The organism is Echinicola shivajiensis, from assembly GCF_018642165.1.
In the GTDB taxonomy this organism is placed as follows: Bacteria; Bacteroidota; Bacteroidia; order Cytophagales; family Cyclobacteriaceae; genus Echinicola; species Echinicola shivajiensis.
This window is the reverse complement of record NZ_JAHHZM010000003.1, coordinates 403,699-461,369: the sequence shown is the minus strand read 5'-3', so window position 1 is coordinate 461,369 and position 57,671 is coordinate 403,699. Positions and strand designations below refer to the sequence as shown.

Below are 57,671 nucleotides of genomic sequence, written 5' to 3'. Positions count from 1 at the left end.
AATACATGTTAAGACCATAGTTGATAGTTGGAGGGCCATCCAAGCTATAACCAATAGGACGCTCATCATATCCGTCGATCTTACCATCACCATTTACATCCTTATAGATCAAATCGCCTGGCAATAAAGTCCCATTTCCCTGTCCATCTATATTGACTGGATAGCTATTGATTTCTTCCTGAGACTGGAATTGTCCTAGGATCTCATAGCCCCAGAAGATGCCGTTCCAACGGTCTTCTCCTGATCTTCTATAATGATCCCAAGAACTACTAAATACTGGGTTATAGGAAGAAAGGAATTTACTTCTGGCATAACCAAATGTACCTCCGATTCTATAAGTCAAGTCGCCGGCCTTGCCATTATAATTTAAACCAAGGTCAAAAGCCACGTCAGCATCACTGCTCAGATTTTCATCAGTCAGACCATAACCCAACTCCAATGGCAAGAACACATCATCTCTAATATCTCTAAGACCATCTCTTTTTCTACGGAAATAATCTGCTGTACCAGTGATTTTGCCTGCGCCAAAAGAAAAGTCAATCCCCACATCAAACATCTTACTGGTATACCAAGAAAGGTTATCTATTGGTTTTCCTCTATTGGCAGAACCTTGTATATTTTCTCCATCAATTATGACGGTGGAAACCCCATAAGTATATCCAGGAATATAATCAAATGGCCCAATGCCAATATCATCATCTCCTAACTCACCATAAGAAGCCCTTAACTTCAATTCATCCAAATTGGCGCTTGAAGCTATATTATCCATAAATGGTTCTTGACTGATTCTCCAACCACCCGACACAGAAGGGAAGAAACCCCAACGATTTTCTGGAGAGAATTTCCATGACGCATCATACCTGGCTGCTACTTCAAAAAGGTATTTCCCCTTGTACTCGTAATTGACACGACCTACATAACCAATTCTTGCCTCCTCATTATCATAGTCGTCATACCGGTCCATGTCAGCAAATTGAACTAGTGGTAAATAGTTATTGGTAGGAACCGAATGTATCCAGTTTCTATAATCCCTTCTTTGGATTCTTTCATATAAGGCCAATACTGACAATTTATGCTTGTCGGCAAATACACGGTCATAGTTTAACTGGAATTGCCCAACTGTTTCTTCTATTTTTCTTTGATCTCTGTCTCTATAAGGATTGTCATTACCACCAGTTCTGATATACTCATCAGTTTCTGGGATATAATCATACACATCATAGGTATATTCGAAGGTATTGATATAGTTATCCGCAAAATAATAAGAATATAGACCCTTCGCTTTCAGCCCCTCTACAGGAATATCATATTCTGCCGAGAAGTTGGTCTGAATATTCTTCCAATAGTTTTTAAAGAAACCAGTACGGTCATAGTTCAGCAATGCCCAGTTGGTTTCAATATTATTGATATTGGCTGGATAATCTGGGTTGTCATTGGCATATGGACGCTCGGTAGGCCTGTTTCTGAACAGTGCAAAACGAGGTTGCCAGTAATCATCTCCACCTGGTACACCTGGGTTTTCTCTATTTTCCAAACGGCCATTGATCTGCATTCCCACTGTCAAACGATCAGTTACATCAGTATTGATATTGGCCTGGATATTGGTTCTGTTAAACTCAAACTCATCACTAAAAACTGACTTCTGATCAAATCTAGTAAGTGACAAGTAATAATTTGTCTTTTCAGAACCACCAGAAACGCTTGCACTAAAATTACTTTGTGGCGCATTTCCTTTTATGATAAAGTCCCTCCAATCAAATGATCTATAACCGTATTCTGTTCCAGCTTTCCATTTGTCCAATTCATCCCGACTGATATTGGTGCTACCAAACTGGTTCATATCAGCCTCTGCACGTCCTTGCATCCACTCATAGCCATTTACTCCTTCAGGGAATCGTGACCAGTTTTGCACACCGTAATAGCCATTAATATTAATAGAAGGTTTTTCACCTCTATTACCTCTCTTAGTAGTCACCACGACTACACCATTGGCCGCTCTAGAGCCATAAACCGCCGCAGAAGCATCCTTTAGGATCGTGATACTTTCGATATCACCAGGCGCCAAGTTATTGAACTGGCCTTGGTCTTTTTGGATACCGTCAATTACGAAAAGTGGATTTCCAAGATTCCTGATCTGGATATTGGCTCCAGCTCCCGGACGACCATCAGGCATTCTAAAGGATAAGCCAGGAAGCTTACCGGCCAAGGCACCAGAAACGGTAGCAGTCGGCACCTGTTCAATGTCCCTACTGGTCACATTGGAAACAGCACCGGTAATGGATTCCTTCTTCTGCTCGCCATAACCAACAACGACCACTTCTTCAAGCTCACCAAGGTCACTTTCCAGTTCAAACTCAAAACTGCTTTGGTTGCCCACCGCAGCTTCGATGGTTTTGAAACCAATAAAAGAAACCCTGATAGATGGGTTGTCTCCTCTTAGCTCTAATTTAAATTCACCGTCCACACCGGTGACAGTTCCATTTGATGTACCCCTTTCTAGGATACTTACGCCAGGGATAGGTTCCCCTGTCTCTTTTTCAATTACGGTACCTTCTACTGTTTTCCCTGTTTGGGCCAAAGCAGAAAATACCAAACCACATAGCAGAACAAATATCAAACTGCTATTTCTTAGTAATTTTTCTTTCATTTAGAAAATAGGTTAAGGGTTAAGGTTATTATTCTAACATTAAACAGAAGGCACAAAGGCATCTGTTACCATTGCTTATTGGTATTATTCATCCTATAAGCTAGCGTCCAATGTTCCCCTCTTTTGAAGATTCATTGGGGGAATATTTGTTTAAGATTAATGATTTGAGGGCTTTCAGTCTTGGGTTGACTAAGCTCAAAGAAAATGAGCTGGCCCGAGTAATGGGTGTGCTTTATATTTCATTTAATTTGGGTTATCTAAGCTTGTCCGGAGGATAAACTCAGCTATTGTTAATTAAACTATTTGAACAAAGAATGGGTACTTAATAGATTTAGCCAGTTCTTTGATAATGCTAATTTATGAAGCAACCATCCGAATGCTTGCCACAAATCCTTCATTAAATGCAACATTTCCTGCTATCCCTTTTTTTCCATTACTAAGCGCCTTTATGTGCCTGTTTTTTTTTACTTCCACAAAAAGCCACAAATTAAAATTGTGATAAAATTTCAACTGTTTTTTTCAGATAAGCCTCTATTCCGAAAAATCCACTACCCTTTAAAAACCCGCCTATAATCGCTTGAAAGTCACATTTACAAAACAACATCACCTTTTCACACCCGATTTCATCATCGATCAGCCCATGTTATTGTTGTCTTCTAGAAAAATTTTTAGCCTTAAAAATCCGTCACCTCTATTCAGTAATGAAACTTTTCCGTCAGTCAGTATAAAAAATCCTTCAATCCATCTTAGTGAATAGCAATTATTCATTGCATTAAATATCAAGACGATGCTTTTTTGTATTTTAGCCATAATAATAGACCCTTCGATTAACCCATGAACTTTAAATTCAAAGCATTCCTACTTCTTCTACTTAGTCTATCAGTTTATTCCGCTTATGCCCAAACCCATGAAAGATATTTTGAGCATATCAATATGGAAGACGGTCTATCCGGAAGTACGGTCTTTTCTGTATTACAGGACCAGCAAGGCTTTATGTGGTTTGGCACTAAGAATGGTCTCAACCGCTATGATGGACACAATTTCAAAGTCTTTAATTCAGAATCAAAACAAAGCCATGGACTTGGAAATAATTTCATTTATGGCTTGTTCGAGGATAGTAGAGGTACACTTTGGGTTGGTACAGGAAATGGCGTATACACTTACGATCCAGATATTGAAAGATTCACTTATTTTAATAAGGTTTCCAACCATGGGGAATATATATCAGGAAACGTAGGCGAAATCAAAGAATCAATAGAGGGGGAAATACTTTTTTCCGTTAACAATAAGGGCTTTTTCAAATATTCCATCAAAAAAGACACACTGGTCCAATACCGAAACATCAGCAAACACAACCCTGAGGACAATAATTTTACCAATGTGAATGTTGATGAAAAAGGTGATATATGGATAAGTACCTCAAGACTGGGCGTATATAAATACCTTCCCAAAAGAGACCAATTCATCAAAACCCTCAATAATGAGGAAGTAATACAAGCTTCCGTACTGCATATTGAAGATTATGGGACCAGCTTAATTTTGGGAACAAAAAATGCAGGAGTTTGGGTGATGGACAAAAGCAGTGGAATTGCCGAACCTTTGCTCACCAAGGCCACTAATGGAAAAAACTTATTAATCAGGGATCTCTACAAAATTTCCAATAATGAACTTTGGATAGCTTCTGAATCGGGTCTATTTATTTTCGATTTAGAAAAAAAGAAGTTTAAAAATTTTCGTCATAACCTAAATGATCCCTATTCTATTTCTGACAACGCTGTCTATTGCATAGAAAGAGATAAAGAAGGAGGCATGTGGCTAGGCACCTATTTTGGAGGTATCAACTTCCTTCCCGGTCATCCCACAAAATTTGAAAAGCACTACCCTATTCCCAATTCAAATACCATAAGCGGTCAACGTGTAAGACAGTTTATCGAGGGAAATGATAGCTCCATCTGGATTGGTACGGAAGACGCCGGCCTCAATAAGTATGACCCTAAGACCAATACCTTTACCCACTTCCTTCCCGACAACTCCTCTAATAGCTTATCTTATCATAATATCCATGGACTGGCAAGAAGAGGTGATGAGCTTTGGGTAGGAACGGTGACTTTCGCTGTAGGCCTTAACAAGATCAACTTAAACACCAATCAAATTGAAATCATTAGGTTTAAAGCTGATCAAAACCCATCTGAAGAGAATGAAATCCATAGCCTATTAGTGGACAATAAAGACCAAGTTTGGCTGGGAACCGTTACCGGCCTTTTCAAACTGGATGAGAAAAACAACAGTGTTAAGTTCACCCAAGAAATTGGGCATAAGTTCATTTACGATTTATTGGAAGATAAGAATGGAAATATCTGGATAGGCACCTATGCTGATGGGCTAATCAGGTATAATCCGGAAACAGGAGAAACCAGGACTTTTTTACCCGATCCTGAAACCCCCAATAGTTTACCACACCCTTCCATAATAAATCTATTTGAAGACAGCCAAAACAGGTTGTGGATCGCTACTGAGGGAGGCGGTTTCTGTATGTATAACGAAAAAAGCGACGACTTCTCTGTTTATAACAGTAAAACAGGATTTGCCTGTAATACGGTTTACAAAATCCTTGAAGATATATCAGGTCATTTATGGCTAAGTTGTAATAAAGGGCTGATGGAATTCAATCCACAGACCAACGATTATAGGCTCTTTACAAAGGACAATGGTTTGATGCCCTACCCTTTCAACTATAAAAGTGGTTTTAGAGCCGATGACGGCACTCTCTACTTCGGTTGCTTAAATGGATTTATCACATTTGATCCACGGGACTTCAAGCCCTATGAATACGATCCGCCAGTAGTCTTTACTGGAATCCAAATTTTTAACAATCCTGTAAGCATTGGAGGAGAAGAATCAGTTTTGGAAAAGTCCATTACCAAGACCTCGTCCATTACGCTTGCGCATGACCAATCATCCTTAAGCTTTGATTTTGCCGCATTGAGCTATACCGCTTCAGATGCCAAACCCTATGCTTATAAAATGGAAGGTTTTGATCAAGAATGGACATTCCTCAATCAAAATCAGCGTATCAACTACTCTTATTTACCTCCGGGAAATTATACACTTAAAGTCAAATCTGCCAATATTTTCGGGGAATGGAGTAATCGTGAAGGACAACTCCACATCACCATTTTGCCCCCTTTCTGGAAGACTGGATGGGCATATTTAGCTTATGCGCTACTGGCTGCGATGATCATTTTCCTTATCGTAAGGGCCTCCAGAAACAAAATTATTAAAAGGCAACGGGAAGCATTTAAAAAACTGGAAGATGAAAAGCAAAAAGAGGTTTACCAGTCAAAGATCGAATTTTTCACCAATATCACTCATGAGATCAGGACACCGCTTACTTTGATCAAGGGGCCTTTGGAAAGCATTCTCAAAAAAGAGGAAGCTTACCCATCTGATATTAAGGAAAGCCTTTGGATCATGAATAAAAACGCCAATAGGCTGATAGACCTTAGTAATGAATTACTGGATTTCCGAAAAACAGAGCAAAAAGGCTTCCTGCTCAGTTTTACCAGAAATGAAATAGGCCAGCTTATCGAGGACATATTTGTTCGCTTCAAAACCAGTGCAGAACAGCAGTATATCAATTTCCATTTGGTAAAGCAAGAAGAACCCTTTTTCGCGGACATTGACAAGGAAGCTTTTACAAAAATTCTAAGCAATCTTCTTTCGAATGCCATAAAACATGCCGATAGCATTGTTCAGGTCGATACGATCATTTCCCCGATCAAGGGACAATTCCAAATTCTTGTGAGCAATGACGGGCAAATCATTGAGGCTGATAAGCAAGAGAAAATATTTGAACCGTTCTTTCAGCTTGATGGTCATGAGAACAAACGGGCCACCTCGGGAACGGGCTTGGGACTTCCCCTTGCCAGATCATTGGCAGAAATGCATAGTGGCAAACTATATGTGGATCCCAATTCCAAAAAGCTAAATACATTTGTACTTGAACTCCCTATCAAGCAAGAAAACACCATTCAGCTACACGAACCTACACCAGGGCCTGAACAACAAAAAGAAGCTCTAAAACCCGTAATAAAAGAAGAAACTATTACTCACAAAGCTTCTTTGCTTATCGTTGAGGACAATAAAGAATTGCAAAAGTTCATCTATGACCAGCTTAAAAACCTATATCATGTCCATAGAGCTGAAAATGGTCAGGAAGCGATAAAAATACTCGATGCCAAACCGATTGATTTAGTCGTCAGTGATGTAATGATGCCAATTATGGATGGCTTTGAACTATGTGCAAAAGTAAAGTCGGATATCAATTATAGCCATATACCTTTCATAATGCTCACTGCCAAGAACAATCTCCAATCTAAGATTGAAGGAATGGAACATGGTGCTGATGTTTATATTGAGAAGCCTTTCTCCATTGACCATTTAGTCCTACAAATAAAGAATTTACTACAATATAGAGATCAGATAAGGAGAGCTTTCGCCAACCAGCCTATGGTCAATGTGGATACCATAGCCTATACCCGTGCTGATGAGGAATTCCTTTCCCAGGCCAATGAGGCCATCCTTGAAAACCTTGGTAATGAAACTTTTGGAGTAAATGAATTGGCAGAAGTCTTATGTATGAGCCAATCCAGTCTTTTACGTAAAATCAAAGGAGTTTCTGAAATGACCCCTAATGGGTATATCCGCTTGGTAAGGCTTAAAAAAGCTGCTGAATTGCTAATGGAAGGTCAATATACAGTCACAGAAATAAGCGAAAGAGTGGGCTTTAATTCACCGTCTTACTTCTCCAAATGTTTCCAAAAACAATTTGGAGAGCTACCTAAAGACTTCAGCAAAAATACAGAAACAATGTAGTTTATCCCCGTCACAATAATCCGGTTTGTATGAAAATTTCCAGAGATCTGTCCTATCATCATGAACTGATCAGCCAGCTTTTCCCAAAAATATCTGCCCAAGAGGCTTGGAATGAATACCGACTTTCCGATGAACAGTTGGAGTTTTTTAATGAATATGGATATTTGACAAATGTTAAAATTTTAGAGGAACACCAAATCCAGCAACTTCGTCTGGAACTGGCTATAATAGCAGAGCCAAGCCATCCAAAACATGACCTCTTTTATGAATTTCACAGTAATCAATCCAATGATCCTAACTCGGTACTTTTTCATTCATTAGGTCACTGGCGTATTACACCAGGTTTCCATGACGTCCTTTGGAATCCACGCTTTGTGATTGCTGCCTCTCAATTATTGGGAGACAAGGCTGTGAGATTTTGGCATGACCAGCTTTTCTGCAAACCCGCGCATCATGGAGGTGTAGTTGCCTGGCACCAGGACTATAGTTATTGGACCAGAACCACTCCCATGCAGCATTTGACTTGCTGGGTGGGCTTAGATGATGCTACTGAGGACAATGGTTGCCTACAGTACATTCCCCAAAGCCAAAAGTGGAAACTATTGGACAAGATCAACCTGGCTGGTGATATGGATAGCCTAAAGGAACTATTGTCAGCTGAACAACAAAAACAATATGATCAAAAAGTGGCCGTAGAAATGCCTGCAGGATATGGTACCTTCCATCATCCTCTGATGGTCCATGGTTCTTATGAAAATAAGTCTGATCGAGCCAGAAGAGCTTTTGTACTCAATGTCTTTGCCGATGGCACAAAATCCAATTCGGATGATGAATTGCTAACCGGTGTACCTATTATCCCAACAGGGCAAGCAATAGCTGGTCAATTTTTCCCAATTTTATTTGAGCCTAATAAAAGCTAGTTCGACTATTCACCATACCAGAAAAGGCCGGCTTTACATAGTAAAGTATTTCTACCTCATTGATCAAAAGCTATAATTAAAATAATAAAAATCAGCTTATTATAATTTATCCATACAATTATTTCATCCCGATTAACCTAGATAAATGAAATTCAATATTTTAATATCTCTTACAGCAACCACCTTAGCGCTTTTAAGTACATGCCAACAAAAAAATCAGCAAACTGAGTTGGTGGAAAACAAGAAAAATGAGAATGTCCATGACACCTTTAATAACCCCATCTTAAAAAGCGGACCCGATCCTTGGACCATCTACAGTGAGGGTTACTATTATTATATCCGTTCAGGTAATCGAGAAATCACCTTGATGCGGACCCCTGACATCACTGATCTAGCCAACGCTGAAAAAGAAGTAGTCTGGCAAGCTCCAAACGAAGGGATGTATTCGCAAAATATTTGGGCTCCTGAAATTCACCGAATTGATAACAAATGGTATATATATGTGGCCGCCGACGATGGGGACAACAATAACCACCGGATGTATGCGCTGGAAAACACTTCTAAAGACCCCTTTGAAGGAGAATTTATCATGAAAGGGAAAATCACCACGGATGCCAATGACAATTGGGCAATTGATGGAAGTGTATTTGAACATAAAGGCCAACTCTATTTTATATGGTCAGGATGGGCAGATAAAAAAGTTGATACTGAAACGCAAAGAATTTACATCGCCTCCATGTCCAATCCTTGGACGATTGATTCAGACCGTATCATGATCTCTGAACCAGAATTTGAATGGGAAAGAAATTGGGAATATGAAGATACCTGGGTTCCTGACGCGCCCATTTACGTCAATGAAGGCCCACAAATGCTCAAATATGGAAACAAACTACATATTATCTACTCAGCAAGTGGTTGCTGGACTCCTTATTACGCTTTGGGTTGTTTGACTACTTCTATAGATAAGGATTTGCTAAACCCATCTTCCTGGGAAAAATCACAGGAACCTATCTTCCAGCAATCCCAGGAAAATGGGGTTTATGGAACAGGCCATAACTGCTTCTTCAAAAGCCCTGACGGAACAGAAGATTGGATTCTTTACCATGCCACTGACAGCCCTGATGGTGGCTGTTCCCCTAAAAGGTCTCCAAGAGCGCAAAAGATTTCTTGGACACATGATGATATGCCAATATTGGGAAAACCGGTGAGTACTTCTGAACAACTGGAAAAGCCTTCAGGGACACCATAAATATGAGTATTACTATTTATTCTTCACGACTTATTTTTTAAAGCCAAGAGAAAAAGGGAAAGAACCAAGAGCATTACTTTATTCTTTCTTCTTTTCTCTTTTTTCTGTCTTGCTACTTTTTACTTCAATGGCATTGGCTGAGCGGTAGTTGTTGGACCATGAACCACCAAGGTTCCATCTTTTTTGATTTCCATTTTATCCAAGAAAACTACCCTGTCCTGTCCAGAAGCCTTGGTTCTTCCATGATAGACACAATACATCTCGCCATTGTCCAGAAAGACAATATTATTATGGCCAGTACCTGTTACCTCTCCACCCTTATGGGTATTGAGTTCCAAAACCGGATTATTGCTTGCTTTAACAAATGGACCTAGAGGGCTTTTACCGGTTGCATACCCCACCGCATAATTTTGCCCAGCATAATAATTACTAGAATACATGATATAGTAAGTATCACCTTCTTTAAAAATTACTGAACCTTCAGTCCATCTCCTATTAATCTCCTGTTTGGTAACAGAACGGCTTTCCCACTCGGCCTGTTCATCATCCATTTTCAATGGTGGGCGAAGACATAGTACAGGCTCTCCTATCACACCAGAAAAATCGGGCTTTAGTTCCACCCCATATACCCAACTTTCCTCTACCTCATCATACCAGCCTTTATCCTTAGCCCAATCTGCTACTTCACTCTCTACTGGGTGTTTATAACAGGCCCTTGAATAATAGAGATAATACTTTCCATCTTCTTGATACACATTGGCATCAATAATAGGATACCCAGGATTAAATATGGGACGATCAAACATTTCCTTGAAAGGACCTGTTGGACTTTCAGACACCGCCACTCCGATCATAAAGTTCTCCTCCTCATTGGTTGGATTAACCTTCCACTGGGCACTGAAAAACATATAATATTTTCCATCAATCTTGTACACTTCAGGAGCCCAAAAGAATTTGCTGGCCCAGGATTCTTCTGTATTTCCTGTATAGACTTGCCCTTCAAACTTCCAATCCACAAGATCACTTGATGAATAAGCTGCAAATCCATCTTCAGCACCACCGCCTGTGCCATACATATAATACTTGCCATTCCCATCATTGAGGATATAGGGGTCTCCAAATGCTACGTCTAATGGATTATTATAATGGGATATTTCTGAACTATCCCTTTTAGTCAATTTAGCTTCATCACTTCCTTTTGATTGACAAGCTGCAAACAGTATGACTAATAAACAAAAAGTAACTAAGTATTGGATTGGGTCTATTAAATATCTTTTCATATGAGGTACTTGTATAAGTTTCTTCAATAAAATTAAAACCTATCTATAAGAATCCCCCAAAAAAATCCTTCATTTAATGACACAATTTCCCAAATCACTTCAATTGTTTACTATTAATGAAACTTCACCCATTTATATTTTGGTAATAGCGATAAATTTAAGCACCGCAAAATTATTATTTCATTAAAAATTAAACACAAACATTGTCAAATAAGTATTTTTAAAATTATTTATTTAAATTATTTGCAATAAAAACGAATTCTATCTACCTTTGAAATATCAAAGAAAGACAAATGGTCTTCTTTTCTATACTGTAGGGTGTTGAAATTGGCAGACAAGCCCTCCTGTCTCGGGGGTGGAGAATCTGGGATAAAGCAAATATCGAGCTCGTGTTTTGCCTAACTACTCCGTGGAGGTTCGAGTCCTTCTCCTACAGCAGGTTATTTTGGGTTTATTGTTAATTGACTAAAGCTATGAGATTGTGTTTCATGGCTTTTTTGCTTTCAAGGCCTTAGGGCTCATGTCTTAAAGACCTTCCTGAAAGTTTTCCTGTGTATTTTCCTTTTTCGATAGCCATTTCACCGTTTACCCACACATATTCCATTCCAATGGCTTCTTCATACGGGGCTTCAAAAGAGGCCAAATCCTCGACTTTTAAAGGGTTAAAAAGGATCAAATCAGCATAAAATCCTTCTTTTATATATCCTCTATCTTTTATTTTAAAAGTTGTAGCTGTCAAACCTGCAGAGCTGTGAATCATAAAAGGCAAATCAATCACCTTTTCTTCCATTACATATTTGTGCATCTTCCTCGGAAAAGTCCCGAACTGTCTAGGATGTCCTGCTCCTCCATCAGAACCAGTCATGACCCATTCTTGCTGCATAAACCTGTTGAGATCGCTCTCTTTCATATTAAAGGAAATGACCTGTATCCCCCCATCCTTTTTGAGCACTTCTTTCACCGTTTCTGGTAAACTTAATGTCAATTGTTTGGCCATATCCCCAAGACTAAGTCCAATCATGCTAGTATCCTTAGCAGCAGAAAAAATCAATGATTCAGGACCACCTCGCTTACGGATATTCTCTACAATTCCCATAACAATCGAATCACGAAGACTGGGCATATCAAACCTGGCTACCATATTTTCGTACCCCCCGTCTTCTGCCCACCTTGGAATCAATGCCGCTTTTAGGGTAGTTCGAGAAGCCAAATAGGGATATTGATTGGCAGTAACCTCTACCCCTTCTTTTCTGGCCTTTTCTACAAGCTTGATAACCTCGGGGCTTTTATCCCAAACATCTGTGCCCAGACATTTGATATGGGAGATATGTATATCCACTCCAGACTCCCTTCCTATATTAATTGTCTCTTTCACTGCATTCATCAAGCCAATATTATAAGAGCCTTCATCTCTCATATGGGTATCATAAATGCCATCATATGCTGCGACTACTTTTGATAACTCAATAACTTCATGCATATTGGCAAAACTTCCTGGTGCATAGAATAGTCCGGTTGAAATCCCAAAGGCCCCATCCTTCATGGATTGTTCCACTACTTTTTTCATCTCTTCTAACTTTTCAGGACAGGCCTCTTCTGCCTTCATTCCCATCACTACACGCCGTACCGAACCATGCCCTACCAAAAGCGCAGCATTGGTACCTATTCCTTGCCGTTCCCACTCATCAAGCTTTCTCTTGATCGGCATTGGGCTGCTTCCATCATTTCCCGCAAACACAGTAGTTACTCCCTGTTTTAGGTACCTAATATTCCCTTTTTGTTCTGGGTCAGACAATTCCCTATCCACATGGGTATGTGGATCTATAAACCCCGGTGCCAAATAAAGCCCCTCAGCATTTATGACCTCAGTTGCTAGCACCTTTCTTTCACCGCTTTCTCCTACATAACTTATCCGATCATCGGTAAGGCCCACCTCCAAAACTTTAGCTGGAGAACCAGTACCATCAAATACCTTAGCTCCAGTAATCAGCAAGTCCACTTTTACCTTTGGCTGACATGAAAAGCCCCACAATAGACAAAGGCCAATCCAGTATATCCTAAAGGGAGCTTGCTTTAGTTTAATCTCAGTTGCTTTCATTTCCAATCAATTTTGGAGTATTTGTAAAGGCAGGAATAAGTGAAAAAGTCGATGGAATGGAACTGGATAGCCTCTCTATTGTTTCGGCAGGAATATTATCTGAAGAGAATAGCACTACTTTCACATACTCTTGGATCTCCCCTTCATTTCGTCCATACTTGTAAGCATAAGGAAATCGGCCATTTTCATCGATCTTTACCTTTGCATTATCTTGATTGGGAACACTGATATAAAACTCACTGTCCTTCATGCTTCCCTTGGTATTAAAAAGCTTCTTTTCGGACAAATAAGCATAAAGCTCCTTTGCCACATTGATAGAAGGATCTATGATAGCCACATCCTTTTCCATAAATTCTCTATAGATGTATTTCCCCTTCTTTTGGTACTCATAAAGTTCGTCCAGGACCATTTCAATATCCGAAGTTAGATAAGGATAATGCGTGCAGCCCAATACAATTGCTTTTAAGGGAAGTGCATTAGGGTCCTTTCTGATTTGTTCCATCAAAGAAACCAAGTGATATCGAACATAATTTTCTGAATCATTGATTTGAAGTACTTGACAATCATCGGTATTCTTGGAATCACAAAGCATCTTGGAATGATCAAAATCAAAGTTATAGATATCCATCAAGGTCTTATCTATAGGAAATTCAGCATTCCCCAATGACGGTCCCCTATAATTATCCCGAGGAGATGCGGCATCTCTATCAATAAAATCAGGCTCTTCATCCACCACTTCAGCAATGCCATGACCTCCTTGGTTATAGACTTGGATATTGCCCGTATATGCAAGTTCATCTTTGATCCGCATAATGGTATTCTCATATCCCTTTGAAGCTACCGTACCAACAGTTGCCATTACACCAATAGCCCCATCTTCATTTTTGCTCAACTCCTGTAAAGCCCCCCTAGCGCCAGCGTCAATCACACCTATTACATATAACTCAATTCCTGATTTTTGAATAAAGGAATCTATTAGCTCTTTTCCATATGCAGTCGCTGTGTTGCATGCAATGACAAGGGTTTTGATGGGACTCTTGTCACTGTTAAATTCAGTAGCGCTTTTGCTTTCATAATATTTATTGGAAAGCATAAACTGGGTATCCTTGATGATATGTTCAACCAAAAGATCCGTTTTATCTTCACTTGAATAGTTGCCATATGGCATGTTAGCCTGATCGGCAAGGTAAATAAATTTTTCCCCCTCAAAGTCGGGGTTCCCATCCTTGCCCTGCTGCTGGTTTCCATTTTGGTGTTCATCAAACTGCACAAGCGCATCTAATACGGTCAAACCACCAGTACCTGAATCGAACACCCCAATTGGTAAGTTGCTGTCCATTTCGGGATACTTCTCAAAATCGACATAATAAAAATTGTCCTCTTCTTCTAAAATGGCCTTTTCAATGGCCGTAGAATGAGGATTCTCGGTCTTTTCCTTCTTGGCTGCTCTTTCACTGCACGAAAACAGCACAAAAGTAAAACCAGCCAAAAGGGCATATTTTTTCATTGCTCTCATTTCAATATCCTATTGATGATGATTTTGATTTATCTCTTGAAGATCCCTATCTGCATAAGAATAATGATCTTTATCTACTCCTTTCAACCAAGTATTGAGGTCAAAACCAGGTTCACAGGAAAGCTTGCCATACTTTTCTTTTAAATCGGGCAAAATAGGAGCAGGATCCCTGCCAATGGTTATGGCATCCACGGCTTCCCTTATTTCCTTCATATAAGCGCTTTGGTGCGTGTTATTAAGCAAAATAACCGTACTTTTTATATCCCGAAACCGCTTGATATAACTTAGATTACCTGCCCAACTTCCTGTATGATAACTTACATTCCCCACTTCCTCATCTGAATAGTTGTGAAAACCATATCCATAATCTGTCTCCACTCCTTCAAAGTCTACAGGCCTAAACATAGCTTGTTTATGCTCTTCTTCTAAAAACGCATTGGTATACAATAATTGATCCCAGTGGAGTAAATCCTCTAGACTCAAGGACAATCTACCTGGCCCTAATCGATCGCTTAAAAAATAATAAAACGATTTTCCTGGCAAATATTCAGGTCTAATATAAGCACAGGAATCCTTTGACCACATAAATGATGGCGCGTAATCTTCCAGATCATAAATTTCGGAACGCTGATAAAAGCCTGCTTGCTTTAATCCAAACGGCCGGAAAAGGTTTTCTTCTAAATACTCATCCAAAGTCTGTCCAGAGACGGCTTCAACTATTTCAGCTAGCATTACATAACCTGTATTACTATAGGAATAATCCGTTCCTGGCTTAAACATGGGATTTGGCTTGAATTCTAAAAAATAAGCCAAAATATCCTTATTATTGGCCAGTTGATCAACTGGCCAATTTTCTACAAAATAATCCGTATAATCCGGTAATCCGCCTGTGTGACTGAGCAAATGTTTGATTTTCACTCCTTCATAAGGAAACCCTTTTGGTAAATAGTTGCGAATATCCTCGTTCACGGACAATTTCCCCTCTTGTTCCAAATGCAGCATCGCTGCTGCCGTAAACTGCTTGGACACGGAAGCTACTTCCATGGATGTATGTGGATCAAAAGGTGTATTATCTTCCACATTAGCTAATCCATACCCTTTACGGAAAATAATATCTCCCCGATCAACAACCGCTACAGCACCATTGAACAATCGATGCTCATACAAATAATTGAACAGACTGTCCAGTTTTTTTGCTTTCTCATTATTCTGAGCGACAAAACTGCCTTGACGACCTCCACAACTGCTCGCGAGGAACATCATTCCCAACAAGAGTTGGGGGATAATTTTTATCATTGCTTTTTTCATAGCAGATACCTTGATAAAAACAGCCAAGAGAAATCATTGACTTCCCTCGGCTGTACACATTATATTAGGGTTAATAGTCTGGATTTTGAGGCGCTATATTTGGATTCGCATTTAACTCTGATAATGGAATAGGCAAAATAAAGCGATCATTGGGATAGCTTTCCTCTATCACCGCTACACCTTGATCGATATTCACGTTCATTTTATTTCTGTTCAAATCAAACAAACGGTGTCCTTCAAAAGCCAACTCTTTTCTTCTTTCATCCAATATCCTAAGCAATAATGCATCTCCGCTTGCTACCACTGGATTGGCTTCCGGATCTCTGGACAGCACAATGGTATTCAAATCTTCCAAGGCCATTATTGGCTGACCAGATTGAGCATATGCCTCGGCCCTGATCAGGAACACTTCAGCAATCCTTAATATTTTGACATCATCATCCTGCAAGGCTCCCTGAGGAAATTTCATCACAAATAATGCATCATCTTCCGCGCCGCTCTTTGGCTTTCTTTCAATTGCGGACTTTCGTACATCCGAATCTGAATATATTCCATAAAGGCCCTCCGTAACCAAAGCGTCCGCATAACCTGCCTCATCAAAGAAATGTCCCAAGCCATTGGTTCCCGCATTGTCCGCTATGGTATTGACAATTTCGAAAATAACTTCGGCATTGTAATCCTCTGACCAAATAGTGCTATAATCCTCCGAAGCCAATAAGGCATAGTCACCGCTCTCGATCACCTCTGTGGCCATATCGGCAGCCAACTCATATTGTTCAGTATAAAGGTATGCCCTGGCCAATAATGCTTTTGTTGCATTGCTGGACAGCGTCCCATTAGCGGTTGCTTCGCTCATCAGTTCAATTGCCTTAGTCAAATCACTAATGATCAGATCGAAATCCTCTTTCACCGTATTTCTGGAAGGAGAAATCGGATCATCACCGATAGTTTCAATAACCGGAACACCACCATGGCCTGCTCCTGCTGAAAAATTAAAAGGCTGTGCAAAAAAGCGCGTTAGATCAAAATGCGCCAAAGCCCTTAATGTATAGGCCTCTCCTATCATTTGGTTGGCTTCCTCCTGCTGGGCCCCATTGAGCATCAATGCCTCTCCACCTTGGATGGCCCTGGTTGCATTGATCACTACCTCATAAGCTGTATTCCAGAGGTCTTCTGCATAACTGTCCTGCTCCCTTACGATAAAATTATGATAGTCCAAATATCTACCTGTATTTCGTAAGCTCAAATAAAGATTATCTGCCATCAATTCAGGAATCACATAGACAGAACGTCCATAATAGCCACTTCCCTGAAGTTTACTATAAGTACCGTTCAAAGCCGTCTGTAAGGTGTTCACATCTGTAATGGCATTATTGGTTGCTACACTTTGTTCTGGATCGATTTCAAGAAACTTTTCGCTACAGGAAGTTAGACTTCCCATAACCAATGCTCCTGCAAGAAAATATATTGTTGTTTTCTTCATGATTATGCCTTTTTAAAATGAAAAGTCTATACCCATCAAATATTGTCGAGAAGTAGGAATACGCAAATCCGTCATACCTGCAATGCCAACTTCTGGATCCGATTCCAAGTCTTTGTCATTTACCCAAGTCCAAAGGTTATTACCTCTAAGGTAAATCTTGGCATTACTGATTTTCAACCTGCTCAAAAGTGTATTGGGAAGGTTGTAAGACAAGGTAATATCCCTCAATCTCAAGTAAGTTCCATCATATAAGAAACGGGATGAATGTTGACTGGAACTACCTGACTGAGTATTTCCCCATACGACTTTAGGAACATCCGTATTGTCTCCTGGCTCTTGCCATCTTCTTTCATAAATCTTTCGGCTCATATTACCCCGGTCATTCAATTGGGCACTTCCATCGCTGGCTACATAACGACCCCAATAATCATAGACCTTATTGCCATAATTAAGGTAGAATAAGAAAGACAGGTTGAAACCTTTATAACTCAAATTATTAGTCAATCCGGCAAAAAACTTAGGAGAGGCACTTCCTTGCTCATAAGGATCAGCATTACCATAATCATTGGTCGTTTCTGTTTCTGAAGCATCCGTGTACCATAGCGCATCTCCATTTTCGGGATCTACTCCTGCGTAACCTGGCATGTAGAAGGTGTAAAAATCCGCTCCTTCTCTACGAATATACTGCCCGTCCACTATAGCTTCATCCTCATTCAGCTTAAGTACTTCGTTTTTGTTGGTAGTCAAGTTAAAATCCGTGCTCCAGAAAAAGCCATCTGCCTGGTCTATATTTACTGAGCTCAAACTAAATTCCCAACCACTGTTTTGCATTTCCCCAATATTTGCCAAATAACTGGTAATACCATTTGTACCTGAAATTGGCACATTGAGCAGTAAGTCCGAAGTGACCCGATTATAATATTCTACCGTACCGCTCAAACGCTTAAAGACTCTAAAATCTAGCCCTATATTCAATGGCTTGTTCTTTTCCCAAGTCAAATAAGGGTTGGATTGTTGGGAATAAGCGTAACCCGGCATGCCATTATAATCATTTCCTGTATTGTAAAGACCTCTGGATTCAAAATCTCCAATTCCCTGGTTACCATTAATACCATAACTACCTCTAAGCTTAAGTTCATCCACGAAGTTTTCTCCAAAGAAAGCCTCTTTATGAATATTCCATCCCAAACCTACAGAGCCGAAATTGGCATATCGAACGGATGAACCAAAGCGAGATGATCCATCTCTTCTACCCGTTACGTTTAAGTAATAACGTTCACCAAAAGCATAATTGGCACTTAGAAAATAGGAGGAAATGGAAGAAGCTGTTTTTTCAGATGAGGCATTCTTGTAAACTGAGGCATTGGCCAAGGTGGTCAGGCCTGGAGCTACATAATTACTCGCATAAGCATAAACGGAATTAGCGGAGATTTGCTGTGCTTCCTGGCCTAGGGTAAAGCTGACACTGTTATCATCATCCATTACCCATCTGTATTTAAGCAAATTAGTCACGTTCCAGTTGACCACGATATTGGTATAAGCCCTTCCACGGCCGCCATCATTTCTTGCTTCTCCAAAATAAGGATTATCATATTGAAATTCATCCGCCAAATTAAAGTCCAAGTTGGCCCTGGTCTCAAAAGAGAAGTTGTCCATGATATCATATTTCAGACCTATATTACCCAAAGCATTATAGAGCTTCGTTTCCCGAATATTTTCATTCACCAGCCCTACTGGGTTATAGGTCAGGAGAATGTCTGTATTATAACTTCCATCCACGTTATAAACCGGCTCCCAAGGCACTTCCCTGAACATACTTCTGACCGGGTTATTGGCACTTCCTGCCTCACTATTGGTATGCATGATCTGCGTGTTGGCAGCCAAGCCCAAATCCAATGTCAATTTCTTGGTGGCAGAATGCCTAACATTAACCTTGGCATTTAATTTTTCATAATCAATCCCAATAATCGGTGCTTCTTGATCATAATAACCTACTGAAGAATAAAAGTTAGTCTTCTCATTTCCTCCAGAAGCACTGATAAAATACTGTTGGTAAGTACCGTCCCTAGTGATTACATCAAACCAGTTGGTATTGATATTTTCATCTATTCTACTATAAATGTAATCCGCTGCATCTTGGGGACTATCACCGTAATTCACCCTGGATTCTACCAGCAACTCTGCTAACTCTGGTGTTATTAAAGGCTTGTTCCTATCATCCAATAGGACTTGGCTGGTACCCCTTTGCACACTTACATCGAATTTGGTCTTTCCTGACTTTCCTTGCTTGGTCGTTATCAAAATCACTCCATTGGCACCCCTAGAGCCATAAATAGAAGTAGCTGATGCATCTTTCAATACTGTCATGGATGCAATATCATTGGGGTTCAATCCAGCAATGGTATTGGAACTGGTCGCAATCTGGGAAATATTACCCGCCACAACAGGAATCCCATCTATAACATATAGGGGATCAGAACTGGCATTGATAGAGCCCACCCCTCTGATTCGGATATTTGGAGAGTATCCTGGCTGACCACTCGGAGATGCTGATTGAACACCAGCAATATTTCCTTGTAAACTCTCCTGAAAAGAAGCCCTTGGTGCTCCTTGGACCTTTTCCAATTTCACGTCCACAGCAGAACCTGTAAAAGAGGCTCTTGACTGCTCATCGTAGGCTACTACGATCACCTCTTGCAAGGTCTGAACATCATTGTCCATGATTACGTCTAACTGGCTCTGGCCAGCATTCACTGTCACCTCTTTTTTCTTATAGCCTACAAAAGATACCACCAAGGTAACTTGACCATCAGGAACATTCAGTTCAAAGGAGCCGTCCAAATCAGTGATTGTTCCTCTAGTCGTCCCCTTTATCATAATGCTCACCCCTGGAAGGGTCTCTCCATCACCTGCGGTCACCACACCGGAAACAGTCCTTTCTATTCTTTTTGAATTTCTCACAGCCATGTGCTCCAGCCTTCTTGCTGATGTTTGGGGCAGGGTAGCCTGGTCTTTTTCGACCTTTTTTACGGTATAAAAATTGGCTTTGATCCGATCAAACTCCAAGGCTGGGTTTTCTGTGGTAATTTGTTTCAGTACCTCTCCAAGGCTAAGGCTTTCCAACAATTGAAAATCCCCTTTTACCATTGACTGACTGATTTCATCTTTATACAAAAACGAAACGCCATATTTACCTTCTACAGTTTTCAAAAGATCGGTAAGGCTGACCGTTTTTGTTTTGTTTGAGCGTGCATTCTCCACTTGAAAATTATAGGACAAGGTCTCTTGCGCTGGCCTTGCCATCCCCAAATTCCAAGCTAAAACGCAGCCCATAATCGGTAAAAACTTTACTTTCATATTGTTTATGGGTTAGATATGGTTAGTGAATTAATTTGATTACATTTTCCTCCCTCACGATCTTTATCTCCAATAAAGACCGAAGTCCATCCAAAAGGTCATCCACATTCTTTGAGGGGACTACACCGGTTAATTTTTCTTTTAACATCTCAGCATCATTGACGATAACCGTAAATCCATAATCGTCTTTCAAAATCCTGACGATCTCTTTTAGCGGTGTCTTATCAAAGACAAGCTTGTCGTTCTTCCTACTGGTATAGATTTGAGTCTCAACTTCCTTTTTGATCAACAAATCATTTTGATGATCTATCTCCACCAATTCTCCAGGAACCATCTTGATCTCGTCCTCTCCGGTGGTCTGCGCTATCTTAAGTGCAACGGCACCTGATTCCAGCACTACCCTAGAGGTAGTAGGTCTTGCGGTCACAGTAAATGTGGTGCCCAATACTTGTACATCAAATTTTCTTGACGTGTGTACTGTAAACTTATTGGGCGCTTTCATCTTAACAATGTCGAAATATCCTTCGCCCTCAAACCAAATTTCCCTGGCCTCATCATCCAGCCATCCATCTTTGAATTTGAGTTGGCTATTACCACTCATATGCACAGAGGATCCGTCAGGAAGGACCACGTCTGCGGATTCTGCATAGGCCGTCCGATAGGTTTTATAAGTCCCCCAATCCATGAGAAAATAAACCAGCGCAGCAGTAAGCAATGCCAATACACCCAAAACGGCTGCCATTGACCTTTGACCTATTCCTTTTTGATTTTTTGTCATTACGGGCCTCCTTTCCATAGAATTTGCTGTTCTTAGAACATCTTCGGCCGTAACTTTAGGTCGTAGGATGATTTTCTGAGCATGGTCCAAACTAGCAAAATCATCCTCCAAACACTGGTTCAAATAGTGTTGACCATCAGGTGTAGACAACCAGTCCAAAACCTCTTTGGCTTCATCACTGGTTCTCAATTGATTACTGAAATAATTAGCTAACTTTTCCTCGCTGGGTCGGTTCATTGACTTGGGTATTTATAAAGGATACACCCAAAGCCCGTCGTAGTATTACTGGAAGGTGAAAAAAAGTTTATTTTTTAATTATTTTTTTTGATCACGAAAGTTTATCCATCGCATATATGGATATCGCTAAAATAGTATAATACTTATTCACAAAATCCTGTATAGTCCTCAAGCCCTTGGTATACTGTGATTTGACTGTATTAATAGAGAGATCGAGTTTTTCTGCTACTTCCTCATTACTCAAGCCATGAACCGTTTTTAATAAAAAAATTTCTTTTCGTTTTTCCGGCAAAGACTTGATAGCTTCTTGGTAAACTTTGTTGGTTTCGTTAAAGATCACCTCTTCTTCTGTCCTATTAGAGGAAACGCTGGTAGAAGCCAATAAGTCCACATGTTTAAGAATTTTGCGCTTTTCGTCCCTGATCATATTTAAGATGATACGCTTGGCAAAAGTAATGATCAAAGGCTTTATCTGTTGCTTTGGATCAATGTGGCTTCTATAATTCCATAATTTTAAAAACGTATCTTGAACCACGTCATTGGACAAATCATCGGACTTCAAATATTTCAGGGCCACATAATACACCTGTGAGGAATAAATTCCAAATACCGTTGTAAACGCCTCCTCATTACCATTAATCAATTGTTCAATAATGGCACTTTCATTTTCTAAAAAATTGGTATAAAGCATATTTAATGAGATGAATCTGTGGTATATTGGAAGCTTAAAGGTTGAAAAAAATATCCAATATTCACAAATAAGGCTTATATAAAAAGCTAAAACCAATAATAAGCAGCGCTATTCAGGTTTCAACGGCAATATCTAAAGCCAATCCCCATTAATTCAATTCCTGTTTTTATGCCGCCAAGCTTTCTTTCATTGCCACCTTTCTTTTCAACCTATCTTTCAAATATTTCCGTACAGGTTTATCCATATATTCCATAACCGTATAGGACAATCCTATTAAAAGCACGGTCCCCACACAGGTAATTAGGATCATTTGGTTCATGCCAGGGCTTTTTGCTTCCAAATAACTAAAAAACAACCAAATAAACGGGTAGTGCACCATATACAGTGGATAAGAAATTTCACCAGAGAAAACACAGATTTTTCGGTGTGAAGGTTTCAATTTCGCTCCAGCACCCACGGCTACTAAGAATGGAAAGTATAAAATAACAATCAAAGACTCAGTTATCCAGTTGATGGAGGCTTCATAAGGAAATAATAAAGCGACCAACAATAATACTGAGAGTGTACCAAATCCCAAACGGGACTTTATGATCCAGTTACTACGATAAACTAACATCCCTGCCAAAAACGAGAAAAGAATACGAGCTCCTCCACCCCAAAAATTGTCTCCACCCCATCCAGCACTCAAGTTTTCATAGTAAAAAGCCGAATACCATAAGGTGATACCAGCCAAAATAGTAACCAGCCATAAAACCTTATTGCGCAATTTGAACAAGACAAAAGCATAAAAGATATTGGCAATGTATTCCCAAAACAATGACCAAGTGGGCGGATTCAAATGAAAGTTATTGAAATAACGCTCTGGAACCAAGGGATAAGGAACCATCAAACAAGCTGTCACAAACAATTTCACATTTTCCCATAAACTGTATTTAAAAACTAGATCACTAAAAGGGTCAAAAACAAAGGCAAAAAGCCCAATAACAGCACCAATTACTACCAAAGGCTGTAGGCGGATCAGTCTCAACTTAAAAAACTGCTTCCAACCTATTTCCTTGATCCTATTATCATAAGCATATGCAATCACGAAGCCAGATAAGCAAAAGAAAAAATCAACTGCCAAATAACCATGAGCTATAAAATTATCATGGTAATCCGGAACGATTATTTCCATAAAGTGAAATACCACCACAGCAACTGCTGCCAAACCACGCAGTCCATCCAAAATTTCAAAATGCTGTCTGGTCTTTAATAAATTTGGATTATTTACTGTAGTATACATTAGCTATCAATAGTTTTAGATTCCGTTAAAAAGCTTGGCAATTAAATAAATAGGAAAGGTTTTAACACAACCGTTCATATAAATAAAAGAATATTTCTTTCTAAACCCTACGAATCCCTTTTTCAGGCTTAATTAATCTTGAGCAGATTTCCTTTGATCATCCAAACTTCAGTTCTTCCTTTCTTAGAATATCCATTTGTACTGGTCAAAGCCAAAATACTTCCATCTTCTAAAACAGTAATGCTATTCCAATGGCCAATGCTACCTTCCGGTAAATCAAAAGGCCAAGTATGATTGGTGAAATTTTGGGCATGTTCATCCCCTATTGCTACTGCCATTTGAGCATCCTCTAGCTTGGACCCCCATTGAAAAGAAAGCAAGGTCAAACCATTTTCACATATTGCCAAATAAGGAGCTCCGGCATAATCCCTTTGAGGAATTTCTTCGGCCAAGGCATATTTACGCATAGGGCTGTCCGCTCCCACTGTACTATCCCAATGCATTCCTTCATTGTGAATAATATAGGGTTTGAATGGACCAAATCCATTGTCCTCTATCGCCATGGCTATTTTCTTGCCATTGTCGAGGGCAATTGGAACAGGCATACCATCCCTACTTCCTTTTCGAAAACTAATGGTCTCAGCTTCCTTCGTCCAGCTGTGTCCTCCATCCATCGACTTAATCATGGCAATCCGCTGCTCGTTGCTTTCTGTAAAAACTCCTTCATCAGCGAAATAAAGCTGTATAGAACCATCGGGTAATTGTAAAAAAACAGGTTCCCAACAGCCATTCTCAAAACTAGTTCCAGCTTCATAGACTAATTGGTCCTCCTCCCAGGATTGCCCATTATCAGTACTTCTAACTGTCCTTATTGCGAAATGCTTTTCAGGCCGGTTCCTACGGGGTTTAGGATTATAGCCCAACAAAATATCCCCATTTTCGAGAACAGTAAAATCAGGGACTGCCATTCCTATTCCTTCTTGTCTTTCAGCAACTAAAACCGGAGCCTTCCAATTACCATCTTCTTTTTTACGAAAAAAAATACTCCCATCGGCCTCAAAAGCAAACCCCAAATTCCCATCAGCAAGCTCTCTAGCTCTGGCATAGCCTGAATAATTAAAGTTTCTGGTGGATACTTTCTCAAGACTGGACTGATCCCAGTCTATGTTATATTCTGAAGGCTTTGGAGGACTGCCTGCCCTAAATCCAGAGCAGGCAGTCATGAACAATAAAACAATAAAAACCCAAATGTTCAATCTCCGATTTTTCATCTTCCCGTCAAGGATTTGATCAGGTCTGTTTCCGATTTTTTGTATGGTGTACCATCTGTCTGAAACACTTCATGAAACCACAATTCTGGCTCATCTGTATATGTCTTTTCCCAACTGTCCCAAGGATATTTGGTTTGTGTCTTACCATCTACCAGCCCCCAATTGAACATACCAATGTTTTCTGCTTTGGCAATAGGTAAAAACCCTTCAAAAGTACTTCCATTTGGACGGGCCATATACTCGGTACAGATCATAGGACGGTCATAACGCTTTAACCAGTTAATACGCTTTTGAAATTCTTCTGGAGAATCATAATTATGAAAAGAAATGATATCCGAATTTTCAATTTGGGCCACTTGAATAGGACTCATCACCTCTTCTGATGACCAATCACCCAACCAGACTCCAGAGGTCAATGGCTGGGTAGGCTCCTGTGATCTTGCCCAAGAAAACGCTTGCTTCATCAAGGGCAATACATAGTCCACCTTATTGGGATGCTCTTTATCACGATAAGAAACTCCTGTATCATTGTCTGGCTCATTCCATATATCCCAACCTAAAATCCGCTCATCCTTTGCAAATCTCCCCACAACGGCCTTCACATATTTTTCCAACCTTGGATATTGGGTAGAATCGGCCAAAGCATAATAACCAGGGCTTTGTACCCAACCGGAATTGTGGACATGTGGTTTTGGATCACGCTGCTCTCCAGCCTCCACAAAAGGATCCCAGCAGGAGTCAAAAAACACGAATAAGGGTTTCATGCCATGTTTATCCATGATCTCTAGCATAGTATCCATTCTATCCAAAAATCCCTTGGGATCCTGCTTATAAGCTAGATCATGAAGGTAAACCCTCATGGTATTCATACCAATATCCTCTGCCCAGCCCAATTCTTTGTCAATCAACTCAGGAGAAAAGGTTGCTTCTTGCCACATCTCCAACTGGTTGATGGAATTACTTGGATTAAAATTGGCCCCTACCAACCACTCTTGTTCGGCATACCAAGCTTTTGCTTGCTCTTTGGTCCATCTTGTGGCAGTTTCCACAGATATGCTTTCCTGTCCTGTTTCTTTTTCTTCTGAACTGTTTTTTGTTCCACAGCTGATCGCTAGTGCAATCAGACCAAAACAGGCAAGACGGGTTATTTGATTCTTTATCATGTTCATTTTTTTAAACCACAGATAAAAAGGATAAACACAGATGTATTCTTTGAATTTAATATCTGTGCCAAGCCTAATCCACCTGGCTGAACAACAGTCAGGTCTGTGGAAAATTCTTTTATTAATTCAACTACTATTACAAAAGAGGTCCGCTAACTGGCCCCTTTCAACCGAAGACTAACTACTTTATCTCTCTTTCCGCCACCCCTTCAAAGGTTATTTTCACAGGCTTGATCTTTCCATTTTCATCAAATTCCATCTTATCAATGCTGGTCGCTCTATGGTTATGATGGGTTTCTGTCAATGGTCTTCTATGGTATACTATATAATACTCATCTTCTCCAGGAACCTGAATAACCGAATGGTGTCCTGCACCTGTAGCCACTTCAGGATCTTGCTGAAGGATCTTCCCTTCTCTTTTAAAAGGTCCAAATGGACTATCAGCAATGGCATAGGCCACGGAATAGTCAGGTCCTCCCCAACCACCTTCAGACCACATGAAATAATATTTACCATCTCGGATAAACATAAACGGTCCTTCTACATAGCTATCTGGTGTCACCTCCTTGTACATTTCGCCATCTTCAAAAGGCACAATACCCGTAAAATCGTCATTTAGTTTCACGATATTACAGTGTCCCCAACCTCCATAATACATATAATAGGTTCCATCTTTGTCTTTGAATATATACTGGTCTATGGGCTGGGCACCATTGACAATTTCATTGATCAAAGGCTTTCCTAACAAATCCTTAAAGGGTCCTTGTGGCTGGTCAGCAATGGCTACACCTATTCCTCCAACTTCACCTTCATGGACATCATTGGCTGCAAAAAACAAATAGTATTTATCATCCTTACTGATAACACCCGGTGCCCACATGGCCTTTTCTGCCCATTTCACCTCTGCGGTATCTATAATCCTTTCATGCTTGGTCCAGTTCACCAAATCCTTGGAGGAAAAGGCATCCATAAACACCTGCTTTTCATATTCATCTGAATAGGTCGGATATACCCAATAAGTATCATCATAAACAATGGCTTCAGGGTCAGCATACCATCCTTCAAAAATGGGGTTCCCTGAAGTTTTCACACTTTCATGTGCCTTCTCATCAGCTTCTCCCTCTACTGTAGACTTGGTGTTGCAGGCAAATGATCCTGCTAGTGCCAATAACAAAAGTCCGTTTAGCTTTTTCATATTTTTGATTTTTATATTCTATTGATGTTTAATACTAACATTTTTAAAATTGATCTCTTGATCAGCATCCCCAAGCGCAAAAATACCAAGGCGAAAGCCCATGCCCCAAGGCACCAAATGAGCAGCATTATACTTCTCTCCCACCTTCTTCCACTTCCCATCAACATCCGTATAAGAAAATTGCAGTATATGGCCTTGGCTAACTGTCATCTTCAAATTGACCAATTCACCAGCCTTAAAGCTTCCTTCTGCCTTAATATCCAACTTTTTATCCCTATTTTCTATCACTTGTACTTTGTCTCCTTTTATGCCGATTCCAAAGCCGGCTACAGGAGCTCCAAAACCATTATGTGCACCGCCAACCAATAGAAGTCCCCCCATGGCTTCCGAACTAGATGGCAAAATACTGACCTCTATTTCATATTCTGGAGAGGTAGAAGCCTGCACCAACAGTGATCCTAAGCCCTCATTTTCATTTGAGGATTTTAAGAGCAATCCATTTTCACCAGTGGAATATTGAATATCCTGTGTTACTCTCCACTGCCAAATAGGGTTGAGTTCTGGATTAAAATCATCAGAAAATGTCAAAGAAGCCGTTTCTCGGTCATAGCTAGCATTATTCTCAAAAACCGGCCATCCATCTTCATTCCACTTGATTTTTTCCAAGACACCTTCCCTGCCTACAAAGACACTTCCTTGGCTGCTATAGGCATGGTATAACAAATAATGATCTCCATCCTTTTTTACCACTGTACCGTGGCCTGCACACTTCCAATTTTCATTGTCCTTCAAAATGGGATTTTGATCATATTTCTCCCAAGGCCCCAACAGTGTTTTGGATCTGGCCACTCCAGCTTTATAGTTGCAGGCCTTATCACAGCAAGCTCCAGCTGAATAAGTAGCATAGAAATAATCATTCTCCCTGAAAATACATACCCCTTCTACCAGGTTCAGCTCCCAGTCCACATCATTTCTGAAGAGCTCCTTTGGCTCCCCAAGTAATTGCGTTCGTTCCTCATTGATTTCTTGCGCCCAAATAGGCGTCGGAAGGCCTCTGCTATTCCCATCTTCCTTCCAAGTGAGATAGAGCTTTCCTCTTTCATCCCTTACCTCAAAGGCATCAATAGAACCGGCTTCCTGAGCAACCAATGGTCCATGATCAGTAAATTTCCCTTCAGGATTATCAGCACTGGCCACTGCCACACTTAGGCGGTTACTGGTCTTATCTCTAGCAGTATAATAAGCATAAAATTTCCCCTGCCCCTCATCATAAGAAAGCTCAGGTGCCCAGAAATTATTCCTTGCCCAATCTGGCGCCCCATCAGGAAACACATAATTCACCAATTCCCAGTTGACCAAATCTTTCGATTTAAAAATAGGAAAAAGGGGCGCCCACTCATTGGAGGTAGCAGAAGCATAATAGTACTCACCCACTTTCACTACTGTTGGGTCAGGACGGTCTCCGGGCAATACCGGATTTACAATAACGGTAGCTGATTCCTTTTGCTCATCTTTGTTTTCTTTGGCAGTTTGGCAGGCGTTAACCATTAAAAATGCCAGCAATGATAAAATTAGAGAAACGCTCTTTATGCTCATTTTTCGTATCAGTTAAGTACCTATTTTATTTGTTGAAGGCTGAGCCCCCAAACTGTAATGCACAGTTTGTGAAGCTTGCCCGCAACTGGTTCAATAGGTATAGGGTTATTTTTTTATACTATGGTTTAATCTAGTTTTTGATCTGGTAAATAAAAATCAAAGGGCTTATTCCTATCTGCCTCCAGGCTCTCTCCATCAAAGGTCATTGGAGCCACTTGAATAGTGGTTCTATGGTTTTGATGAAAGGATTGATCAGGTTTGATCTCCGAATGTTTATCCCTGCCCGGATGGGTAAAGTAAAAAACATAAGCTTTGTCTCCAAAAACCAACACGTCCCCATGTGCCCCACTTGGCTTATCATCTACCCTAGTGGAAGGCTTGTCCAAAATAAGTCCCTGCTTCTCCCAATTTTGCAGATCTTTGGATCGATAAACCCTCAGACCATGCCATTCATCGGTTAGCATCCAGTAATAATTATTGAATTCAAAGACCTTAGGGCCTTCATGAGCTCCGCCGCCAATAGCGGGCAAATCCTTTGTTTCCCAATTCACCAAATCATCTGATTCAGACACCATGGTAATGCCTCCACGGCTATCATCTTTGTACCAAATCCTGAATTTACCCGCAGGTGTCTTGAAAATCGTAGCATCGATAATTTTATCAGAAGAAAGGGATAGTGGTCCCTGATGCTCCCAGTCCCACAAATTTTCGCTCGTAAAATAATGGATATGACTTGCTCCTCCCCAATGATTTCTTACGCCCTGTATATAAGAAACAAACATATGGTACTTTCCATCATGATAAATCACCTCAGGCGCCCAAAAGGTATTCCAACCTTTCTCAAATTCAAGATCCAAATAACCTCTAAATACCCAAGTCTGCCCATGATCCTTAGTCTCTGCTATTCCTATGCTGTTTCCATAATAGGCAGAAACATCCTGTGTGGGCATATTTGCCCTTCTGGCTGTATATAGCATCCACCAAGATTTCTCTCCCTTATTCCAGACCATCACAGGATCAGCTGCTCCATCATAAATAGGATCACGGAACATAGGGGCCGGGGCATTTCTAATATTTTCGTTTTGTGCTAAAAGTGAATGGCTGAAGATTAAAAGAAAAAACATCAAGCAAGCTCCATTAAAAAGCAAATTGGAGGATGCTTTGCTTAAGCATAATTTTTGAAAATTCTCAGGGTGGCTATTACTATTCGCATTCATAACAATTATTTTGGGCTAAACCATTAAGCTAGATCAGGTGACCATAATTTAATTCTTTCAAAAGTAGTTTAAGATAAGTTTTACCTGTTAGCAAAAAACCGTCAGGAATTGGCAATTATTCTTCTAATCAAGTTTAAAAAGAGCTTTTCCTTAATATCTCCCTATTTACACCTTACAAAAAAATCACATTTAAAAGACCAATATGAAGGAATTATTGGGTTTGATGAAGGAAAGCTTTGCTACTCAAAGATCATTATCCAAGCAATAATTCATAAAACCAGCTCATTATTGTAACTTTACATTTTTCGAAAAGATTAAAAATAAAATTAGCAGCTGTCTCATTTTTCCAAAATTCATCGTATTAGTACCATTAGCTAAAAATTGATTCAATAATTAATGCCATTCACTAAAAGTATATCCATAATTATCCCCAATTATAACGGGCAAAAATTGCTCAAAAAATACTTGCCACATACCTATAAAGCAGTACAAAACTCAGGGGTTGATTTTGAAGTAATTGTGGTGGATGATGCTTCCAAAGATGATTCCATAGCTTTTCTCAAAGAGCATTACCCTCAAGTAATCACATTGGTCAATAAGAAAAATAAGGGTTTTTCATTTACCTGCAATCAAGGCATCAAAATGGCCCAATATGAGCTGGTGCTTTTCCTTAACTCAGATGTTAGACTCGAAGAAAACTATTTTGAGCAGTTTTGGCACTATTTTGAAAACCCCGACACATTTGGCGTGATGGGAAGAATAGTCAATACTGAGGGAAAGATAGAAGATGCTGCCCGAATGGTGGCTTTCCAAGGACTCAAATTCAAAGCAACCCATTTTTATATCAACAAGGACCAATCCCGGTTGACTCCTACAGCATATCTTTCTGGAGCGAACGCCCTGGTGGACCGCAAAAAACTATTGGAACTTGGTGGCTTTGATGAAATTTATTCGCCTTTCTACGTTGAAGATGTGGACCTGAGCTTCAGGGCATGGAGGTTGGGTTGGAAATGCTACTATGAGCATAATGCGGTATGTCATCACGAAGTTTCCTCCACAACCAAAAGAGAGCATGGAAAAAGTACGCTTTATCCCATATTGTATAGAAATAAGTTTATCCTTCAGTCCATTCACTTGGACGGAATAAAGCTGTTCCTTTGGAATATTCAATTATTGACTGTGGAAGTATTTATGAGGGCCTTGCTGGGTAAATGGTGGATTATCAAGGCCTATTTTAGTTATTTAAGAAAGAAATCTGAAATCCAATATGCTAGAAAAAAATTAACTGATCTAATGCAAAAGCATCAAGGATATAAAGGCCTGTTTGATATTAAGAAAAGCGTCTTTGACTCCTTAAAGAAGGAGAAAGTTGAGAGATTAAAAACATGAACAGATCTGTTTATCTGACAATATGAATGAATTATAAGTGATATAAAGCAATCCCAACTTCTAAAAAGGAGATTGCTTCGTCGTTTCTCCTTGCAATGACAAACGGTAAACCTTCATTGCGAATGTAGTGTCAGCGGAGTGAAGCAATCTCAACTTCAGGAAAGAGGATTGCTTCGTCATCCTTCCTCACAATGACGTAAGAAAAATAGTACCTTTGCAGAAAATTAAGCGGCATGCTGTTGAAAACATTTCTTAAAACGTGTAGCCGATATAATATATTAATATTCCATGAAAACCTATTTCAGATTACTGGCATTTGCCAAACCTATTGAAAAATTCGCCATACCTTACCTGATATTCACCTTGTTGGGAGTGATTTTCAATACCCTAAACTTGGCCATGCTTGCCCCATTACTGAGCACTTTGTTCAATGCCCAGGGAGATGCCACCGTAGAAGTCCTTAAGCCAGAAAGTTGGACTGACGTTTTTGGCTACCTCAACTATTATGCGAATATCGCAAAGGTGGAATATGGGCCATTGGGAGCTCTCCAAGCAGTATGTGCTGTAATCATTATTTCTGTGCTTTTGGGTAACCTCTTCCGTTATCTTTCCCAATTGGTCATGGAGAATCTAAGGATCCACACCTTACTGAATCTAAGAAGAAGGGTCTTTGATAATGTAATGAACTTACATGTAGGCTATTTCAGCAACCAGCGAAAAGGAGATATCATTTCCAAAATATCATCCGATGTACAGGTGGTACAGTTTTCTGTAACGGGGACTTTGCAGGTGATCTTTAAGGAGCCACTACAGCTGATCGCCTATATTTTCATGCTCTTTGCCATATCTTATAAACTGACCATTTTCTCTCTTTTGGTCATTCCCGTATCGGCTTTTTTTATTGCTCAAATAGTCAAAAGACTAAAAAAACAAGCTTCCCAAGCCCAGCACCTTTATGGGGTAATGATCAGCTATTTGGATGAAGCCCTTTCTGGAATTAAGATCATCAAGGCTTTCAATGCCACTGAAATGATCAAAGATAAATTCCATGGAGAAAATGTCCGTTTTTCCATGCTAGGAAAGAAAATGGCCAAACGCCAACAAATGAGTTCTCCTGTTTCCGAATTCTTGGGCGTAACCATGGTTTCAGGGATTGTACTTTATGGAGGTTCCTTGATCATCAACAACCAATCAGAACTCAGCCCTTCTGATTTCATTGCCTATATTGCCCTTTTCAGCCAAGTAATGCGTCCAGCAAAAGCTTTGACCAACTCCTTTAGCTCCATACATTCAGGCTTAGCCGCTGGAGAGAGAGTTTTGGATTTAATTGACGAAAAGCCGGCCATCACTGACGCAAAAGATGCTATTCAAATCAATGAATTCAAGGATAAAATTGAAATAAAAGACCTATCCTTTTCCTATCCAGGAAGACCAGTACTCAAGGATGTCAACCTGTGCATTCCAAAAGGAAAAATGGTGGCCTTGGTAGGGCCTTCAGGTGGGGGGAAATCCACTATGATGGACTTATTGCCACGTTTTATTGAACCAGACAGTGGCCAGGTATTAATAGACGGCAATGATATTTCCCATATTAGCATGGACTCGCTGAGGAGCTTGATGGGAATGGTAAACCAAGAGTCTATCCTATTCAATGACAGTATTTTCAATAATATTGCCTTTGGGGTGCCGGATGCCACCCAAGAAGAAGTGGAAGCGGCTGCAAAGATTGCCAATGCTCATGAATTCATCCTGCAAACCGAAAATGGCTACCAATCCAATATGGGCGACCGGGGTTTGAAACTTTCCGGGGGACAAAAACAAAGAATCTGCATCGCCCGGGCAGTGCTGAAAAACCCACCGATCATGCTTTTGGATGAGGCTACTTCTGCCTTGGATACCGAATCAGAAAAACTGGTTCAGGACGCCTTGAACAAGCTGATGAAAAACCGTACTTCCCTAGTCATAGCGCACAGACTCAGCACCATTCAGAACGCCGACATTATCGTGGTACTGGAAGATGGAAAGATCATCGAACAGGGTAATCACCAGGAACTGGTGACCAAAGACGGCTTGTACAATAAGCTGGTCAGTATGCAGCAGTTTACTGAAGTAAGTTAAGTAACTAACCTTTCTAAACTGTACCTAAATGCGAACTTGGCTGGAAAAGATGCTCAAAAAAATCATTTATAAAATTGATCGCAAATATGCTAATTCAAGGAAAAGAACAGGGACGTTTTCTTCTCTTTCTTCTCCTTCAATATATGGTCTTTATTTGCTAAGATTTATTATAGCCAGCTTTAAGAACCTCAAATTCAAACAGGAACAGCAACTAGAAGGGACCAATGAACAAGCTTCTGTTCTTAAGCTTTTGGGCCATAGCTATTACCCTGGAAAGTTAGGAAAAAAAACATCCCTTGACCTACAAAACCCTGTTCATTTCGAAAGCAAGGATTCTCCAACTTTAACTATAATCATTCATTCGGTAAAAGAGATTCAATCACTTTCACAAGTATTGAATTCACTCCAATCTTCTTGGACGAATGAGATTAAAATCATTGTGGTTTTAGAAGAAAGTCAAAAGGATATCATAAGCTTTTTGAAAGAAAACGCTTATGATATTGGCATCCATTTTCTACAGTCCAAGGGAAAATTAATTTTTGCATTAAATGAATTGATTAGCTCAACCAATAGTGATTTAATTGCCTTTTGGAATGGAAAAACCATATTGGAATCTGGTAGTCTCCAAGAATTGGTTCAAAATATGAAATCAAATCCTGATTGGGCAGCAATTTCAGGTAAAACCTTAGCTGAAGATGGGTTAATAAAAAGTGCCGGTTCATATATCAACCCTGATTTTGAATTAACCAGTTATGGTAAGTTTGATCTTCCTACACATCCAAAGTATAATTTGATAAGAGAAATAGATGCTCTTGATGAAGTCTTTGCAATGTTTAAGGTAAAAGAACTGCAAGCTCAAAATGGACTAAATGAAAATTTTAGGTCACTACCGCATGCTTTTACAGATTTGGTCCTAAGAATAAAAATGAAAGCAGGAAAAAAAACCATTTATACCCCATTACTTACATTTTCATCAAAAGAGAAAACAGGAACTGCGGAAACAATTAGTATTGGAACCAACCTTTTAAAAACAAGCTATCCCAAATACTTTGACAAAATTGAGCTAAACAAAGAAGAGGAACTTGTAAGAAGATTTCTGCCCAAGAAAACCATACTCTTCATTGACATCTTTCTTCCAGAATATGATAAGGACTCAGGCTCCGTAAGGGCCTTGCATTTGCTAAAAATGCTAAAAAGACTCGGCTACCATGTGATCTTTGTTCCAAGAAAAGGGGACAAAAATGAGCCCTACTATACTCAGTTCAGAAATTTGGGAATAGAAATCCTATATGCTTATCCCGATAGGTCTGGGATGAAAAAGCTATTGCTAAATATTTTGCCGTCTGTAGACATAGCATGGATTTGTCGCCCACAACTCAATCAAGAATTTGAATGGATTTTTAAACAAAACCCGAAAATAAAGTGGATCTATGACACCATAGACCTGCATTATATAAGACTTTCAAGAGAAGCAGAGTTAACAGGAAGCCAAAAGCTAAAAAGAAAAGCCAATAAATTCCATCAGTTAGAATTGGACTTAGCGTCAAAAGCTGATGTTTCCTTTACGGTAACTTCTGAAGAAAAAAATCTTTTAAAAAAACAAAGTATCAAGCAGGTAGAGGTAATCCCCAATATACATGAAGTACACCCCTCAGCTACTTCAAAAGGCTTTTCGGAAAGAGAAGGATTACTATTTATTGGCTCCTATAATCATCCCCCAAATATTGATGCAGTGGTTTGGATGATTGAAGAAATTATGCCAATTATCTGGAAAGAATATGCCATACCGGTTACCCTTTTGGGAAGCGCACCTACTGAAAAGGTCAAGGCGTTGGCCTCCAATTTGGTCAAGGTTCCAGGCTTTGTACAGGACGTGGAACCTTATTTTGTCAACCAACGCTTATTTGTAGCTCCGCTTCGCTATGGAGCAGGCATGAAGGGTAAAATCGGTCAAAGTCTGGCCTATCAGCTCCCCATCATCACCACAGATATAGGAGCAGAAGGAATGGGCCTGAAAGATGGGGAAAATGTAATGCTTGCCGACAATAAGGAAAATTTCGCAGCACAAATCCTGAAGGCTTATTATGATGAAATACTTTGGAAAAAGCTGTCTAATAATTCTGCTAAAGTATTGGAGCCATTTACCCCTGAGGTAATAGAAAAAGAGTTGGCTAAAGTTTTGGAAAGCCTAAATTGAAAAGTTTAACGTATAAAACATGTCAAGTCGAATTTTATTCTTTTATCCTGAAAACCCTTTAGAGAAAAATGCAGGAAACAAAACTAGGGTTTTAAGCCTATTGCATTATCTCAAATCAAAGGATTATGAAGTAGAGTTTGTAACCATTGATGGATGGGGGACTTTCTGGGAGGAGAAATCTCTTGAGGAATTTAAAAACAGCGGTCTGGTCAATTCCCTGTATGTTATTAAGAGAAAACCCCGTAAAAAAAACTTAGTCACTTACTTCTTCACTTATAAAATCTTTCACCTTATTTTTGAACTTAGAAAAGCAGGAAGAAACAGTATATCTGATCCTCTTACTTGGTATTCACGAAAAAGTTTTTTCGACTATCTAAAGTCCAACAATAAATTCGATTATGTTCTAATCAGTTACGCCTATTGGGCTGAGTTAATAGAAAATTGCCCTAACCTTGAAGGAGCTAAAACCATTGTGGATACACATGATTTTCTAACCGCCCAAAACAAAAACCAGAAAGGTTTCCAACTAGGAAAAACATTTGAAGAGGAAATTAGGCGCTTAAATTTATTTGATGAAATTTGGGCCATATCTCCTGATGAACAATACGTTTTTAGTCAATTCTGCTCAGACAAAACCAGATTGGTTCCACCCCTATTCGATAATCCAAACTTAGGGAAAGGCCTCACCAACCAAAAGAATATTGACCTAATATATGTCGCCAGTGATAACCCTCATAATCTAAAAGCTGCAAATTGGTTTTTCAATCAGGTATACCCATTACTTAGTAAAGAATTAAATATTACGGTAATAGGTAAAATAGGCCGTCATATTGGAGAATATACCAATGTAACGAAAGTTTCCTTTGCCGAGAGTTTAGCAACTTATTATAAAAGATCAAAAATAGCCATCTGTCCCATGCTTTCTGGCACTGGGGTAAAAATAAAAGTTATAGAAGCTTTTTCCTTTGGCTTACCTGTAGTCTGCAATACACGTGGAATAGACGGTATTCCAAATAAATTTGACAATGGCTGTCTTGTAAGTGATAATAAAAAACAATTTGCAAAACATATCATGACCTTGCTTACTAATAATGATGCATATATAAGACAGCAAAAGTTAGGACTTAGCACTTTTAATTCATTTTATAGTAAGGAAAGTATATATCCTATTTTAGATGAAGCATTCGGAATAAACCAAAAATCAATATGAGCATTTATTCCTGGATAGATAGACAAAATGAAAAGATATGTCTTAGAATCACTCATCAGTTTATTGCTGTGGGAAATTCTCTGCCAAAAAATGCATATAAGAAAGTGATGTTACTATTGTATAGGAAGAGGTTATTTCTGGTACTGTTAAGTCTTTTTTCTTTAAAAAGAAGTACTTGGAAAAACTTTTTCAAGATATTTTTCGCGACAAACTATTCAAAAAACTATTTCCCTGGGATCGAAAGAAAAACAACACGCTTGACGGAATTTTGGTGGACTCTTTTAGGATTTAACTATTTTGTGCCTGACAATCTCTATCCTTTATTAAGCGAAGAGCAAATTTTAAGTTCAAATAAACTTAACTTTCAAAATTCCAAAGAGCCTAAAGTCAGTATCATAATCCCTGTATATAACCATTTGGCCTTTACATATAATTGCTTAAAATCAATTAAAAATAATTTTTCAAATGCAATTGATTTTGAGATTATCTTAATAGATGATTTATCAAATGATGGGACCCATGAATATTTCAAGAGTCGGGCAACAGGCATTAGGTATATTAAAAACGAAAGAAATTTGGGGTTTTTATTATCCTGCAACAAAGCTGTAATTGAGGCAAAAGGTGAGTTTGTTTATCTTTTAAATAATGACACTCAAATTCAACAAAAAGCTATTGAAAGTCTAATCCAAACCCTAGAAAACAACCAATCTATTGGTTGCGTAGGAAGTAAGCTAATTTACCCTAACGGTTTATTACAAGAAGCTGGTGGCGTAATTTTCACAGATGCAAGTACCTTGAATTTCGGAAACTTAGACCTACCCAAATTGGTCAAATACAATATTCAAAAGGAAACAGATTATTGTTCTGGGGCCAGTTTAATGTTTAGGAAAAAGGACTTTAAGGATTTGGGGATGTTTGACGAAAGGTATATCCCCGCTTATTATGAGGACACTGATTTTTGCCTTGCAATCAAAAATCAATTAAAAAAGAAAGTGATCTATGATCCTCAATCTGTTGTTATCCATTTTGAAAGTATAAGCACAGGGAAAGAGGCCAAAGAAGGAAATATCAAAAACTTCATGTTGATTAATAGGGGAAAATTTAAAGAAAAATGGAAAAATGTTCTTCCCATTTATCGAGAAAAGCAGCAATATCAAAAAATCAAAAATCTATTTAAGGAAAGACCTCAGCAGGATTAAGTAATTCAAAATGTTTTTTTTAAAGAAAATTCCATCTAAAAAAATCGTCATCTATACCGCCATCTTCGGTAAATACGATATCATCAGAGAACCTCTTTTCCCAGAGGAATTACTTACCGAGGTAGATTTGATCTGTTTTACGGATAATAAACTATTGAAGTCCAAAAACTTTAAAATCATAAGGGTTAAAAGGCAGTTTGAAGATCCAACCATGGAAAACCGCTTTTATAAATTACAGCCACATAAAGTCCTAAATAAAAAATATGATTATAATATCTATGTGGACGCCCATTATCTGATCACCACCAAAAGTGTCCATGAACTAATATCAAAACACCTATCAGACAATACGCTGTTAGCCTTATTAAAGCATCCTGAGAGAAACTGTATCTATGAGGAGTTTAAAGCTTGCCAATTCTATAATATGGACAAGCCTGAAAAATTTATCGCGCAAGAAAAATTTTATAAGGCAGAAGGTTTTCCAGAGCAATATGGTCTTAATCTAGGGGGACTTCAGTTTAGAAAGTCAGACAATAGGTTGGAAGAGCTACTGGATTTTTGGTGGAACGAAGTCAATACCAGAAGTAGAAGAGATCAGCTGTCTTTTAATTATGCTATTTGGAAGCTAAACTTCCAGCATTTCAAAACATTGGATTGGATTCCAGAGAACAATCCTTTTGGACAATTGCAAAAACATGAAGAATTCGTTAAACAATACGGGCCCATCAAACGAAACTTCCACAAAATCCGAAGAAAGATATTCGGGTATTCCAAAAGACATATTAGGGACGAATAATCAAGCCATGAGTTTGGGTCATGGCTTGATTATTAAATTAATTCTATTCTACTACCGTTGGCACTTCATAATCTACTGAAAAGGTTGCCTCCGCAAGCTCATTGGTACCAATATGACGTAGTTCAAAACTGACTATCGCCCCATATTTTCCTTCTCCATAAATAGGGTCCTCAGCTCCGGATTCCAGCATGGATTTAAAATCTTCATAATCGTTTAATCCTTCAGAAGAAAGTGGGATTTCCAAACCATTCCAACCTCTTGAAACACTAACAATAAACTTGGTTTCTTCTAATAACTTTACTTGCTTATCAGTTAACACTTTATCATCCATTAATCCTAACAAAGCTGCTTCCACCTCTTCATAAGGGCTGGACGATTCAAAAAAGACAACAGCCATTTTTCCCATATTAATTTTGGACACATATACAGGGGTCATATCCTTAAAAGCTTCATCATCTGGAGACTCCTTTATCAGGGAAGAGCCAGTTGGGACCTCTATGTTATAGGAATAATTAATGGTTTCCGAAAAAAACATTCCTCTGCTTTTTCCATCCTTTTCCCCATATTTAATCTTATCAGCCACATCATTATTCAAAAGAAAAGCATTACCTCCCAACTCCATGTATAAATGATCCATGGAATAAATAGGCTTTACCCATTGTTCATGCGAAACAATATTTTCCTCTGCTTTATTAGGGGGAGTGGGATTTAAATAAATAGATGAATTTTCAAATTCTACGAAATTGCCATAGCTAGGAATCATCATTTGGCTGACAGGACTTGCCCCATCAAGACTTGTATGAATAGCAACTTCATTATAGTTATAATTGAAAACATAATCATAGTTTTCTTCTGAGATACTTTCCAATGTGATCAAAGCACCAGGAAATTGCATATAAACATCTCTATTCAATAAAGGGAATGAATGATATGTTGTCGATTCACTCTTTGTCTCCCAAACGATTTCACCTGTCTTATCAGGAACAATCTCCTGATCTTCTTTACAGGAAAACACTGACACAGCTAAAAAACTAACAATCAAAAACTTACGCATAATTAAATAAAACTTAATAAATATAAAATGTAATTTCTTCGCGAAACTACTTAAACTACCTGCTTTAGAAAACCTTTCAAGATTAATTATGATAAATGGTAATCTCAATAAAAAACCACACCCTGACCTGTTTCAAACTAATTTTTCTTAATAATAATGACAATTGAAAAATTTAGGGAATATTGATATTAAACTACCTTGTTTCAATATTATCAATCGATATCATAGTGATCTCGGTACTACCCATTCCGCAATAGGAAACTCCTGACAAATTATAATAGATAAACACTTCCAAGCCATCAACTTTATAGCGGTCCTTTAGGCTTTTTGGTTTATAGTTCTCTCCATTGATTTCAATCAACCAGCCACAGCCATCGACAGCAGGATCACCGGTATCCTTCACCATGCCTTCTGCTTTCAATAAGGGTCGATCATCATCTGTACATGCACTGAAAAAAACAACTAAAAAAAGAGCAATAAATAAACTAGGTTTCATATTTATAAAAATTTGATTTTCTTTTTTAAGTGACCAAAGCTGGCTTGGCGGGATAAGCCTGCAAAACTTCCTGATAGACATTCATGATATCCCTGGAAATAATACTTTGATCAAACCGAGCAATGTTCTTATATCCCTTGTCAATGAAATCAGCCCGATTATCCTCTCTTGAAAGTGTTTCCAAATGTTGGATCAATGCCGAAGGATCATCTGGATCACCATAGAGAGCTCCTTCTCCCCCTGCTTCATGAAAACAAGACCCCGTACTGGTAATCACTGGAGTTCCCATCCTCTGTGCCTCGATTATTGGAATACCAAATCCCTCGAAATAAGAAGGGTAGATAAATACATGGGCCAACTTGTACATGGCCGGAAGATCCTCAAAGGATACATTATGTAGAAAAATCACCTTTTCCTGTAAACCGTACTCTTCCACCATTGTCCTTAGTGTATTCACATAGGATGTAGCCCGTCCCACTACCACCAATGGCAGATTCCAATCATGTTTTTCCTTCATTGCCTTCAGGATCAATTGCACATTTTTGCGCTTTTCGATGGTGCTTACAAAAAGCAAATATTGATCAGGAAGACTATATTTTGACTTTACCAAATGAAGTTGTTCTTCTGTGACTTCTCTATTATAGTTTTCATGATATCCTTGATAAACCACCTTGATTTTGTGGACATCAATCCCCAAAAAGTTCACAAGATCTTCTTTGGTCTGCTGGCTGATGGCTATGACCTGATCGGCCTCTCTACATGACCTTTCCATCTTTAATTTATAGATCTGTACATCGATGGGATTAAATAATTCAGGATACCTGCAGAACAATAGGTCATGTACTGTTACTACATACTTGGTCGACTTATTCTTGATAAAAGGAATTTCATTGCTCAAACCATGGAAAATTTCCAGTTGATTGTCCAGGTGTTTGATTCCCTGAAACACACTTCTCCAAGCTCCAGAAAGAACAGGCAGCTTCCACATATCAGAAGGCAATACAATCCTTTGATTGGGATTTTTACAAGCGATAGCTATTTCCTCACTCTTACGCCCATAGTTAGGAGTAAATAAAAAATATTTATTTGAAGGAAAATTATCGCTTAGTGATTTAAGGATAAATCGGCTATAATTGCCCAATCCTGTAAAATTCTTAAAAGCACGCTTTGCATCAAATCCAATTCTCATTTGGTAGTAGTTTGTGGTTAGTTGGTTTCGTCTGCCAAATACATCAACAAGACGGAGATAAGTACGATATTGCTACAAACCATACTTAAATATCCTCAAAAAAATCAATCAAAGGCTAAACAGCCTCTTTAATAGACTAAAATTAAGCCACTTACAAGACTTACATTTATTTAGCGCTATACCAAAATCTATGCTATTTTTAATGGTGGTTCTTTAAAAATGGAATTTTGGAGTTAATTATTAGGACAAAATTAACAAAAAAATAATCTTTAAAAAGTAATTATGCGAAAGGGTTGAAATTCCTAATTCATGCCACGACTTTGAATCATGGCATGAATTATTTTGTATATTAAGAACAGATCATTTTTAAATTTCTAATCTTTTTTCAACTATGTTACCAAACAGATTGTATCACCTTTATAATCGAGGAAATAATCGTCAAAATATATTTTTTGAAAAAAGAAATTTCATCTATTTCCTTAGCAAAGCACAAACACATTTATTACCACATGTGGATATCCTAGCGTATTGCTTGATGAACAATCATTTTCATTTTATGATTAATACCAAAGTGAATTTTCAAAGAAGTAAATTCAGTAATGGTTTAAAAATAATGCTCCGCTCATACACAAGGGCTATAAATAAGGAACGTGGCCAAACAGGCTCATTATTTAGCCAGAACACAAAAATCAAACAATTAGAAACTCATGGCATGACCTCAAGTCATGCTATGAGTTCTGCAAATGCAGATAATTATCCCTTAATATGTTTTCACTATATTCATCAAAACCCAGTCCGAGCAAGTTTAGTAAAAAAAATGGAACATTGGGAAATGAGCTCATTTCAAGATTATGCAGGCTACCGAAATGATACTTTATGTAATAAAAAACTCGCATACCAACTATTAGATCTCCCAAGTTCCCCTATTCATTTCATAAAGGAATCTTACAAGCTACTTCTTGAGGACAATGTTTAACTTCATGCCACGACTTTGAGTCATGGCATGAATTATTTTGGAACTAAAAATTATATTTTCACTTCCGGATCATTGGAATATTGCTCCCAAAGTTCCTCTAATGTTTTGCCCGTGTACAAGCTCCAAAGTGTATCAGAATATTCCTTGTTTCGCATTTTTTCGTCCATACTCTTTACGAAATTTTTGTCGAAATTTTGGTTGATCCAAAGCAAAAATCTAGCTGTTATCCGATAACTGTTATGGTATTTATGTTCCGAATTAAAATCAGGCAAAGCCCAACCAGCTCCTTCATTGTCTACCCCATAAGCATAACGAACATAATCTGCAATCCCCTCCGTCAGCCAACCTGGCCCTGAACCTCCTGGATAAGCCTGTACCAAATGCATGCCCTCATGGGTAATCACATCCAAATCACTTGGCTTCTTTTCCAACCATTTAGAAGCTATGGTAATCTTACCATTATGGGCATATGCGACGCCATTATAAGCTGTATCAATTGTCACAGTGACCTCTTTAGTCGCTTCTTGATTGAAATCCTTGACCATTTTCGGATAGACCTTGAAAAAGGTCTTGATTAAACCTTCCTTAACCTCTTCATCTAAATCAGAATCTTGATTGATAAAGGTAAGCGTAAACTTTCCTTTTTTTAGTACTTCTTTGTCTTCAATTTCGCCTTTTGCTTGAAGACCAAACAATGTCATGCTGCTCAAACAAAGAGCTAAACTTAATCTTTTAAATTTCATGGTTTTTCTTTAGAGTTATTTAATAAAAATGGTAGGTCATCGGGGCTTATATATATTTGTTTATTAGGCAGGGAATCTATCTCCAAATTAATTTACTTTCACTCACAATATCGTTGCTTTTAAGGAAATTTTAGGCAAGTATCCCTTTTCCAATTTATCCTATCCATGTATTAGCTACCAAGGTTTTATTATTGATTTTCGCTGGCCATTTTAAATGGAATCAGGCTACCCATATTCTGGGCAGCCTGAAATCCAAAAACAATAGGAATAATTAAGCAATTAAGTAGTTTTCTTGGTGGTTATGTGAGTTGAAGTTCAAATAGCTTCTAAGTAGTTAGACAACGGTGCACAAATTAATTGTTAAACTCCACTGACAAAGGTTATTTCATCTCCTCTACCAAATGTGAGCATCCAATGTCTAGCCCCTGACTATTAATGCTAATAAAGCAATTTGATAAAATAACCTCCTACTACAGACCTAGCACGGAAATTCATCACCTTCGCATCTTTGGTTTCATGCCAATCACTGATCGGAACCCTGTTTGGAGTTTCATTGGCATATTTCCACATTGGTGCAATCAAAGCGTTAAAATCCTCCTGATTATCGGCCAAGGAAGCTGTCCAAAAGACCCAGTCTGATTTGGAATAGGTTTTTCTACTGTCCAAAGGCAAGCCATATTTTTCCTGTTTGGTCAGATAATAAGCAATTTCCTTATCGGCTACTTTTTCTGGGAATACATTTAAATCAAGAATTTCATCCCAAACCAAATTATACTTTTCACTCCATGTACCGGGAGTTTCAAAAGCCAAGGAATAATGATCACCATCATCGGCTAGCTTCATCCATTTTTTGGCCATGTCCCTTGCTTCATTGATATAATCCGCTTGGACATCCTTGTCCCCCATCATTCCTGCCATTTTTCCATATGCTGCCAAAGCTAAAATCGCCTTTACAGAGAGGTTGGCATTTCTGGCCAGGTGTCCAGCAAAATCATCTGTAGACAGCTGGTTGGCTGGATCAAAACCGCTTTTCCTCAGGTACTCTGCCCAAATGGTCAACACTTCCCAATGCTTTTTCGCATATGCAGGATCCTTTTCCTGATCCACTATAGCTGCTGTCAGCAAAAGCATATTACCTGCCTCTTCCACAGGCATATCTTCCCCATAGGTTTGTCCATTGGCGATGGGGTAAGTTCCTAAATCATGTGCAGGAAAAGGTTTCTTCCACCTACCACTCTCAGAATAATGAAAAATTCCATTCAACATGCCTTTCATCAAATCTGGATTATAGTGCAGGAAAATAGGAGCTGAAGGATAAGTTACATCCACCGTATTGATAGAGCCATTACTATTGTTTTCTTTGGACATAAAAAGCAGTTCACCTTCAGGACTTTCGACTAAGGTATGCGCAGCTATCGCTTGACGATAGGCCAACACACACATATCCGCATATTTCTCTCCACCGGCTTTTAGTGTTTCTTTGTACATCTTTTTATCAAAAGCGTCACAGCGCTTAGCGATGCTTTTATAATCATCTGCTGCTTTTTCTAATAAAGCTTCAAAACTTCCTCCTTCTGAGGTTTTCCACCACGGTTCCAAGTTTTTCCCGAAGTATTGGATAGCTAATTCTTCGTCATAACCAAGTAAAAACAATTGCTCCTTCGCTTTGGATCCTACACTTCCCATATTCACTTTGGTATTCAGCATTATCCCTCTGGACTGTAGCGCTCCACTTGTGGCATGGGCTTGATCCCAAGTCCCCAGAATATTTCCTTCATTATTTAGCCAATGCTGGGTATTTTCACCTTTTACAGTGGCCACATACAAATGTCCCCAGTCAATGCGCACATCATCACCCTTTCTGCCCAAAACATTTTGTTCAACTGTTCCGGCTTTCATGATATCCAATTTCCCTTCCTGATACCTAGAAGTAGCTACTTCTTGGCTAGGCTGATGGACGGCCAAATCCGAAGACACGCCAAGGGCGATCTGAACATCATGCTCTTTTCCATCTTTACTTTTGACTTCCGTGGTAATATAAGAAATGGGCCTTGCCAAAAGATCCAAGTCATCCAATAGCAGTGGCGAAGTGAAATTTACGGTCAAAGCTACACCGCCACAATCAAATTCATATTGAGTTTGGGTGGCGCTAAGATGAACTCCTGTCTGCACAGCTGCAGTAAGTTGCTCCATTTCAGGCTGAACAACTCCTTCTGCAAGTCCTAAATCCAACCATCTGCCACCTCCCGTATTTCTAATATGCACCGCCAGCACATTGCCTTTTTCTTTAAGGCCTTGTTTAATGTTTTGGGGAATCTCTATATAATCAAAGCGATGAATCCACCCCTTCAGTTGATAGATTTGCTCTCCATTCAGATAAACCTTGATATCATCATCATGCCTAATTTTAAGAAAAAGTTCTTTCAGATTTTTACTGTCTCTTAGATCAAAACTTCTTCTCAACCAAAGGTCATCTGAATTCCAAAAAGTGCCATCCATATCCCGACGATCAGTAAAAGGAGCCTGTCCTTTTTCCCATGCACTGTCGTCAAAACCTACTTGTTCCCAGCCAGATTTCGGCGCCTTTTCTGTATAGCTCATACTATAATCACGCTGATCGGTAGTAGGCAACACTGAATTGAAAACCTTAGATTCCTTACCTAAAAAGCGATAGGGTTTTCCATCCACCTTTATCAATCCCAAAAGACCATGATCGGCTGTTGTCCAGTGTTTTGGAGATGCTTGATTAAGCTGGTCATTCATGGACCAGATACTTAGATTAGGGTTATGGGTGATCAATGGATAAGCCGGTGCCCTGAGCGCTTCCTGCGCCAAAGTCTCCGTACCTATCATTAAGCCCAAACCCAAGGTGATCTTTGCAATTGCTTGCTTTACTCTTTTTACTCGTTTCATAGGTTTGATTTTCTAAAAGGTTTGACGTACTGTCCACAAAAGAAGCTTTGGTAATTTGAAAAAGGAAAACAATCTCCACAAAATTGAAAGCTTTGTAAATGATTTGATTCTAATCTCATCTTCTATAAGTTCTTCCTGACAGCATTGCCATGGTAAATAATAGTTTTAGTTAATTGATTGATATTTTTTTCTAATTATTTATTTTGTTTTTTGGGCTTGAAATTCTTTCAGATCCATTGGTCAATCTCCAAAATCATGCACAAAACACGCATTCACAGATAAAGCCTTTTGGGGAAAAAATCACCCCAAAAGGCTTTAAGAATTTGATGACACTTTCTTTAAAATAGCATCAACGTTGTTTTTATTTGATCCAAAGCTGATTTTTAGTCTTCTTCTTCACCTGACTCCTCTTCTTCCATTTCCTCAAGGGCTATCTTACGAATACGGTGATTCATCTGGTCACCAATATAAAAAGCCTTGTCCTCTTCACTGTAGGCAATACCAGATGGTCTATCAAACCTAGCCTCTTCTCTTAAGTCACCATCTACATAGCCCCATGGATCAGGGTTGATACTAGAGCTTCCCCTACCGGCAAAGGTGGTCACACTACCTTGTGGACTTAACTTACGAATACAATGGTTATGCTGATCTGTGAAATAAAAGTCATATTCATCAGGTTTACCTTCTGCAGCATATTCTTCATTTTTCACAAACACACCCTGATAAGGATTTCTCAAGCGGACATCCGAACCTACACCATCTTGGTATCCCGCTCCTCTCAATTGGCCACAAACCAAATAAGGCTGGTTAAACTGTTTCTTTTCCCAGTTATAATCAACTCGCAGAATGTAGTGCTGATTAATGACCATGATATAGGCATAGTTACCTGTAGGATGCATAAATATCTTATATTCCCAGCCCGGATCATGAACCACGAACAAGGTCTCATAATCCTTATCGCCAAGGCCTTCGCTGAAATATTTATTCAGGTCAAAGCGGAAAAACTGGCCTTTCTCGTAACTGTTGAAATACAGCTCTCCATTGATCGGATGTACAGCTGCTCCATTACACTGTCTGTACCTGGTCATGACTTCCCTGTCCTGCCATTCTTTATCACGGGACAAGCGGTAAGTTGCCCTGTCATTTTCTCCACCTCTATCTTCCGCGATGATCATATGCTGCCCATCAAGGGTGAAATCAATACTTCTAGGCCTGTCAAAATCCGAACGCTTTTTGGTCACCGTACTATCTTCCAAATCGATCAAGTACAATCCATTATTGAAGTCGAATACAGCCCATAGATGCTTAGGATTGAGCGGATCAAATTTGAAAAAAGAAGGTCTCCAAAAACCACTCGCCATGTCACTAGGGTCATCAGCCTTGAATTTACCATCTTTCCATGGTTCATCACCACGGTCATTTTTATACCCTACCAGCGTAGAAACCACCATTTTTCGCTGATAATTAAAATCCTTGCTGGAACTACCGGTAACCTCTCTGCCATCACCTCCAACACGCACTTCTATTTCGCCTCCAAAGGCTTGCCTTGGCACCAAACAGTACAATGCATCACCCTTAACATTGATTACCGTGGCTTCTTTTCCTCCTATAAACACCGAAACGATATCTGGATCATTACCAAAGTTCTTACCATAAATTACAAGTCTCTGTCCTGCTCCTCCAGATGAAGGGGTAAAATTAGACACCACAACAGGTTGAGTTGGGTCAAAAGCCTCTCCTATATCAAGCCCTTCTTCCTCAACTTGACAGCTATAAAAAAGCCCCAATAATAAAGCCAGCACCAAATTTAGTGTATAGCGGCCCCATTTTATATTTATCATATTTATTTGCATAATTTTTAGATTTAAAGTTCACAATACTTGACGAGCCTCTGCCCCACTTATTTCCGTATCGCTGCTTTGCATTCTTACCATTCAATCGCCTGGTCCTCATCAGGAATTTGGGTATTTAATTGACGTTCTAAAATCAATGAACCCGTCACCTTATAATTGATGTCGACATTGGGCACCATGGTATAATCTGAAAATTGGTAATCAATATTATTGATGGTGATATATCGATGTAAAAGATATGGACGAACATCATCCATCTGCTCTGTAATCGTATAGCTAGCATCCTTATTTACCTGAAACTGCATATCAGGATTATCCGAATGGAAAGTCACTCCCCCATTAGTATTGAAAGTAGCATAGACTTTATAGTTACGGCGATCTTGACGATCTTCGTCGATATTACCTGCATAAAAGAAAATGGTATTTTCATCCACTACATAGCCACGGATTTCCTCCTTTACAATTGGCGTTTCATCTTCATAACCCTCCATGGTCGTTTTCAATGCTGTACCACTGTAGGTACCAGAATAATCATTGAATGGATGAATACGCAAAATGGCCTTTCGATAATATTTCCTTGGATTGGGTATATAACTATTCGAAGGATCGTCCTCAATATTTAAAGGAAGCACCCACTTATCTACCATATCGATATCTTTTAATGTAAAATCGATGGCCATTAATGCAGTATTTTCTCCTGCTTTAATATCCACAGTAGATGGAATAGAAAAATATTCACTATTCAATTCCCTATAATAAAAGTCCTCACGGTTTTGGAAATGCTCGTAGTTAAGCACTTCCAAAGTATCAGAATCTACAGCCACGTGCACAGTTCTGTCACTTTTATTTGTTGTGGATCCACTGACAATCAAAGGTTGCAGGAAGGTGGTCTTTTCCTCTCCCTTATAACGAATATAGATATCACATACTCCTTCATTGGTCAATGGAGCCTTAAATGATATAAAGTTTTCAAATTGTTCTTCAGTCCACTCATCATTGCACGAACCGCAGATTATAAGTAGCGAAAGCAGAAGAAACGATATATATGATTTATTCATGATCATGCTTTTTAAATTAATCGTTATAAGTCCATCCTGGATTCTGTGTAAGTCGGTTGTTCCTTTTTAGTTCTGTATGACTAATCGGCCAGAACCACATTTTATCAGCAAAAGTGGTTTCAAGTGCCCAAATCGCTACAGGTTGATGAAAAAGGTCTCTTTCGTTTTCATTCATCAGTACATTACAACCGTATATTGGCAAGGATTCCTCAACAGGAGCATCCATCCAGCGACGTAAGTCGTAATAGCGTTGCCCTTCTCCCAGTAGCTCAATAAAACGTTCGCGTTTCAATCTTTTTCTTAACTCATCCTTATCACTGTATGCACTTGCAGGATAATCAGGTACACCAGCACGGATACGCACCGGATGAATACCTCTTTGCATCTCCGCAATGTCTCTCGAGATGCTATAACTTCCCCCATTCCATGATGAAATATTGTAGGCTCCATCAAGCTCATTTAATGCTTCTGCATACATAAGTAATATATCCGGATATCGAATGGCAGGCTCAGCTTTAGGAACGATATTGCCCATACTCCCGCCCTCATAGGTATCACTAGGGTGAACATATTTCTTCATCCCAAAACCAGTCCTTAACCAGTAGGCATTGGACGAATTAAAGCCATTGCCCTTAGGATTATCGCGGTAATAGAATACTTGTTGATTACGGTTTCTTTCTTGGGATTCATTTAAAAGTGTCCAAAAACTTCCATTAAAGGCCACAGAAGCATAAAACCTAGGTTCACGGTTGGCATACTGCAAAGAAACTCCGGGTCTCAGAGGCCTGTATTTCCCTGCGTCATAATCCTCTTGGGTCACATAACCACTCACACGTTCGGAACCATCTCCACGGCCAATTTCTTTATCTCTACCCGGTATATCTGAACCATCGTTCATGGCATAAGCATCAACGAGTTTTTGGGTCAGCCCATGGGTATTCCATCCTGTAGCTGAACGTGGCAACTGATGCGCTACCATAGCCCTAATACTTTCTCCATCTTGGTTATTGCCCCTAGTAAAAATCAATTCAGGGTTACCGGAAGGCAATAATGTGCCATCAAACACCCTAGCATATGATTTTGCTGGATCAATATTTGCCCAGCCCTCTGGCCAGCTTTTTTCTGAAAAATCACTATCATATGGAGGAATAATAGTGGCGTTTTCTCCTGTTTCCTGTACAGGTACAGTATAAAGTTCGTATACACCTAGCTCCATTACGTCCCTAGCTGCGGCAGCTGCTCTTGCCCATTTCTCTTCTTGATAATCAGCAGACAGTAGACGTTCTCCTTGATCATCTGTCAAACGTGCTGCATAATCCGAGTTGTTCCCATTTGCCAGAGGACTTGCCGCATAGATCAATGCTTTGGCACGGGTAGCCAAGGCTGCTCCTACTGAAGGACGGGCAGAACCATCCTGACCACGTATCATTCCACGAGCCTCCATTTCCTTTGCTGCGATCAGCATTTCTTCACTGATAAACTCGGCACATGCTTCATAGCTACTTCTTGGAACAGCTAGATCATCATAGCTTTCGGTATAATCCAAACCTTCATCAGGCAACAATGGGATCGGACCATATTTACGAAGTAATAACCAATATAAATAAGCTCTTGCAAAGCGAGCCTGTCCCTTATAATCTTCTATTTCTACCCGTGACAGCTCTAAATTCATATCAATATTATGAATGAAGGTAGATGCATTGCGTATCCCTCTATAGCATCGTGTCCAAGTGCCCTGCTTATCATTTTCTGAATATTGTCCCATCTTGAACATATTGTAGGACAACTCATTTTTAGATGGGTCATATTCACTGTCCCTATCTCCATAATACATTCCATCGGCAAAGTTATGAGGGGTAACCCCTTTACTGGCTACATCAGCATTAATACCTCTTAGCTCCTCAAAGACATTGGCTAGCCATTCTTCTGAATAGACTTTACTTTGGAAAACTTTTTCTTCTGTAAGTCTATCTTTAAAATATTGACTGGAATCCAGGTAGTCGCCATCACAGGCAAAAATCAAACCTGTGAAAACAAACAATATTATTATATAAATGCTCTTCAAATTCATCTCTTCTCTTTTTACAGGTTAACATTAATACCCAAGGTGAAAGATTTAGCAGGAGGGTAGTCTTCTCCCCTAGGCGTGGCCAATTCTGGGTCCCAAAGTTTGAACTTGGACCAAGTGAACAGATTGGTTCCCACCACAAACAATCGGATATTCTTGGCTCTTACCAGCCTGGTCAAATGTTTTGGTAAATTATATCCAAAATCTACTGTCTTAAGACGAAGGTATCGGCCGTCACGTAGCCAGAAAGTAGATTCCCTGAAGTTATTAGGATTTGGACCAAAACTCAGACGAGGATAAGAGGCGTTCGGATCTTCTGTCGAAGGATCTTCAGATATATCCGAATCAATCCAACGGTTGTCCCCCATAACTCCCTTCATGACCTGTCCCCACTCGCCTTCACTAAACGCGTATACCGTTTTCCCAAAAGTGGAGAATGTTGATTTACCTGCTCCTTGGAAATGTACCCCAAGGCTGAATCCCTTCCATTGTGCTGATGCACCTAAACCGTAAATCAAGTTTGGCCTCCTTGTAGCACCGATTGCCACACGGTCACCATCATTGATCACACCATCGCCGTTGACATCTTTATATTTAATATCACCTGGCTGATATGGCCCGAAAGTTTGTGTAGGGCTGTTTCTGATATCATCATAATCCTTAAATAGACCCAATGCCACCAAACCTCTTGACTGGCCTACGCGGTACCCCTCCTGATTTTGATAAGGGTAGACATTATTCTCTTCATCCCTTTCAACGATTTCATTTTTACTGTAAGTGATATTACTTCTAGTAGTCAGGGTGACTTTACCAATTCGCTTGATGAACTTAAAACGTCCGTCAAATCCTCTAGACTTCACTATACCCACATTGGCCCTAGGCGTACTTTCCAATCCTACCATATCAGGCAAAAACTGTCTGGCCATGTAAATACCGGTACGCTCTTCATCAAAGAAATCTAGATTGGCAGTAATACTGTTGGTTTCTATATCAAAACCTAAGTTTTGTTTCGTCGCTACTTCCCAAGTAACATTAGGTGAGGCCACCTGTGAATATCTCAAACCGCCAAAATAACGATCAAAACCATAATCCGCCCACTGGTAACCGCCTGTAGGCTCACCATCTGCATTAACAAGCTCTTCCATGGTATACAAATATGGGAAACGCTCTCCGCCCATTAACTGGTCATTACCAGCTTTTCCATAAGAGTAGCGGATCTTGAACAAATTCAACCAACCAATGTTATTTTTAACAAACGACTCATCTGCCACATTCCAACCAAATGAAATTGCAGGGAAAAAACCATACTGGTGGCCCGGTGCAAAGTTCTCAGATCCAGTATACCCAAAGTTTAAATTGGCGAAATACCTGTATTTCCAGTTATATAAAAGACGACCTGATAGTGCTTGGTTTCTACGGGCAATACCATTTTTGATATCTCCCCCAATATTAACCGTTTGCACATAAGCATCCCTAGTCAGTCTAGTCGCTGCTCCCAAATGGTGATCACCAATACTCTTATCGTAATTGAACATCAAGTCAAAAAACTCAAGTCTATTTCCTGAAGAACTACTGGACTGCTGCATTTCGCTAGGATTGGAAATATGGGTAAACACCAAGTCTCCATTGATATCTCGGGCACGATCTGCACGCCACTGCTCAGGCCATTTACGACGCTGTATATTATTACTGTTTCGCGTATCATAGCCTACAATTCCCCTCATACGAAGACCTTTCGTTACGAAATTTAAATCCTGTTCAACAGTCACATTGGTCTGTACCCTATTGACCCAGTTTTCATTGAAACCTGTTTGGGTAGCCATCACCCATGGATTGGTCTGGTTTCCTGTCCCCACTGCAGGCACATAACCGTTGGAATACAAGACAGGGGTACGAATAGGAGAATAACCAAAAAATGCTCCCCAGAAATCAACATCACCCAATCCAGGACTATTACGTTTACTAAGTGATCCTGCTACACCCACTTTCACCTCTGTTGTTTCAGTAAGGTTAAAATCTGCATTTAAACGATAATTCCAACGTTTATAATTGGCATTGGTATTATAATCATCCTTCAAAGCCTCATCGATCTCATACATCCCCCCTTCATCTATATAACTAGCGGAAGCATAATAACGGGAAGTCGGTCCGCCGCCACTCATATTCAAATTGGCACGGTAGGTCATGGCACCATCTTTCAATAGCAAATCCTGCCAATCCACATTTGGATATAAATCGGGATCCAATCCAAGACGCAAGATTTCAAGTTCCTCTGGCTGATAGATCGGCGCGTGGTTACGCGTAACCCTAGCTTCATTTAATAGTTTCGCATAGGTCACACCATCTTCAAACTCAGGTGTTATAGTACGTGTGTTATATATAAACTCATCTTTGAAATTAACTTCTATTTTTCCAGCGGCACCTCTCTTGGTGGTAATCAAAATCACACCATTTGCCCCTCTAGAGCCATACATGGCTGTCTCTGCTGCGTCTTTTAGCACAGTAATGGATTTGATATCTTCGATATTTAGCTCATTCAAGTCCCTTTCAATATTATCTACCAAAACCAAAGGATTAGTTCCTCCACCAAAAGTGGATATACCTCGAATCCAGAATTCAGAGATATTTTTTCCTGGCTGTCCAGATTGCATCATTCCCAAAACTCCCGGAACATTTCCGGCCAGCGCATTTGATAAACTCGACGTTGGATTTGATTTCAGGTCCTCTGTATTTACAGTGGAAACTGCTCCGGTCAAGGATATCTTTTTCTGCTCACCAAAGCCCACAACAACCACTTCTTCCAATGATTTGGCATTGACCTCTAGCACTACGTCTATCTTACTTTGGTTACCAACGACCACCTTCTTGGCTTCAAATCCTATATAACTAAATATCAGGGTAGTACCTTGCTCCACATCAATGGAATAATTCCCCTCTAAATCAGTTACCGTTCCTTTATTGGCTGCTCCCTCTATCAGTACTGAAGCTCCAGGAAGGGGCTCCCCCTCTTCATCGGTTACCACACCGGTAATTTCCTTAAATATTTCTATGGAAGGATTGGTTATTACCGCTCCTTTATCCTTGATTTTCTTGACGCTAATACTATTATTGACTTGTCGGAATTCCAGTCCAAGACTCAGTGCCATATTCTTTAAATGTTCTGCAACTGATGCCTTTTGATTGGAAATATGGACAGGTTGCGTCTTGTCAACATTCCTATCTGTATAAAAGAAATGAAAGGAAGTACTTTCCTCAATCTGATAGAGGACTTCTTCTAAAGTCTTCTGATCACTGGAAAGCTCTATAAAAACTTCCTCGATGCTCTTTACTTGGGCGGAAGAATTACCGGCCAGTACCGAGCTCATGGTCAAGGTCAAGAAAAAAAAGCAGTAGCCTGCATATTTTGAGACCATAATAATTTTCTGGGTTAAATTTTGTTTCATATTTTGGGTATATCAATTTAACATAGGTTATAAAGGCAGTTGGAGATCCAGTCCATATGCTGCCTTTCGTTGGATTGATGTTTGGTCCGGGAGTGTATTGCAGTACCTTCCCGGACTCTTTCGTTTTGGATTTATTATATCATAGGCGGTTTTTTAGGGGTTGAATTTCAATTCTATTAATCGTTTATTCATCTGGTAGTCAAAGCCAATCGAGTGCCCCAGAATGTCAAGGACATTCGCTAAATATTCATTTTTATCAAATGTACCGGAGCATAAAAAGTCCTTGTCGTATTCTCCTTCAATAAGGATTTTGACATTATACCACCGCTCCAAGGTTCTCACTACTTCTTCAAAAGAAGTTTCGTCAAAATGCAAAATCCCTTCCTTCCATAGAAATACCGTTTCTACATCGATTCTTTCTTTTCTAAAATCATTGTTTACACCCTCACTAATGATCGCTTCTCCAGGAATCAATTCATCTTTCCTATTACCGGAGATTTCTTCCACCCTTACCTTCCCATGAGTAAGTGCTACTTCCGTAATGGGGGAATCCCTATAAGCTTTGATATTAAATGCTGTACCTAGAGCTTGGGTTGATAAGCCCTTACTCTTTACTCTGAATGGGTGATCCTTATCCGAAAAAACCTCAAAAAATGCTTCTCCCTCCAACTCAACATTACGATTGGTCTTAAATTCACTTGGATAACTGATAGAACTCTCCGCATTCAAGTAGACCTTAGTGCCATCTGGCAGGATGATTTTAGACTTTTGCCCGGCAGGATTCGATTTTGTAATCAAGGCAAGCGTTTCCATTGGACTTTTTTGATTATCCATAATATATTGATAGCCCAATACACTGATGGTAAAAATCACTGCCAAGCTAGCAGCAATTTTAAACCCCCAGTTTTTGTCAGGCTTAATATTTCTTTGTTTAGCTTGTGAAGAATAATCACTTGCCCATTTCTTTCTGCTGATTTTTCTAAACAACGCTTCTTTATCCCACAAATCAACTTCGTCATTTGCATACTCCTGGTCATCCCAATTTTCTTTAAGTTTTGAGGACATATACTCCTCTCCTTCTTTTGAATGGTACCACTGCAAAAAATCTGCGGCTTCATCTTTAGATAAATCCCCCTTATAAAATGCCTTTAATTGTTTTTTTCTATCCATTTGAATTGTCTTACAAAAGGATATACCCTGAAGTCAAGTCAAATACTCACGTGACTTAAAAAAAAATAGTGTTTTTTTTACAATGATTAAAATCCGAGAAAAATCTACATTAAAGTAAACTAGGAATGCATAAATACTCCAGGAACTTCTTTAAATGTCAATCTCCTGAGTATTAATGAAAAATGGACCTCACTTCATTTCCCCTTGCCTAAAAGTATTAATAAACGGATTTTGAGGATTACTAATAAAAGCAATTGAGAGGTTTAAGTAAACATTATAAATTGTTCTCAATTATCTAGCTAAGATTAAAACAGAAATTCTGAAAACATAATCACCATTCCATAGGACACTCCATGTTTGGTCTCCAACTGCTTACGCAATGACTTGGTAGCTCTGTAAATTTGGTTTTCTACTGTCCTTACCGAAACATCCAACTCACTGGCAATTTCTTCAGCACTTAAGTGTTGCTCGTTTTTCATAATAAAGACTTCTTTCTGCTTCTGTGGTAAGTTACTAATAACTTCAAGGGCATAAACATATAAATCTTCGAAAATAATTTCATCCTCAGTAACAGTGGAATATCCTTGATTTAGAGGAATAGCATATTTTTGATAGGCTGCAAATCTGGCCTTTTTCTGGGACTTTTTGATTACTAGTGAACGAACTATTGAAAAAATAAAGGCATTAATGGATAAATCTGATTTCAGTCTTTCCTTATTGTCCCAAAGATATAAGAACACATCTTGTACAATTTCTTCAGCATCATGATGACTCATATGCATTTTCTTGGAAATTCTATAAATCTTTGGTGAATAACGCTGATAAAGTTGGTGAAATGCTTCCTCATCATGCGCTTTAATTTTCTCCACCAATTGGAAATCTTCGATTAAACAGGTCATAGGGTTTATCCATCTAATTTAAGCCAAAAACCCTAAATCGTTTTAGCTTTTTAGAAAACAAAAAGAAGACTTTAACATCTTCCGCCCATAAATGAACACAATAGATTTAAAAAATGCAAACCCACTACCCATAAATTCAGCAAATAAATCCATTCACAAAATTTTATTTCACATTTACCAAACCTACTTATACTGAGTTTGCAATTTTAACCGTTTCCAATCCTATTTAAGGTTGTAGAAGTATATCAAAGTCATAGTCCCCAGACTTTATTTCATAATGATCATACGCTCCATCTTGGGAAATTGGTTGAAGCAATGCTTTTTTCTCTGATTTCACTGTTGCTCCAGCAGGCAATTTTAGAATTGCACTTGAATTGGCGGGAATATTAACCAGATAATTCACTCTGTGCTTTTTGAGCTTTTTCCATGAAGAACGGATTTCACCATACGGACCTTCATGATTCGCCTCAAAGGCATTCAAGCCTTCTACAAAATTGGGAGACAATAGTACATTCTTAAACCCAGGTTGTTCAGGGTCCGGCTTGATTCCTCCCAGAGCCTTGTACATCCATGCTCCTACTTCACCAAACATAATATGATTCATCGATATATCGTTTTTAGATTCAATATTCCAATTTTCATAGAGTGTGGTTGCCCCATTTACTATCCACCATCCCCATGAGGGAAAAGTCTCTTGGGCAGCAATTTTATAGGCTACATCAGCATAACCATTTTCG

The 57,671-nt window shown here is 39.2% G+C and carries 38 protein-coding genes (2 of these 38 only partly in view); 11 read left to right on the top strand and 27 right to left on the bottom strand.

Annotated features, from left to right (window positions below):
* A protein-coding gene (locus KMW37_RS08445; protein ID WP_215224175.1) for a SusC/RagA family TonB-linked outer membrane protein crosses the window boundary here: on the bottom strand, positions 1-2,647 show its 5' portion. The gene continues 479 nt to the left of window position 1, outside the view; 2,647 of the gene's 3,126 nt are visible here — the first part of the coding sequence; it begins with the start codon at positions 2,645-2,647; its stop codon lies off the left edge, out of view.
* Between the two features lie 110 nt (positions 2,648-2,757).
* Here KMW37_RS08445 and KMW37_RS08440 point away from each other — a divergent pair, with 110 nt between their 5' ends.
* From KMW37_RS08440 to KMW37_RS08425, 4 genes are all read left to right on the top strand, one after another.
* The gene (locus KMW37_RS08440) at positions 2,758-2,925 is read left to right on the top strand and encodes a hypothetical protein (protein WP_215224174.1); all 168 of its coding nucleotides are present in this window, start codon (positions 2,758-2,760) and stop codon (positions 2,923-2,925) included.
* 556 nt (positions 2,926-3,481) lie between these two features.
* Entirely contained in the window at positions 3,482-7,522 is a 4,041-nt protein-coding gene (locus KMW37_RS08435) for a hybrid sensor histidine kinase/response regulator transcription factor (protein WP_215224173.1), read from the top strand.
* A 29-nt stretch (positions 7,523-7,551) separates the two neighbouring features.
* On the top strand, positions 7,552-8,442 hold the full coding sequence (locus KMW37_RS08430) for a phytanoyl-CoA dioxygenase family protein (protein WP_215224172.1): 891 nt from the start codon (positions 7,552-7,554) through the stop codon (positions 8,440-8,442).
* 145 nt (positions 8,443-8,587) lie between these two features.
* On the top strand, positions 8,588-9,691 hold the full coding sequence (locus tag KMW37_RS08425) for a glycoside hydrolase family 43 protein (RefSeq protein WP_215224171.1): 1,104 nt from the start codon (positions 8,588-8,590) through the stop codon (positions 9,689-9,691).
* A 119-nt stretch (positions 9,692-9,810) separates the two neighbouring features.
* Here KMW37_RS08425 and KMW37_RS08420 read toward each other — a convergent pair whose 3' ends face one another.
* The 14 genes from KMW37_RS08420 to KMW37_RS08355 all read right to left on the bottom strand — a co-directional run bounded on the left by KMW37_RS08420 (position 9,811) and on the right by KMW37_RS08355 (position 30,163).
* Positions 9,811-10,971, bottom strand: a complete 1,161-nt coding sequence (locus tag KMW37_RS08420) for a glycoside hydrolase family 43 protein (RefSeq protein ID WP_215224170.1) — start codon at positions 10,969-10,971, stop codon at positions 9,811-9,813.
* A gap of 511 nt (positions 10,972-11,482) precedes the next feature.
* Complete coding sequence (locus KMW37_RS08415) at positions 11,483-13,069, bottom strand: N-acyl-D-amino-acid deacylase family protein (protein ID WP_215224169.1); 1,587 nt, start codon at positions 13,067-13,069, stop codon at positions 11,483-11,485.
* Positions 13,056-14,585: a glutamate racemase gene (locus tag KMW37_RS08410; RefSeq protein WP_246581402.1), complete on the bottom strand. Its 1,530-nt coding sequence runs from the start codon at positions 14,583-14,585 to the stop codon at positions 13,056-13,058. The genes KMW37_RS08415 and KMW37_RS08410 overlap by 14 nt, the downstream gene beginning before the upstream one ends.
* 9 nt (positions 14,586-14,594) lie before the next feature.
* Complete coding sequence (locus tag KMW37_RS08405; protein WP_215224168.1) at positions 14,595-15,881, bottom strand: serine hydrolase domain-containing protein; 1,287 nt, start codon at positions 15,879-15,881, stop codon at positions 14,595-14,597.
* A gap of 82 nt (positions 15,882-15,963) precedes the next feature.
* Positions 15,964-17,376, bottom strand: a complete 1,413-nt coding sequence (locus KMW37_RS08400) for a RagB/SusD family nutrient uptake outer membrane protein (RefSeq protein WP_215224167.1) — start codon at positions 17,374-17,376, stop codon at positions 15,964-15,966.
* Positions 17,377-17,388: 12 nt separating this feature from the next.
* Positions 17,389-20,733: a SusC/RagA family TonB-linked outer membrane protein gene (locus KMW37_RS08395; RefSeq protein ID WP_215224166.1), complete on the bottom strand. Its 3,345-nt coding sequence runs from the start codon at positions 20,731-20,733 to the stop codon at positions 17,389-17,391.
* Positions 20,734-20,755: 22 nt separating this feature from the next.
* Positions 20,756-21,748 carry a FecR family protein gene (locus KMW37_RS08390; RefSeq protein ID WP_215224165.1) on the bottom strand — a complete coding sequence of 331 codons (993 nt, stop codon included), beginning with the start codon at positions 21,746-21,748 and terminating at the stop codon, positions 20,756-20,758.
* Between the two features lie 91 nt (positions 21,749-21,839).
* Positions 21,840-22,439: an RNA polymerase sigma factor gene (locus KMW37_RS08385; RefSeq protein ID WP_215224164.1), complete on the bottom strand. Its 600-nt coding sequence runs from the start codon at positions 22,437-22,439 to the stop codon at positions 21,840-21,842.
* A 166-nt stretch (positions 22,440-22,605) separates the two neighbouring features.
* Positions 22,606-23,721 (bottom strand): acyltransferase family protein, encoded by a 1,116-nt coding sequence (locus KMW37_RS08380; RefSeq protein ID WP_215224163.1) that lies wholly within the window; start codon positions 23,719-23,721, stop codon positions 22,606-22,608.
* Positions 23,722-23,849: 128 nt separating this feature from the next.
* A complete protein-coding gene (locus KMW37_RS08375; RefSeq protein ID WP_215224162.1) occupies positions 23,850-24,992 on the bottom strand; it encodes a sialidase family protein in 1,143 nt (380 codons plus the stop codon).
* Complete coding sequence (locus KMW37_RS08370; RefSeq protein WP_215224161.1) at positions 24,989-26,155, bottom strand: endo-1,4-beta-xylanase; 1,167 nt, start codon at positions 26,153-26,155, stop codon at positions 24,989-24,991. Before KMW37_RS08370 ends, KMW37_RS08375 begins: the two co-directional genes overlap by 4 nt.
* 181 nt (positions 26,156-26,336) lie before the next feature.
* Entirely contained in the window at positions 26,337-27,350 is a 1,014-nt protein-coding gene (locus KMW37_RS08365) for a glycoside hydrolase family 43 protein (RefSeq protein ID WP_215224160.1), read from the bottom strand.
* An 18-nt stretch (positions 27,351-27,368) separates the two neighbouring features.
* On the bottom strand, positions 27,369-28,946 hold the full coding sequence (locus KMW37_RS08360) for a family 43 glycosylhydrolase (protein ID WP_215224159.1): 1,578 nt from the start codon (positions 28,944-28,946) through the stop codon (positions 27,369-27,371).
* 125 nt (positions 28,947-29,071) lie between these two features.
* Positions 29,072-30,163: a family 43 glycosylhydrolase gene (locus KMW37_RS08355; RefSeq protein WP_215224158.1), complete on the bottom strand. Its 1,092-nt coding sequence runs from the start codon at positions 30,161-30,163 to the stop codon at positions 29,072-29,074.
* Positions 30,164-30,559: 396 nt separating this feature from the next.
* On the opposite strand from KMW37_RS08355, the gene KMW37_RS08350 reads away from it, so the two are divergent.
* From KMW37_RS08350 to KMW37_RS08325, 6 genes are all read left to right on the top strand, one after another.
* Positions 30,560-31,552, top strand: coding sequence for a glycosyltransferase family 2 protein (locus KMW37_RS08350; protein ID WP_215224157.1), 993 nt, complete (start codon positions 30,560-30,562; stop codon positions 31,550-31,552).
* Between the two features lie 288 nt (positions 31,553-31,840).
* The gene (locus KMW37_RS08345; RefSeq protein ID WP_215224156.1) at positions 31,841-33,670 is read left to right on the top strand and encodes an ABC transporter ATP-binding protein; all 1,830 of its coding nucleotides are present in this window, start codon (positions 31,841-31,843) and stop codon (positions 33,668-33,670) included.
* Positions 33,671-33,698: 28 nt separating this feature from the next.
* Positions 33,699-35,867: a glycosyltransferase gene (locus KMW37_RS08340; protein ID WP_215224155.1), complete on the top strand. Its 2,169-nt coding sequence runs from the start codon at positions 33,699-33,701 to the stop codon at positions 35,865-35,867.
* 19 nt (positions 35,868-35,886) lie between these two features.
* A complete protein-coding gene (locus KMW37_RS08335) occupies positions 35,887-37,077 on the top strand; it encodes a glycosyltransferase (RefSeq protein ID WP_215224154.1) in 1,191 nt (396 codons plus the stop codon).
* Positions 37,074-38,276, top strand: a complete 1,203-nt coding sequence (locus KMW37_RS08330) for a glycosyltransferase family 2 protein (RefSeq protein ID WP_215224153.1) — start codon at positions 37,074-37,076, stop codon at positions 38,274-38,276. The genes KMW37_RS08335 and KMW37_RS08330 overlap by 4 nt, the downstream gene beginning before the upstream one ends.
* Before the next feature lie 10 nt (positions 38,277-38,286).
* The gene (locus KMW37_RS08325; protein ID WP_215224152.1) at positions 38,287-39,072 is read left to right on the top strand and encodes a glycosyltransferase domain-containing protein; all 786 of its coding nucleotides are present in this window, start codon (positions 38,287-38,289) and stop codon (positions 39,070-39,072) included.
* A gap of 43 nt (positions 39,073-39,115) precedes the next feature.
* Here the strand turns inward: KMW37_RS08325 and KMW37_RS08320 are convergent, their stop codons facing one another.
* The 3 genes from KMW37_RS08320 to KMW37_RS08310 all read right to left on the bottom strand — a co-directional run bounded on the left by KMW37_RS08320 (position 39,116) and on the right by KMW37_RS08310 (position 41,811).
* Entirely contained in the window at positions 39,116-40,126 is a 1,011-nt protein-coding gene (locus tag KMW37_RS08320; RefSeq protein WP_215224151.1) for a thiol-activated cytolysin family protein, read from the bottom strand.
* Between the two features lie 193 nt (positions 40,127-40,319).
* Positions 40,320-40,622, bottom strand: coding sequence for a hypothetical protein (locus tag KMW37_RS08315; protein WP_215224150.1), 303 nt, complete (start codon positions 40,620-40,622; stop codon positions 40,320-40,322).
* 25 nt (positions 40,623-40,647) lie between these two features.
* Positions 40,648-41,811: a glycosyltransferase family 4 protein gene (locus KMW37_RS08310; RefSeq protein ID WP_215224149.1), complete on the bottom strand. Its 1,164-nt coding sequence runs from the start codon at positions 41,809-41,811 to the stop codon at positions 40,648-40,650.
* 391 nt (positions 41,812-42,202) lie between these two features.
* Between KMW37_RS08310 and KMW37_RS08305 the strand changes: the two genes are divergently transcribed.
* The gene (locus tag KMW37_RS08305) at positions 42,203-42,787 is read left to right on the top strand and encodes a transposase (protein WP_215224148.1); all 585 of its coding nucleotides are present in this window, start codon (positions 42,203-42,205) and stop codon (positions 42,785-42,787) included.
* Between the two features lie 50 nt (positions 42,788-42,837).
* Here the strand turns inward: KMW37_RS08305 and KMW37_RS08300 are convergent, their stop codons facing one another.
* From KMW37_RS08300 to KMW37_RS08260, 9 genes are all read right to left on the bottom strand, one after another.
* Positions 42,838-43,530, bottom strand: a complete 693-nt coding sequence (locus tag KMW37_RS08300; protein WP_246581401.1) for a basic secretory family protein — start codon at positions 43,528-43,530, stop codon at positions 42,838-42,840.
* A gap of 438 nt (positions 43,531-43,968) precedes the next feature.
* On the bottom strand, positions 43,969-46,443 hold the full coding sequence (locus KMW37_RS08295; RefSeq protein WP_215224147.1) for a glutaminase family protein: 2,475 nt from the start codon (positions 46,441-46,443) through the stop codon (positions 43,969-43,971).
* Between the two features lie 383 nt (positions 46,444-46,826).
* Positions 46,827-48,284 carry an IPT/TIG domain-containing protein gene (locus tag KMW37_RS08290; protein ID WP_246581400.1) on the bottom strand — a complete coding sequence of 486 codons (1,458 nt, stop codon included), beginning with the start codon at positions 48,282-48,284 and terminating at the stop codon, positions 46,827-46,829.
* Positions 48,285-48,370: 86 nt separating this feature from the next.
* Complete coding sequence (locus KMW37_RS08285) at positions 48,371-49,354, bottom strand: DUF4973 domain-containing protein (protein WP_215224145.1); 984 nt, start codon at positions 49,352-49,354, stop codon at positions 48,371-48,373.
* A 16-nt stretch (positions 49,355-49,370) separates the two neighbouring features.
* Positions 49,371-51,425 (bottom strand): RagB/SusD family nutrient uptake outer membrane protein, encoded by a 2,055-nt coding sequence (locus tag KMW37_RS08280; RefSeq protein ID WP_215224144.1) that lies wholly within the window; start codon positions 51,423-51,425, stop codon positions 49,371-49,373.
* Between the two features lie 11 nt (positions 51,426-51,436).
* Positions 51,437-54,865 carry a SusC/RagA family TonB-linked outer membrane protein gene (locus KMW37_RS08275; RefSeq protein ID WP_246581399.1) on the bottom strand — a complete coding sequence of 1,143 codons (3,429 nt, stop codon included), beginning with the start codon at positions 54,863-54,865 and terminating at the stop codon, positions 51,437-51,439.
* Positions 54,866-55,018: 153 nt separating this feature from the next.
* Positions 55,019-56,035, bottom strand: a complete 1,017-nt coding sequence (locus KMW37_RS08270; protein WP_215224143.1) for a FecR family protein — start codon at positions 56,033-56,035, stop codon at positions 55,019-55,021.
* A 305-nt stretch (positions 56,036-56,340) separates the two neighbouring features.
* Complete coding sequence (locus tag KMW37_RS08265) at positions 56,341-56,934, bottom strand: RNA polymerase sigma factor (protein ID WP_215224142.1); 594 nt, start codon at positions 56,932-56,934, stop codon at positions 56,341-56,343.
* 226 nt (positions 56,935-57,160) lie between these two features.
* Positions 57,161-57,671: the end of an alpha-L-rhamnosidase gene (locus KMW37_RS08260; RefSeq protein ID WP_215224141.1), read on the bottom strand. Its footprint extends 2,180 nt past the window's final position; 511 of the gene's 2,691 nt are visible here — the last part of the coding sequence; the start codon falls outside the window, past its right edge; the stop codon is at positions 57,161-57,163.

Excerpts from the sequence above, each read along its gene's own strand:
- KMW37_RS08440 (WP_215224174.1), top strand. The coding sequence starts at position 2,758 with ATGTTCCCCTCTTTTGAAGATTCATTGGGGGAATATTTGTTTAAGATT.
- KMW37_RS08435 (WP_215224173.1), top strand. The coding sequence starts at position 3,482 with ATGAACTTTAAATTCAAAGCATTCCTACTTCTTCTACTTAGTCTATCA.
- KMW37_RS08430 (WP_215224172.1), top strand. The coding sequence starts at position 7,552 with ATGAAAATTTCCAGAGATCTGTCCTATCATCATGAACTGATCAGCCAG.
- KMW37_RS08425 (WP_215224171.1), top strand. The coding sequence starts at position 8,588 with ATGAAATTCAATATTTTAATATCTCTTACAGCAACCACCTTAGCGCTT.
- KMW37_RS08420 (WP_215224170.1), bottom strand. The coding sequence starts at position 10,971 with ATGAAAAGATATTTAATAGACCCAATCCAATACTTAGTTACTTTTTGT.
- KMW37_RS08415 (WP_215224169.1), bottom strand. The coding sequence starts at position 13,069 with ATGAAAGCAACTGAGATTAAACTAAAGCAAGCTCCCTTTAGGATATAC.
- KMW37_RS08410 (WP_246581402.1), bottom strand. The coding sequence starts at position 14,585 with ATGAGAGCAATGAAAAAATATGCCCTTTTGGCTGGTTTTACTTTTGTG.
- KMW37_RS08405 (WP_215224168.1), bottom strand. The coding sequence starts at position 15,881 with ATGATAAAAATTATCCCCCAACTCTTGTTGGGAATGATGTTCCTCGCG.
- KMW37_RS08400 (WP_215224167.1), bottom strand. The coding sequence starts at position 17,376 with ATGAAGAAAACAACAATATATTTTCTTGCAGGAGCATTGGTTATGGGA.
- KMW37_RS08395 (WP_215224166.1), bottom strand. The coding sequence starts at position 20,733 with ATGAAAGTAAAGTTTTTACCGATTATGGGCTGCGTTTTAGCTTGGAAT.
- KMW37_RS08390 (WP_215224165.1), bottom strand. The coding sequence starts at position 21,748 with ATGAACCGACCCAGCGAGGAAAAGTTAGCTAATTATTTCAGTAATCAA.
- KMW37_RS08385 (WP_215224164.1), bottom strand. The coding sequence starts at position 22,439 with ATGCTTTATACCAATTTTTTAGAAAATGAAAGTGCCATTATTGAACAA.
- KMW37_RS08380 (WP_215224163.1), bottom strand. The coding sequence starts at position 23,721 with ATGTATACTACAGTAAATAATCCAAATTTATTAAAGACCAGACAGCAT.
- KMW37_RS08375 (WP_215224162.1), bottom strand. The coding sequence starts at position 24,992 with ATGAAAAATCGGAGATTGAACATTTGGGTTTTTATTGTTTTATTGTTC.
- KMW37_RS08370 (WP_215224161.1), bottom strand. The coding sequence starts at position 26,155 with ATGATAAAGAATCAAATAACCCGTCTTGCCTGTTTTGGTCTGATTGCA.
- KMW37_RS08365 (WP_215224160.1), bottom strand. The coding sequence starts at position 27,350 with ATGAAAAAGCTAAACGGACTTTTGTTATTGGCACTAGCAGGATCATTT.
- KMW37_RS08360 (WP_215224159.1), bottom strand. The coding sequence starts at position 28,946 with ATGAGCATAAAGAGCGTTTCTCTAATTTTATCATTGCTGGCATTTTTA.
- KMW37_RS08355 (WP_215224158.1), bottom strand. The coding sequence starts at position 30,163 with ATGAATGCGAATAGTAATAGCCACCCTGAGAATTTTCAAAAATTATGC.
- KMW37_RS08350 (WP_215224157.1), top strand. The coding sequence starts at position 30,560 with ATGCCATTCACTAAAAGTATATCCATAATTATCCCCAATTATAACGGG.
- KMW37_RS08345 (WP_215224156.1), top strand. The coding sequence starts at position 31,841 with ATGAAAACCTATTTCAGATTACTGGCATTTGCCAAACCTATTGAAAAA.
- KMW37_RS08340 (WP_215224155.1), top strand. The coding sequence starts at position 33,699 with ATGCGAACTTGGCTGGAAAAGATGCTCAAAAAAATCATTTATAAAATT.
- KMW37_RS08335 (WP_215224154.1), top strand. The coding sequence starts at position 35,887 with ATGTCAAGTCGAATTTTATTCTTTTATCCTGAAAACCCTTTAGAGAAA.
- KMW37_RS08330 (WP_215224153.1), top strand. The coding sequence starts at position 37,074 with ATGAGCATTTATTCCTGGATAGATAGACAAAATGAAAAGATATGTCTT.
- KMW37_RS08325 (WP_215224152.1), top strand. The coding sequence starts at position 38,287 with ATGTTTTTTTTAAAGAAAATTCCATCTAAAAAAATCGTCATCTATACC.
- KMW37_RS08320 (WP_215224151.1), bottom strand. The coding sequence starts at position 40,126 with ATGCGTAAGTTTTTGATTGTTAGTTTTTTAGCTGTGTCAGTGTTTTCC.
- KMW37_RS08315 (WP_215224150.1), bottom strand. The coding sequence starts at position 40,622 with ATGAAACCTAGTTTATTTATTGCTCTTTTTTTAGTTGTTTTTTTCAGT.
- KMW37_RS08310 (WP_215224149.1), bottom strand. The coding sequence starts at position 41,811 with ATGAGAATTGGATTTGATGCAAAGCGTGCTTTTAAGAATTTTACAGGA.
- KMW37_RS08305 (WP_215224148.1), top strand. The coding sequence starts at position 42,203 with ATGTTACCAAACAGATTGTATCACCTTTATAATCGAGGAAATAATCGT.
- KMW37_RS08300 (WP_246581401.1), bottom strand. The coding sequence starts at position 43,530 with ATGAAATTTAAAAGATTAAGTTTAGCTCTTTGTTTGAGCAGCATGACA.
- KMW37_RS08295 (WP_215224147.1), bottom strand. The coding sequence starts at position 46,443 with ATGAAACGAGTAAAAAGAGTAAAGCAAGCAATTGCAAAGATCACCTTG.
- KMW37_RS08290 (WP_246581400.1), bottom strand. The coding sequence starts at position 48,284 with ATGATAAATATAAAATGGGGCCGCTATACACTAAATTTGGTGCTGGCT.
- KMW37_RS08285 (WP_215224145.1), bottom strand. The coding sequence starts at position 49,354 with ATGAATAAATCATATATATCGTTTCTTCTGCTTTCGCTACTTATAATC.
- KMW37_RS08280 (WP_215224144.1), bottom strand. The coding sequence starts at position 51,425 with ATGAATTTGAAGAGCATTTATATAATAATATTGTTTGTTTTCACAGGT.
- KMW37_RS08275 (WP_246581399.1), bottom strand. The coding sequence starts at position 54,865 with ATGAAACAAAATTTAACCCAGAAAATTATTATGGTCTCAAAATATGCA.
- KMW37_RS08270 (WP_215224143.1), bottom strand. The coding sequence starts at position 56,035 with ATGGATAGAAAAAAACAATTAAAGGCATTTTATAAGGGGGATTTATCT.
- KMW37_RS08265 (WP_215224142.1), bottom strand. The coding sequence starts at position 56,934 with ATGACCTGTTTAATCGAAGATTTCCAATTGGTGGAGAAAATTAAAGCG.